Source organism: Ruegeria sp. AD6 (genome assembly GCF_056542325.1).
Window position 1 is genome coordinate 57,672 of record NZ_JBQFZQ010000010.1, and the last position, 49,537, is coordinate 107,208.

Annotated in this window: 65 protein-coding genes (1 of these 65 running past the window's edge); 12 read left to right on the forward strand and 53 right to left on the reverse strand. The window is 58.9% G+C overall.

The annotated features are described in order from the left end of the window. On the reverse strand, positions 1–1,129 hold the 5' portion of the coding sequence (locus tag ACR0KJ_RS17085) for a dihydrolipoyl dehydrogenase family protein (protein WP_480627248.1). The gene continues 290 nt to the left of window position 1, outside the view; only the first 1,129 of its 1,419 coding nucleotides appear in the window; the start codon lies at positions 1,127–1,129; the stop codon falls past the left edge of the window. A 3-nt stretch (positions 1,130–1,132) separates the two neighbouring features. After that, a complete protein-coding gene (locus ACR0KJ_RS17090; protein WP_480627249.1) occupies positions 1,133–1,864 on the reverse strand; it encodes a TVP38/TMEM64 family protein in 732 nt (243 codons plus the stop codon). Between the two features lie 296 nt (positions 1,865–2,160). Between ACR0KJ_RS17090 and rpmH the strand changes: the two genes are divergently transcribed. From rpmH to yidD, 3 genes are read left to right on the forward strand one after another with little or no spacing between them, the layout of a single operon-like run. Further along, positions 2,161–2,295, forward strand: a complete 135-nt coding sequence (rpmH, locus tag ACR0KJ_RS17095) for a 50S ribosomal protein L34 (protein WP_005980833.1) — start codon at positions 2,161–2,163, stop codon at positions 2,293–2,295. Positions 2,296–2,320: 25 nt separating this feature from the next. After that, entirely contained in the window at positions 2,321–2,746 is a 426-nt protein-coding gene (rnpA, locus tag ACR0KJ_RS17100; RefSeq protein WP_480627250.1) for a ribonuclease P protein component, read from the forward strand. After that, positions 2,743–2,985 (forward strand): membrane protein insertion efficiency factor YidD, encoded by a 243-nt coding sequence (yidD, locus tag ACR0KJ_RS17105; RefSeq protein WP_480627251.1) that lies wholly within the window; start codon positions 2,743–2,745, stop codon positions 2,983–2,985. The genes rnpA and yidD overlap by 4 nt, the downstream gene beginning before the upstream one ends. On the opposite strand, the gene ACR0KJ_RS17110 is transcribed toward yidD, so the two are convergent. Next, positions 2,982–3,917 carry an alpha/beta hydrolase gene (locus tag ACR0KJ_RS17110; RefSeq protein ID WP_170456086.1) on the reverse strand — a complete coding sequence of 312 codons (936 nt, stop codon included), beginning with the start codon at positions 3,915–3,917 and terminating at the stop codon, positions 2,982–2,984. The two genes, yidD and ACR0KJ_RS17110, sit on opposite strands and share 4 nt — an antisense overlap. Positions 3,918–4,027: 110 nt before the next feature. On the opposite strand from ACR0KJ_RS17110, the gene ttcA reads away from it, so the two are divergent. From ttcA to ACR0KJ_RS17150, 8 genes are all read left to right on the forward strand, one after another. Beyond that, positions 4,028–4,921, forward strand: a complete 894-nt coding sequence (gene ttcA, locus ACR0KJ_RS17115) for a tRNA 2-thiocytidine(32) synthetase TtcA (RefSeq protein WP_480627252.1) — start codon at positions 4,028–4,030, stop codon at positions 4,919–4,921. Positions 4,922–4,985: 64 nt separating this feature from the next. Then, positions 4,986–6,518, forward strand: a complete 1,533-nt coding sequence (locus ACR0KJ_RS17120) for a putative bifunctional diguanylate cyclase/phosphodiesterase (RefSeq protein WP_480627253.1) — start codon at positions 4,986–4,988, stop codon at positions 6,516–6,518. A 123-nt stretch (positions 6,519–6,641) separates the two neighbouring features. Beyond that, positions 6,642–8,471, forward strand: coding sequence for a membrane protein insertase YidC (gene yidC / locus ACR0KJ_RS17125; protein WP_170456091.1), 1,830 nt, complete (start codon positions 6,642–6,644; stop codon positions 8,469–8,471). Further along, positions 8,468–9,205 carry an MOSC domain-containing protein gene (locus tag ACR0KJ_RS17130; RefSeq protein ID WP_170456093.1) on the forward strand — a complete coding sequence of 246 codons (738 nt, stop codon included), beginning with the start codon at positions 8,468–8,470 and terminating at the stop codon, positions 9,203–9,205. The genes yidC and ACR0KJ_RS17130 overlap by 4 nt, the downstream gene beginning before the upstream one ends. Further along, complete coding sequence (gene yihA / locus ACR0KJ_RS17135; RefSeq protein WP_480627254.1) at positions 9,202–9,855, forward strand: ribosome biogenesis GTP-binding protein YihA/YsxC; 654 nt, start codon at positions 9,202–9,204, stop codon at positions 9,853–9,855. Before ACR0KJ_RS17130 ends, yihA begins: the two co-directional genes overlap by 4 nt. A gap of 59 nt (positions 9,856–9,914) precedes the next feature. Then, positions 9,915–10,778, forward strand: a complete 864-nt coding sequence (gene argB, locus ACR0KJ_RS17140; RefSeq protein ID WP_170456097.1) for an acetylglutamate kinase — start codon at positions 9,915–9,917, stop codon at positions 10,776–10,778. Between the two features lie 19 nt (positions 10,779–10,797). Beyond that, entirely contained in the window at positions 10,798–11,484 is a 687-nt protein-coding gene (locus ACR0KJ_RS17145; protein ID WP_480627255.1) for a ferredoxin, read from the forward strand. Further along, entirely contained in the window at positions 11,481–11,978 is a 498-nt protein-coding gene (locus ACR0KJ_RS17150) for a SixA phosphatase family protein (protein WP_480583085.1), read from the forward strand. The genes ACR0KJ_RS17145 and ACR0KJ_RS17150 overlap by 4 nt, the downstream gene beginning before the upstream one ends. A 45-nt stretch (positions 11,979–12,023) precedes the next feature. Here the strand turns inward: ACR0KJ_RS17150 and ACR0KJ_RS17155 are convergent, their stop codons facing one another. The 19 genes from ACR0KJ_RS17155 to ACR0KJ_RS17245 all read right to left on the reverse strand — a co-directional run bounded on the left by ACR0KJ_RS17155 (position 12,024) and on the right by ACR0KJ_RS17245 (position 29,429). Continuing rightward, a complete protein-coding gene (locus ACR0KJ_RS17155) occupies positions 12,024–12,815 on the reverse strand; it encodes an amino acid ABC transporter ATP-binding protein (protein ID WP_480583087.1) in 792 nt (263 codons plus the stop codon). A 12-nt stretch (positions 12,816–12,827) separates the two neighbouring features. After that, positions 12,828–14,126, reverse strand: a complete 1,299-nt coding sequence (locus tag ACR0KJ_RS17160; RefSeq protein WP_170456101.1) for an amino acid ABC transporter permease — start codon at positions 14,124–14,126, stop codon at positions 12,828–12,830. A 3-nt stretch (positions 14,127–14,129) separates the two neighbouring features. Next, on the reverse strand, positions 14,130–15,362 hold the full coding sequence (locus tag ACR0KJ_RS17165) for an ABC transporter permease subunit (RefSeq protein ID WP_170624828.1): 1,233 nt from the start codon (positions 15,360–15,362) through the stop codon (positions 14,130–14,132). A gap of 126 nt (positions 15,363–15,488) precedes the next feature. Further along, positions 15,489–16,505, reverse strand: a complete 1,017-nt coding sequence (locus ACR0KJ_RS17170) for an amino acid ABC transporter substrate-binding protein (RefSeq protein ID WP_170456105.1) — start codon at positions 16,503–16,505, stop codon at positions 15,489–15,491. A 206-nt stretch (positions 16,506–16,711) separates the two neighbouring features. Beyond that, the gene (locus tag ACR0KJ_RS17175; protein WP_170456107.1) at positions 16,712–17,419 is read right to left on the reverse strand and encodes an ATP12 family protein; all 708 of its coding nucleotides are present in this window, start codon (positions 17,417–17,419) and stop codon (positions 16,712–16,714) included. 3 nt (positions 17,420–17,422) lie between these two features. Continuing rightward, positions 17,423–18,094 carry an HAD-IA family hydrolase gene (locus ACR0KJ_RS17180; RefSeq protein ID WP_480627256.1) on the reverse strand — a complete coding sequence of 224 codons (672 nt, stop codon included), beginning with the start codon at positions 18,092–18,094 and terminating at the stop codon, positions 17,423–17,425. After that, positions 18,091–19,134, reverse strand: coding sequence for an RluA family pseudouridine synthase (locus ACR0KJ_RS17185; RefSeq protein ID WP_480627257.1), 1,044 nt, complete (start codon positions 19,132–19,134; stop codon positions 18,091–18,093). The genes ACR0KJ_RS17180 and ACR0KJ_RS17185 overlap by 4 nt, the downstream gene beginning before the upstream one ends. Positions 19,135–19,251: 117 nt before the next feature. Then, positions 19,252–20,058 carry a crotonase/enoyl-CoA hydratase family protein gene (locus ACR0KJ_RS17190; protein ID WP_170524945.1) on the reverse strand — a complete coding sequence of 269 codons (807 nt, stop codon included), beginning with the start codon at positions 20,056–20,058 and terminating at the stop codon, positions 19,252–19,254. A gap of 95 nt (positions 20,059–20,153) precedes the next feature. Continuing rightward, complete coding sequence (locus ACR0KJ_RS17195) at positions 20,154–21,467, reverse strand: replication-associated recombination protein A (protein ID WP_480627258.1); 1,314 nt, start codon at positions 21,465–21,467, stop codon at positions 20,154–20,156. A gap of 4 nt (positions 21,468–21,471) precedes the next feature. Continuing rightward, complete coding sequence (locus ACR0KJ_RS17200; protein ID WP_480627259.1) at positions 21,472–22,857, reverse strand: trypsin-like peptidase domain-containing protein; 1,386 nt, start codon at positions 22,855–22,857, stop codon at positions 21,472–21,474. Positions 22,858–22,999: 142 nt separating this feature from the next. Next, on the reverse strand, positions 23,000–23,419 hold the full coding sequence (gene rplQ, locus ACR0KJ_RS17205) for a 50S ribosomal protein L17 (protein ID WP_170334079.1): 420 nt from the start codon (positions 23,417–23,419) through the stop codon (positions 23,000–23,002). Positions 23,420–23,600: 181 nt separating this feature from the next. Continuing rightward, on the reverse strand, positions 23,601–24,617 hold the full coding sequence (locus tag ACR0KJ_RS17210; RefSeq protein WP_170377644.1) for a DNA-directed RNA polymerase subunit alpha: 1,017 nt from the start codon (positions 24,615–24,617) through the stop codon (positions 23,601–23,603). 115 nt (positions 24,618–24,732) lie between these two features. Continuing rightward, positions 24,733–25,122, reverse strand: coding sequence for a 30S ribosomal protein S11 (rpsK, locus tag ACR0KJ_RS17215; protein ID WP_008757289.1), 390 nt, complete (start codon positions 25,120–25,122; stop codon positions 24,733–24,735). Positions 25,123–25,137: 15 nt separating this feature from the next. Beyond that, positions 25,138–25,506 (reverse strand): 30S ribosomal protein S13, encoded by a 369-nt coding sequence (gene rpsM, locus ACR0KJ_RS17220; protein ID WP_170456119.1) that lies wholly within the window; start codon positions 25,504–25,506, stop codon positions 25,138–25,140. A gap of 224 nt (positions 25,507–25,730) precedes the next feature. Beyond that, a complete protein-coding gene (locus tag ACR0KJ_RS17225) occupies positions 25,731–26,315 on the reverse strand; it encodes a DUF4760 domain-containing protein (RefSeq protein ID WP_480627260.1) in 585 nt (194 codons plus the stop codon). A 104-nt stretch (positions 26,316–26,419) separates the two neighbouring features. Next, positions 26,420–27,067: an adenylate kinase gene (locus tag ACR0KJ_RS17230; protein WP_480627261.1), complete on the reverse strand. Its 648-nt coding sequence runs from the start codon at positions 27,065–27,067 to the stop codon at positions 26,420–26,422. Then, positions 27,064–28,428, reverse strand: a complete 1,365-nt coding sequence (secY, locus tag ACR0KJ_RS17235; RefSeq protein ID WP_170456125.1) for a preprotein translocase subunit SecY — start codon at positions 28,426–28,428, stop codon at positions 27,064–27,066. The genes ACR0KJ_RS17230 and secY overlap by 4 nt, the downstream gene beginning before the upstream one ends. Before the next feature lie 109 nt (positions 28,429–28,537). Continuing rightward, positions 28,538–29,011, reverse strand: coding sequence for a 50S ribosomal protein L15 (gene rplO / locus ACR0KJ_RS17240; RefSeq protein WP_480627262.1), 474 nt, complete (start codon positions 29,009–29,011; stop codon positions 28,538–28,540). A gap of 202 nt (positions 29,012–29,213) precedes the next feature. Further along, a complete protein-coding gene (locus tag ACR0KJ_RS17245; protein ID WP_170524959.1) occupies positions 29,214–29,429 on the reverse strand; it encodes a DUF1127 domain-containing protein in 216 nt (71 codons plus the stop codon). Positions 29,430–29,696: 267 nt separating this feature from the next. Here ACR0KJ_RS17245 and ACR0KJ_RS17250 point away from each other — a divergent pair, with 267 nt between their 5' ends. Continuing rightward, the gene (locus ACR0KJ_RS17250) at positions 29,697–30,641 is read left to right on the forward strand and encodes a homocysteine S-methyltransferase family protein (protein WP_480627263.1); all 945 of its coding nucleotides are present in this window, start codon (positions 29,697–29,699) and stop codon (positions 30,639–30,641) included. Between the two features lie 79 nt (positions 30,642–30,720). On the opposite strand, the gene rpmD is transcribed toward ACR0KJ_RS17250, so the two are convergent. From rpmD to ACR0KJ_RS17405, 31 genes are all read right to left on the reverse strand, one after another. After that, positions 30,721–30,909, reverse strand: coding sequence for a 50S ribosomal protein L30 (rpmD, locus tag ACR0KJ_RS17255; RefSeq protein WP_170456133.1), 189 nt, complete (start codon positions 30,907–30,909; stop codon positions 30,721–30,723). A 12-nt stretch (positions 30,910–30,921) separates the two neighbouring features. Continuing rightward, positions 30,922–31,491, reverse strand: a complete 570-nt coding sequence (gene rpsE, locus ACR0KJ_RS17260) for a 30S ribosomal protein S5 (RefSeq protein WP_155148691.1) — start codon at positions 31,489–31,491, stop codon at positions 30,922–30,924. Between the two features lie 183 nt (positions 31,492–31,674). Further along, a complete protein-coding gene (rplR, locus tag ACR0KJ_RS17265) occupies positions 31,675–32,034 on the reverse strand; it encodes a 50S ribosomal protein L18 (RefSeq protein ID WP_039523386.1) in 360 nt (119 codons plus the stop codon). A gap of 11 nt (positions 32,035–32,045) precedes the next feature. Then, positions 32,046–32,579: a 50S ribosomal protein L6 gene (gene rplF / locus ACR0KJ_RS17270; RefSeq protein ID WP_170456135.1), complete on the reverse strand. Its 534-nt coding sequence runs from the start codon at positions 32,577–32,579 to the stop codon at positions 32,046–32,048. A gap of 11 nt (positions 32,580–32,590) precedes the next feature. Then, positions 32,591–32,983, reverse strand: a complete 393-nt coding sequence (rpsH, locus tag ACR0KJ_RS17275; RefSeq protein ID WP_068340741.1) for a 30S ribosomal protein S8 — start codon at positions 32,981–32,983, stop codon at positions 32,591–32,593. A gap of 13 nt (positions 32,984–32,996) precedes the next feature. Continuing rightward, the gene (rpsN, locus tag ACR0KJ_RS17280; RefSeq protein WP_068340744.1) at positions 32,997–33,302 is read right to left on the reverse strand and encodes a 30S ribosomal protein S14; all 306 of its coding nucleotides are present in this window, start codon (positions 33,300–33,302) and stop codon (positions 32,997–32,999) included. Positions 33,303–33,321: 19 nt separating this feature from the next. Beyond that, positions 33,322–33,882, reverse strand: a complete 561-nt coding sequence (rplE, locus tag ACR0KJ_RS17285; RefSeq protein ID WP_170524974.1) for a 50S ribosomal protein L5 — start codon at positions 33,880–33,882, stop codon at positions 33,322–33,324. Continuing rightward, positions 33,875–34,186, reverse strand: coding sequence for a 50S ribosomal protein L24 (rplX, locus tag ACR0KJ_RS17290; RefSeq protein WP_170456139.1), 312 nt, complete (start codon positions 34,184–34,186; stop codon positions 33,875–33,877). Before rplX ends, rplE begins: the two co-directional genes overlap by 8 nt. A gap of 2 nt (positions 34,187–34,188) precedes the next feature. Next, a complete protein-coding gene (gene rplN / locus ACR0KJ_RS17295; protein WP_008757934.1) occupies positions 34,189–34,557 on the reverse strand; it encodes a 50S ribosomal protein L14 in 369 nt (122 codons plus the stop codon). Positions 34,558–34,633: 76 nt separating this feature from the next. Next, complete coding sequence (gene rpsQ, locus ACR0KJ_RS17300; protein ID WP_068340771.1) at positions 34,634–34,864, reverse strand: 30S ribosomal protein S17; 231 nt, start codon at positions 34,862–34,864, stop codon at positions 34,634–34,636. A 4-nt stretch (positions 34,865–34,868) separates the two neighbouring features. After that, positions 34,869–35,075: a 50S ribosomal protein L29 gene (gene rpmC / locus ACR0KJ_RS17305; protein ID WP_010437082.1), complete on the reverse strand. Its 207-nt coding sequence runs from the start codon at positions 35,073–35,075 to the stop codon at positions 34,869–34,871. A gap of 179 nt (positions 35,076–35,254) precedes the next feature. Further along, positions 35,255–35,605: a hypothetical protein gene (locus ACR0KJ_RS17310; RefSeq protein WP_170456140.1), complete on the reverse strand. Its 351-nt coding sequence runs from the start codon at positions 35,603–35,605 to the stop codon at positions 35,255–35,257. Positions 35,606–35,802: 197 nt separating this feature from the next. Then, on the reverse strand, positions 35,803–36,423 hold the full coding sequence (locus ACR0KJ_RS17315) for a 2OG-Fe(II) oxygenase family protein (protein ID WP_170524977.1): 621 nt from the start codon (positions 36,421–36,423) through the stop codon (positions 35,803–35,805). A gap of 73 nt (positions 36,424–36,496) precedes the next feature. Continuing rightward, on the reverse strand, positions 36,497–37,864 hold the full coding sequence (locus tag ACR0KJ_RS17320) for an ArsB/NhaD family transporter (protein WP_170456144.1): 1,368 nt from the start codon (positions 37,862–37,864) through the stop codon (positions 36,497–36,499). A 24-nt stretch (positions 37,865–37,888) separates the two neighbouring features. Next, on the reverse strand, positions 37,889–38,377 hold the full coding sequence (locus ACR0KJ_RS17325; protein WP_170456146.1) for a CBS domain-containing protein: 489 nt from the start codon (positions 38,375–38,377) through the stop codon (positions 37,889–37,891). A 228-nt stretch (positions 38,378–38,605) separates the two neighbouring features. After that, entirely contained in the window at positions 38,606–39,082 is a 477-nt protein-coding gene (locus ACR0KJ_RS17330; protein ID WP_480627264.1) for a YHS domain-containing (seleno)protein, read from the reverse strand. A gap of 185 nt (positions 39,083–39,267) precedes the next feature. Then, positions 39,268–39,816, reverse strand: a complete 549-nt coding sequence (locus ACR0KJ_RS17335) for an amino acid synthesis family protein (protein ID WP_480627265.1) — start codon at positions 39,814–39,816, stop codon at positions 39,268–39,270. Positions 39,817–39,976: 160 nt separating this feature from the next. Then, positions 39,977–40,390: a 50S ribosomal protein L16 gene (rplP, locus tag ACR0KJ_RS17340; protein WP_058283513.1), complete on the reverse strand. Its 414-nt coding sequence runs from the start codon at positions 40,388–40,390 to the stop codon at positions 39,977–39,979. Between the two features lie 12 nt (positions 40,391–40,402). Further along, positions 40,403–41,113 carry a 30S ribosomal protein S3 gene (gene rpsC / locus ACR0KJ_RS17345; RefSeq protein WP_008758042.1) on the reverse strand — a complete coding sequence of 237 codons (711 nt, stop codon included), beginning with the start codon at positions 41,111–41,113 and terminating at the stop codon, positions 40,403–40,405. Next, positions 41,113–41,493: a 50S ribosomal protein L22 gene (gene rplV / locus ACR0KJ_RS17350; protein ID WP_039538267.1), complete on the reverse strand. Its 381-nt coding sequence runs from the start codon at positions 41,491–41,493 to the stop codon at positions 41,113–41,115. Before rplV ends, rpsC begins: the two co-directional genes overlap by 1 nt. A gap of 3 nt (positions 41,494–41,496) precedes the next feature. After that, on the reverse strand, positions 41,497–41,775 hold the full coding sequence (gene rpsS, locus ACR0KJ_RS17355) for a 30S ribosomal protein S19 (RefSeq protein ID WP_005980699.1): 279 nt from the start codon (positions 41,773–41,775) through the stop codon (positions 41,497–41,499). A gap of 3 nt (positions 41,776–41,778) precedes the next feature. Next, the gene (gene rplB / locus ACR0KJ_RS17360; protein ID WP_170356688.1) at positions 41,779–42,621 is read right to left on the reverse strand and encodes a 50S ribosomal protein L2; all 843 of its coding nucleotides are present in this window, start codon (positions 42,619–42,621) and stop codon (positions 41,779–41,781) included. Positions 42,622–42,847: 226 nt separating this feature from the next. After that, entirely contained in the window at positions 42,848–43,930 is a 1,083-nt protein-coding gene (locus ACR0KJ_RS17365; RefSeq protein ID WP_480627266.1) for a hypothetical protein, read from the reverse strand. After that, a complete protein-coding gene (locus ACR0KJ_RS17370) occupies positions 43,902–44,867 on the reverse strand; it encodes an alpha/beta hydrolase (protein ID WP_480627267.1) in 966 nt (321 codons plus the stop codon). The genes ACR0KJ_RS17365 and ACR0KJ_RS17370 overlap by 29 nt, the downstream gene beginning before the upstream one ends. 79 nt (positions 44,868–44,946) lie before the next feature. After that, positions 44,947–45,981: a fatty acid desaturase gene (locus ACR0KJ_RS17375; protein ID WP_480627268.1), complete on the reverse strand. Its 1,035-nt coding sequence runs from the start codon at positions 45,979–45,981 to the stop codon at positions 44,947–44,949. 165 nt (positions 45,982–46,146) lie between these two features. After that, entirely contained in the window at positions 46,147–46,443 is a 297-nt protein-coding gene (locus ACR0KJ_RS17380) for a 50S ribosomal protein L23 (RefSeq protein WP_008757532.1), read from the reverse strand. Continuing rightward, positions 46,440–47,057: a 50S ribosomal protein L4 gene (gene rplD, locus ACR0KJ_RS17385; protein WP_155148664.1), complete on the reverse strand. Its 618-nt coding sequence runs from the start codon at positions 47,055–47,057 to the stop codon at positions 46,440–46,442. The genes ACR0KJ_RS17380 and rplD overlap by 4 nt, the downstream gene beginning before the upstream one ends. Beyond that, positions 47,054–47,779, reverse strand: coding sequence for a 50S ribosomal protein L3 (rplC, locus tag ACR0KJ_RS17390; protein ID WP_170334115.1), 726 nt, complete (start codon positions 47,777–47,779; stop codon positions 47,054–47,056). The genes rplD and rplC overlap by 4 nt, the downstream gene beginning before the upstream one ends. Positions 47,780–47,797: 18 nt before the next feature. Beyond that, a complete protein-coding gene (gene rpsJ, locus ACR0KJ_RS17395) occupies positions 47,798–48,112 on the reverse strand; it encodes a 30S ribosomal protein S10 (protein WP_008756422.1) in 315 nt (104 codons plus the stop codon). 207 nt (positions 48,113–48,319) lie between these two features. After that, positions 48,320–49,153: a hypothetical protein gene (locus ACR0KJ_RS17400; protein ID WP_480627269.1), complete on the reverse strand. Its 834-nt coding sequence runs from the start codon at positions 49,151–49,153 to the stop codon at positions 48,320–48,322. A 223-nt stretch (positions 49,154–49,376) separates the two neighbouring features. Continuing rightward, positions 49,377–49,537 (reverse strand): EF-Tu C-terminal domain-related protein (locus tag ACR0KJ_RS17405; RefSeq protein WP_480626875.1); only part of this gene is annotated, 161 nt, incomplete at its 5' end.

Below are 49,537 nucleotides of genomic sequence, written 5' to 3' on the forward strand. Positions count from 1 at the left end.
CGTTGTGGTGATAGTCGAACCGGGCGATTTCCACCTTCTCCCCATGCTGTTCGCGCGCCTGCGCTTCGGTCAGGCCAACCTGGGCCAGTTCCGGGTCGGTATAGGTTGCCCATGGGATATGCACGGTCTTGGCTTTGGATGGCAGGCCAAACAGCGCGGATCGGATGATGATACCGGCATGATACCCGGCGACATGGGTGAATTGCAGCCCGCCGGCGACGTCGCCGATGGCATAGACCTTGCGGTTGCTGGTGCGCAGAGCGTCATCGACCCTGATACCCGTCCGGGTGCGGTCGATCCCCGCCGCCTCGAGGTTCAGGCGTTCGACGTTGGCCTTGCGTCCGGCGGCCATCAGAAGGTGGGTTCCGGCAAAGACCTCTCCGGTTTCTGTGACAACCTCGACCGCGCCGTCTGCGCCCCTGATCTCGGCGACCATCGCCTGTTCGCGGATATCGACGCCTTCCGCCTTCAGGGTATCCAGCACGATTGCGGCGGCTTCGGGATCATCCTTGCCCAGCGCCTTCAGGCCCTCGATCACCGTAACTTTGCAGCCCAGCCGGATATGCGCCTGCGCCATTTCCATACCGATGGGGCCGCCGCCGATGATAAGCAGGTGATCGGGCTTTTCACGCAGATCAAAGATGGTCTCGTTGGTGTAGAACGGTACCGTCTCCAGACCCGGTATCGGAGGCACAAGCGGCGATGAGCCCGTCGCGATCACCACGCGGCGGGCGGTGATCACATTGTCCCCCGCCTGCACCTGCGTTGGCGACAGGAAGGTCCCAAACTCGCGAAAGACCTTCACGCCGAAACCTTCGAACCGGTCCTGACTGTCCATCGGTTCGATCTGTGCGATTACGTCGTGCACGTGGTCCTTGGCGGCACCATAGTCCACCTGTGGGACGACATCCGACACCCCAAAGGGTGATGCGTGGGCTTGCGCATAGGCGGCCTTGCCACTGGCAATCAGCGCTTTGGACGGGACGCAGCCGAAATTCAGGCAATCGCCACCCATCTTGTGACCTTCCAGCAGAATCACATCGGCCCCCATCTGGGCAGCCCCCGCAGCCACGGACAGGCCACCTGACCCGGCACCGATCACCAGGATATCGGTCTTCAGTTCTGTCATGAGTCAGGCGTCCTTTTTGCCACGCAGGGCTTTGATTACAATCGGCAGAGCAGCCAGCACACACAGACCAATGATAGGCCCGATCACAAATGGCTCCCACAACAGGGACACGTCTGGGGTTTCACCCCGGTCGAACACCCCGCCCAGCCCGACGCCGATCCAAGTGTAGACAATGCCGCCCGGAATGATACCCAGCGCGGTTGTGATCAGGAAGTTGCGGAACTTCACGCCGACCAGCGCGGGCACCAGATTGGCGACAAAGAAGGGAACGACCGGAACCAGCCGCAACAGGAACAGGACCGAGATCTCATTCTCACGCAGCCCGTCTTTCAGCTTTTTGACCGTACCTTCCGAGGATTCCAGCCGCGCCGTCAGCGACTCGCCCAATCCCCAACGCGCAGCCAGGAAGATGGCAGATGCGCCAACGGTCGCAGCAAAAACGTTGAATACCGTGCCCGCGAACAGGCCGAACAGGAACCCGCCGGTCATGGATGCCACAGCCGCGCCGGGCAGTGAGAATGCGACGATCACGATGTAGATCGCCACAAATGCGGCCACCATGGCCCAGTAATTTGCATCGCGCCAGGCCAGCAGCGCCTCGCGATTGTCGCGCAGGGTCTCGAAGCTCAGGTAATCGCCAAGCGTTAAGAACCCGACCGCAGCAGCGGCAAGGATAACAAGCAAGGGGATATGACGCGCAATTCCACTGCGCGGTGCCTGGGTCGTTTCGCTCATCTGGCCATCCGGCTTTGTCTGTTTCATTCCTGACCCAACATGCGCTGCCCGACGGCCAAGCAACAGGGCCCTCACGCGGCCTTGAACTATGTGGCAGGGAATGTGAGGGTTTGGGGCGCAAAACCCGGAATTTGAAACCTTTTCCGGGGCCGGGATACAGAATTGTTGCAAAAGGCGTCAAAACCCCGGTCTTGGGGTTTGACTTACCCCCCGCTTAGCAGTAGAGGACGGGCTTCGAACACTAGGGCCAGGCGAATCCGCGCCGCACCCGACCGCTATAGATTGGAGACGGAGCGATGAAACGCACCTATCAGCCTTCGAACCTGGTTCGCAAACGCCGCCACGGTTTCCGCGCGCGCATGGCCACCAAGGCCGGCCGCAAGATCCTGAACGCACGCCGCGCACGCGGTCGCAAATCGCTGAGCGCATAAGCCGCTCACCGATCAGGTTATGAACATGACGCCGCCGGAGGCCCCTGAGGATGGTAGAAACCACCCCCGGGAAACGCCCCCGGCGGCGTCCGTTTGCGCGCCTGTATCCCTGACGGTTCTCAAAACCCGATCGGATTTCCTGAAAGCGGCACGCGCGCGGCGACAGGGCACGTCGTCGATGATGGTGCAGGCCCGCAAGCGCGCGCCTGACGAAGCCCCAGGGCTGCGCGTAGGGTTCACCTGTTCCAAGAAAGTGGGCAACGCGGTCGCCCGAAACCGCGCCAAACGGCGCTTGCGCGAGGCCGCACGGGCCGTTTTGCCACAACATGGGCAGGACGGGTGGGATTACGTTCTGATCGGCCGCGCCAATGTCACGGCAGATCGCCCATTTGCGGCGTTGCTGGATGATCTGCGATACGCGCTGCGCAAAATACATGCGTCGCGCAAGTGACCTTTCTGTCCCATATCATCGCGCTGCCAATCCGGGCATACCGGCTGATCTTCAGCCCATGGGTCGGTTTCAACTGCCGCTATCAACCGACCTGCTCGGCCTATGCGCTGGAAGCGCTTGAAAAGCATGGCCCGATCAGAGGCACAGTGCTCGCCGCGCGTCGCATTGGCCGGTGCCACCCCTGGGGCGGCGATGGCTATGACCCGGTGCCCGAAAAGACCACCAAACCGACCGACTAGAACAGCGCCAGATTGCCCCGGTCGGTGAATTTTCGGGTCGGAATGACTTCGCGATCCAGTTTGCCCGTCAATGTGTGGTGCAGGTCTTCATAGAACCGCGACGAATCGAAGTACCAGCTATGAGTGGCCGATGGACCGTCCGGATAGTCATCGCGATTGTCTTTGAAATACGCGCCGCAATACAGGTTCACGGCCTTTTCCGGATGATCGTCCGGCATGCCGACACGCCCCAGCCTGCGCGACACGCCGACCCGTTTGACCTCGGACACCGACAGCACCTCATCAAAGGGGCTGTAATAGCATGTCAGCCGTGTGCAGTGGCGCATCAGGGACGAGGTTTTGGAACTGCCATCCCGGAACGACTTTGCCGACACATCCGCCGCGACAAAGGCAATCTGGCTGGTCATCCAGCTGTGTTGCGCGATTTCGTGGTCATCATCGGCAAAATCCATCGCCTCGCGCACCAGAAACGTGCCCATGGAATGGGCCAACACATGAATGTTGTATCGGCAATCCGCCGTCTGCATGCGCGACAGACGTCTGATCCCATGGGTAAACAGCTTGTCTGCCGAGCGCCGCGCGTCGGCCCGGTCTGAACTGTAACCCAGCACCGACCCGTCGCTGGGCCAGTCAAAGCTGACAAGCGCGCCTTTGAAGCCATGCGCCTCCAGCCCCTTGCGGATTTTCCGGTGCCGCTCCAGCATCTCGAACTGCTCGGTGTTGAAGCCGTGCACAAAGATGACGATGTTGCCCTTTTCATCATCCGTGGCACCGGCCTCGTCCTGAACTTTTCCGACCCATTGCGACACCGGAACTTCGTGTTTTCGGGCCGGTGTCTTTACGTTCGACGGAATCGCCAAATACCGCGCCGTGCCCAGTTTGTTCGAATAGTGATCTCCGCTGCGCCCGCGGACCGAGAAAAAATAGTCCATTACTAGCTCCAACTCCAAATCCCGCGAAGATAGCATAATCGGGGTGGTTTCCCAAACCGGCGAACGCGCAACACCTTGCCCGGACCAACGGTCCGCTGTAACCACGGCCCATGTTTGATGATGCAGACGATATCCACCCGCTCTTCGCCGGCGCGCCCTCGACCACCGAGTTCAAGAAGCTGCGCAAGCGCATCGTGCGCCAGACGCGCGAAGCGATCGAGCAGTATGGCATGGTGGACCCGACCGCCCATGACAAGAACGGCAAGCCGCCCCGCTGGCTGGTCTGCCTGTCTGGCGGCAAGGACAGCTATACCCTGCTGGCGGTTCTGTATGAGCTGAAATGGCGCGGCCTGCTGCCCGTGGATCTGCTGGCCTGCAATCTGGATCAGGGCCAGCCCGGCTTTCCCGCCACCGTCCTGCCCGAGTTTCTGGAGCGTATGGGCGTGCCCCATCGGATCGAGTATCAGGACACCTATTCCGTCGTCATGGACAAGGTCCCGCAGGGCCGCACCTATTGCGCGCTATGCTCGCGCCTGCGCCGCGGCAACCTATACCGCATAGCCCGCGAAGAGGGATGCTCGGCCGTGGTGCTGGGCCATCATCGTGACGATATTCTTGAGACCTTCTTCATGAACCTGTTCCACGGTGGGCGTTTGGCCACCATGCCGCCGAAACTGGTGAATGAAGAAGGTGACCTGTTCGTCTATCGTCCCCTCGCCCATGTGGCCGAGGCGGATTGCGAGAAATTCGCCAACGCCATGCGTTACCCGATCATCCCCTGCGATCTGTGCGGCAGTCAGGACGGGTTGCAACGCCAGCAGGTCAAACAGATTCTCGACCAATGGGAAAAGAACAGCCCCGGTCGTCGTCAGGTGATGTTTCGCGCCCTGACCAATGCCCGCCCCTCGCATCTTTTGGACCCGAAACTGTTCGATTTCGCCAGTCTTGCGCTGAAGCAGGACGAAAAAGCCGAAAATTCGGATGAAATTCCTCGGCTGCGTTAACGACTGACTCAGACTGATTTCCTACGGTTGGCCCGTGCGATCACTGCCAGGGGCCAAAAGACCGATGCGGAACCGACCTTCACTTGACCGTCTGGCGCGTAGCCTGACGTCCCTTCTGAACAGCTCTTCCGCTTTGGCATTTGTCCCCGCGCTCAGCCTTGGTGCGTTCTGGATCGGGGGTGAGCGTGCTTTGGTTGCGGCAGCACTTGGCCTTCCGCTGCTGATCGCCGGGGCCAGCACGCTTGAGGCGAAAGCCGGGCGCGGGCACCACTCGGGCGGTCTGCTGGCCAATGATCGGTTCGACATTGAACTGAGCGGGATATTTGATCGTTCAAGGCACAGCGGCGACGTGTCGGCCTGCCTTGCCATCGCGCTGGATGACCACACTCAGATCCTTGATCTGCACGGGCAGGCAGCGGCCAACCATATCATGGAACAGGTCTGCGTGCGCGTCCTGTCGATGATCCGTGGCCAGGATATTGCAACACGTCTGGGCGACAACAAGATCCTGATCGCCCTGCGCCCGTCGCAACATTTGGACCTTGAGGCCTGTATCCAGATGTCAGGGCGCATTCAATCCGCCGTCGAAGACCCTGTCATGCTGAATGGCACAGGGATCTATGCGTCCTGCTCTATCGGATTCTGCCTGAGTTCGCGAGAGGCGAACGGTGCAGCCGAAAACTGGAAAGAGGCCGCGATCAGCGCCTTGATCGAGGCACAGCAAAACGGCCCCTCAACGATTCGCGCCTTTTCCTCGGATACCCGCCGCCGGTCGCGCATTCGCACCAACCTGCGGAAAGAGTTCGACGCAGCCCTGAATGGCGGCGAAATCCGACCGTGGTTCCAGCCGCAGGTTTCGACCGATACAGGCCGCGTCACGGGGTTTGAGGCTTTGGCCCGGTGGGAACATCCCCAAAAAGGCGTGCTGGGGCCGCATGTGTTCCTGCCCTTTGCCGAACAGGCCGAATTGATGGAACGCTTTGGTCAGGCCATCCGCCACCACGCCTTTCAGGCCATGCGCGATTGGGATCAGGCCGGGGTCATCGTGCCCCGGATCGGCATCAACTTCTCATCTGACGAGTTGCGCGACCCCGGTTTGATTGACCGCCTCAAATGGGAACTGGACCAATTTGACCTGACACCGGATCGTCTTGCTGTCGAGGTTCTGGAAACCGTGTTTTCCCGCCGACCGGACGATGTGATCACCCGCAATGTCACAGGCCTTGCGGCGCTGGGATGTTGCATTGATCTGGATGATTTCGGCACCGGCCACGCCTCGATCGCGTCGATCAAGCGGTTCCACGTGTCCCGGATCAAGATCGATCGATCCTTTGTCGCGAAATCTGATCAGGACCCAAGCCAGCAGCAACTGGCCAGCGCGATCCTGACCATGGCCGAACGGCTGAAAGTGGAAACTCTGGCCGAGGGCGTCGAAACACCGGGTGAACATGCCCTGATGGCACAACTGGGCTGCGATCACGTTCAAGGGTTCGGGATCGGAAAGCCCATGCCGTTTGAAAAAACGCTGGACTGGATTGCCGCACATGGCAACAAGGTCAACGGTGTTCCGAAGATTGGGCGTCAAACAGGGTCATAAGGCGGACTTTAGGCCGATCAGACCCCTGCCGTGACGAAATAACAACCGATTCCGCTTGACCTTTGGGCCTGCACTCTGTTGAACCCTGCGGGTGTCTTTCACTGCTCAAGGTGGCTGTCCCAGATGGACGATCAGAACAAGAATCTCATCCTCGCAACCGCGCTCAGCTTTCTCGTGATCCTGGTCTGGTTCGTGCTGTTCCCCCCGCCGGAACCCACACCTGCCACCGATCAGACCGAGATCGCCGCCACCCAAGAGTCCGAGATTCAGACACCCAGCGCGACTGCGACCGGTGCTGTGGGCGAGGCGACCGCCGCCACCGAAGAGACACTGCCCGAAGAACAGGCCCCGCGGGTCGCGATTGACACCCCGCGCCTGAAAGGCAGCCTGTCGCTGTCGGGCGGGCGCATCGATGAGCTGTTCCTGAAAGACTACAAGGTTTCCATCGAAGACGGCGCGCCCATTGTCGAGTTGCTGGCCCCGGTGGGATCAGACTCGGCCTATTACGCGCTTTATGGCTGGGCTCCGGGCTCGGGCGTGAGCGGCACGGATGTCCCCGGCCCCAACACCCTCTGGACGCTTGAGCAGGGCGAGACATTGGGCGTGGACACTCCGATCACGCTGGCCTGGGACAATGGCAACGGCCTGACCTTCCGCCGCACCGTCTCGGTCGACGAAAACTACATGTTCTCGGTGACCCAATCGGTTGAAAACACCACCGCAGCCGAGGTCAGCATGGCCCCCTATGGCATTCTGGCGCGGCACGGCATTGGCGAAGATGGCGACCTTCCCGGCCTCAAGAACTTCTTCATCCTGCACGAAGGCGTCATGGTCATGGCCGACGGCGTTCTGGATGAAATCGACTATGGCGATGTGCGGGACTTCGACATCGACCCCAACGAGCGCGCGCAGGCCGAGGTGTTTCAGGTCAAGGAAGGCGGTTGGGTCGGATTTACCGATCACTATTGGATGACCACGCTGATCCCGGCAGAAGGCGCAACGTTCAAGGCAGCCGCCAAATACGACGCCCGCCGCAAGATCTACCAAACCGAAACCGTGCTACCCACCCTGACCGTCGCGCCTGGCGCGACCGAGCAGGTGACGACGCAGCTGTTTGCCGGTGCCAAGGAATGGGACACCATTCGCGAATATCAGGCGGAAGGCGTGCAGAAGTTCATCGACAGCATCGATTGGGGCTGGTTCTACTTCCTGACCAAGCCGATCTTCTGGCTGCTGCATAACATCAACGTGCTGATCGGCAATATGGGTTGGTCGATCATCGGTCTGACCCTGATCATCAAGGCGATCCTGTTCCCGCTGGCGTTCAAGTCCTACGTCTCGATGGCGAAGATGAAGGAATTGCAGCCGCAGATGGAGGCCCTGAAAGAGGCCGCTGGCGACGACCGTCAGAAGATGCAGCAGGGCATGATGGAACTGTACAAGAAGGAAAAGGTGAACCCGGCTGCGGGGTGTCTGCCGATCCTGATGCAGATTCCGATCTTCTTCTCGCTGTATAAAGTGATCTTTGTCACCATCGAACTGCGTCAGGCCCCATGGTTCGGCCCGTTCCAGGACCTGAGCGCACCTGACCCGACCTCGATCTTCAACTTCTTCGGCTTGCTGCCCTGGGCGGGACCTGCACCCGAAAGTTTCATGGCGCTGATCTTCATCGGTATCCTGCCGCTGCTGTTGGGTATCTCGATGTGGCTGCAGCAAAAGCTGAACCCGGCCCCAACCGATCCGACGCAGGCGATGATCTTCGCGTGGATGCCATGGGTCTTTATGTTCATGCTGGGCGGGTTTGCCAGCGGGCTGGTGGTCTACTGGATTGCGAACAACACAATCACCTTCACCCAGCAATATCTGATCATGCGCAGTCAGGGCTACAAACCTGACGTGTTCGGCAACATCAAGTCCGGCTTCAAGCGGACGCCCAAGACGGACGGAAAATGAGCGGGACAGTCTCAGCCCTTTGGCGGCACCCGATCAAAAGCCATGGGCGTGAAGCCCTGGATCAGGTCACAGTAATCCCCGGGCAGACCATGCCCGGGGATCGCGTTTGGGCCGTCGCGCACGAGGCGGCGCAGACCGATGGCACCAAATGGGCGCCTTGCGTCAATTTCAGCCGTGGTTCAAAGGCACCCAAGCTGATGGCGATCTCGGCCCGGATGGAAGGGGACCGCGTCACCTTGCATCACCCCGAACGCCCGGATCTGAGCTTCGCGCCCGATACGCAGCAGGATGTGTTTCTGGACTGGGTCAAGCCGCTGATGCCAGCGGATCGCGCAGCTTCGGCCCGGATTGTCCGGGTACCGGGGCGCGGCATGACCGACAGCGACTACCCCTCGATCAGCCTGTGCAATATGGCCTCGCATCGCGCGGTCGAACAGAAACTGGGCCGCGAACTGTCGCCCAAGCGCTGGCGCGGCAATATCTGGTTCGAGGGCCTGCCCCTGTGGGAAGAATTCGACTGGCTGGGTCGCGACGTGCAGATCGGTCAGGCCGTATTCCACATTCGCGAACGCATCACCCGCTGTCTGGCGACAACAGCCAATCCCGAAACGGGTGAGCGGGACGCAGATACCCTGGGCGCGCTCAACAGTTGGGATCATCAGGATTTCGGCGTCTATGCCGAGGTCATTCAGGGCGGCGAGATCCGCCTTGACGATAAGGTTAACCTGCTATGACATCGCTGCCCTTCCCGCTTGCCGAAGACCCGGACGAGTTCGCGCAACAGCGTGGGCGCAAGCTGTTCGCCGGGCCTTCGGAATTCGTCAAAGGGGTTGTGGCCATGAACGGTCTGCCCGCCCCCGACCGGCTTGAGGTCTGTTTTGCCGGGCGCTCTAACGTGGGCAAGTCCAGCCTGATCAACGCGTTGACCGGCACCAAGGGTCTGGCGCGCGCGTCGAACACGCCGGGCCGCACGCAGGAAATCAACTTTTTCACCCAAGGCCCGGAACTGTATCTGGTGGACCTGCCCGGCTATGGCTACGCCAACGCGCCGGTCAAGGTGGTGGAGAAATGGCAACGGCTGCTCAAGCAATATCTAAGCGGCCGACAGACCCTGCGCCGCGCCTTTGTGCTGATCGATTCGCGCCATGGGGTGAAGCCCGTCGACGCCGAGATCATGAAGCTGCTGGACACCAGCGCCGTGACCTTTCAATGCGTCATGACCAAGGCCGACAAGGTCAAAGCGAATGATCGCCAGAAGGTTCTGGATCAAGTGCGCGCTGCGCTGTCCAAACACCCTGCGGCCTTCCCTGAAATCGTGCTGACTTCGTCCGAGAAAGGCGACGGAATTCCCACCCTGCGCTCGATCATTGCGCATCTGGAATAGCTTGGCCCTTGGCAGCGCCGTGCAAACCTCCTAACACGGAACGCCAGAGGGACTTAGCCATGAAGACACGTGACATGAACCGGGATTGGATCGCCACCGCCGCCACCTTGAACAGTGCCCTGCCCTATCTGCAGCGCTATGACGGGGCCATCGTCGTCATCAAGCTGGGCGGTCACGCCATGGGCAGTGACGAAGCGATGGAAAGCTTTGCCCGCGACGTGGTTCTGATGCGGCAGGTGGGTGTGAACCCGGTGATCGTGCATGGCGGCGGACCGATGATCAACGCGATGTTGGGTCAGTTGGACATCCAGTCCGAATTCGTGAACGGCAAGCGCGTCACTGACAAACCCACTGTTGAGGTGGTCGAGATGGTGCTGTCCGGCCTTGTGAACAAACGCATCGTGCAGGCGATCAACGGTCAGGGTGGCAGTGCCGTGGGGCTCTCCGGAAAGGATGCCAACCTGATTGTCTGCGATCAGGCCGATCCGTCGCTTGGGTTTGTCGGATCGCCGTCCGAGATGAACCCGAAAATTCTGCACGATCTGTTCTCACATGATGTGATTCCGGTGATTGCACCTCTGGGTGCGGGCAAGAATGGCGAAACCTTTAACATCAACGGCGACACCGCAGCCGGGGCGATTGCATCGGCGTTGAAAGCGGATCGCCTGCTGCTGCTCACCGATGTATCCGGTGTGAAAAACGCAGGTGGTGAGGTTGTGACCGAGTTGAAAGCCGGTCAAATCCGCGAGATGACGATGGACGGCACCATTGCGGGCGGCATGATCCCCAAGACCGAAACGGCGCTGGACGCGCTGCACAGCGGCGTGCGGGCCGTGGTCATTCTGGACGGGCGCGCACCCAATGCGGTCCTGCTGGAGCTGTTCACCGAGCACGGCGCGGGTTCGCTGATCCGGCCCGACTGATCCAATCTGCGGAGGAGAGATGACCGGATATCCCCCACCCTCCTCTTACATGGCCGCAATCAGCTTTGGCTGGGTGGGGCGCGTTGCGCATCAAGCGGGTCTGATCGTCATGGGTGCGACCCATCCACGGGTCAGCGGCGCCAAAGGGCTGGACGGGGGGACTCTGGTCTTACTCGGGGCGGGTTCGGCTTTTTGGCCGGTTTTAAAAGCGTCTCCCGAATGGAAGGGTCCTGATCCGGTGGACCGTTGGTCCAGGCGTGTCATCGGCGGGATGGCACAGTCACTGGGCGCAGAGGCCCATTTCCCATTCGGCGGACCGCCTTACGCCCCATTCATCGACTGGGCGCTGAAATCCGGACGCACCTTCAGCAGCCCGGTTGGCGCATTGGTTCATGACACGGTCGGCATGATGATCTCGTACCGTGGCGCGCTGCATTTTGCGCAGGAATTCGACATCCCCGAGGTCAACGCCGCCTCGCCCTGCCTTGCCTGCCCAGCCCCCTGCACGACGGCCTGCCCGGTCGGGGCGCTGAATGCCGAAGCCTTTTACAGCGTCGATGCCTGCCATGACCATCTGAATTCGCCCGAGGGGCAAAGCTGCATGACCGGCGGATGCCTTGCCCGGCTGGCCTGCCCACTTAGCAGCGGCGCGGGCCGCGACCCGGAACAGTCCGCCCACCATATGAAAGCGTTCCACCCGTCATGACCCGCACTCTGATCCTGACCCGCCACGCAAAATCCAGTTGGGATTATCCAGCGCTTGACGATCACGACCGCCCACTGAACAAGCGCGGGCGCAAGTCGGCCCCGGCGATTGCCGGATGGCTGCGCGAAAACGGGTGGCTGCCGGATGAGGTCATCAGCTCCACCTCAGCCCGGACCCGCGAGACATGGGACAGGATGGGCCTGCAGGCCGCCACGGTCGGCTTTACCCGGACCCTTTATCATGCCGGGCCAGACGAGATGCTGGCCGCTCTGTCAGGCGCAACAGGGGAAACGGTGCTGATGCTGGGGCACAATCCGGGCATCGCGGGTTTCGCACAGCACATCGTGCGGCAAGGCCCAGATCACGCCAGATTCTACGATTACCCCACCTGTGCGACAGCGGTTATCCGGTTCGACATCACAAACTGGGCAGATGTAACATGGCGCAGCGGGGCGGTATTGGGATTCACCATTCCGCGTGAGTTGCTGGAATAAAAAAGGCGAGGCCAAAGCCCCGCCTTTTTTTGGATTTCAACCGGTTCAGTGCCCCAGAATCTGGCTGAGGAACAGCTTGGTCCGCTCGCTCTGCGGATTGTTGAAGAACTCTTCCGGTTCGTTCTGTTCCACGATCTGACCGGCATCCATAAAGATCACGCGGTTGGCGACCTGCCGGGCAAAGCCCATCTCATGCGTCACACACAGCATGGTCATGCCTTCCTCGGCCAGTTCGATCATGGTGTCGAGCACCTCTTTGATCATCTCGGGGTCCAGCGCCGAGGTCGGTTCATCGAACAACATGATCCGCGGCATCATGCACAGGCTTCGCGCAATCGCCACGCGCTGCTGCTGACCACCGGACAGCATACCGGGATACTTGTCGGCCTGTTCCGGGATCTTCACCTTTTCCAGGAAATGCATCGCACGCTCTTCGGCCTCTTTCTTGGGCGTCTTGCGCACCCAGATCGGGGCCAGCGTGCAGTTTTCCAGAATGGTCAGGTGTGGGAACAGGTTGAAGTGCTGGAACACCATGCCAACCTCGGACCGGATCTTGTCGATGTTTTTCAGGTCATTCGACAGCTCGATCCCGTCCACCACGATCTTGCCCTGCTGGTGTTCTTCCAGCGCGTTCAGGCAGCGGATCAGGGTGGACTTACCTGACCCCGACGGCCCCGCGATCACGATCCGCTCGCCCTGATTGACGGTCAGATTGATGTCGCGCAGCACGTGGAAGGATCCGTACCACTTGTTCATGTTGTTTATTTCGATGGCGACCTCGTCGCTCACCTGCATTTTCGAGCGGTCGATTTCGCGTTCTACTGCAAGTTCAGACATGTGTTGAACTCCTTAACGATGATCCGTGGCAAGGCGACGCTCGAGCCACTGGGAATATTGAGAGATGCCGTAACAGACGACGAAGAACAGAAGCGCGGCAAAGCCCAGAAGCTCCCAATAGACGCCGTTCCATTCGGTTGACGCCAGGATGGGACCCCGGATCATGCCCACCAGATCGAACATCGAAATGACCGAAACCAGTGTGGTGTCCTTGAACAGGCCCACGGCCACGTTCACGATACCGGGGATCGAGATCTTCAGAGCCTGCGGCAGGATGATCAGCCGCATCGCCTGCGGGTAATCAAGGCCCAGACTGTCTGCTGCCTCGTACTGCCCACGTGGAAGCGCTGCCAGACCGCCGCGGATCACCTCGGCGATATAGGCGGCCGAGAACATGGTGATCATGATCACAACGCGCAGGAACAGGTCGACCGTGCTGTCAGGCGGGAAGAAATAGGCCAGCATCACCGAAGCCACGAACAGCAGCGTGATCAAAGGCACGCCACGGATGAATTCGATGAAGATAACGCAGACCCACTTGATCAGCGGCATGTTGGACTGACGGCCCAGCGCCAGGGCAATGCCCAGCGGCACCGACAGCGACACACAGGTCACGCCCAGCATCATGTTCAGCATGAAGCCACCCAGGTCACGGCTGGGAACAGCCGAAAGCCAGGCGTTTTCTGACGCACCTTCCGGGATCAGCGCCCCGCCGACATTCCATATGATCAGCGCTACGACAATCGCGCCGAAGAACCCGGCGGCAAAGCTGTTCTTGCCCAGTTTCTGGAAAACGGCACCTGCTGCCACACAGCCCACCAGCGCAACCAGTGGCGCAAGGATCGTGCCCCCCCAGATCAGCCAGAAAGCGATGAACGGGTACAGGCCGGTAAAGATCAGCAACTTACGCGGCAGATCGAAGAACAGCACCGGAGCAAACGCCACCAGCATCAGCACAAAGGCCAGATTCGGGCGCCAGTAAGCTTCAGCCGGGTATTTGAACCCATAGATCAGCTGCGGCCAGCGTTCCGTCAGAACCGCGAAACAGGCCCCGGTCTTGCCCGCCAGGATCTCGCGGCATTCCGCCAGCGAGTTTGCATTCCAGACCCCGTTGAGCATCCATGGCAGGATGTTCTTCAGCAACAGATAGATCAGGACCAGCGACAGCAGTGTCAGGATGGTGTTGGTGACGCCCGAAAACAGGTTCTCGCGCAGCCATTTGATGGCACCCGTCTGGTTTGCAGGCGGTGGCGAGGGCGGGATTGTCCCGTCAGCCACAAAGGCGATCGGATTTGTTGATTGATCGGCCATGGCTCAGCGCTCCTTCAACTTGACGGATGCGTTGTAGATGTTCATCACCATCGAGATCGTCAGCGACGCCGTCAGGTAGAACAGCATCAGCAGCAGAACACACTCAATCGCGCGACCGGTCTGGTTCAGCGTGATACCACCCAAGGTCGCGGTGATATCTGCATATCCCACGGCAATGGCCAGCGACGAGTTCTTGGTGATGTTGAGGTACTGCGAAATCAGCGGCGGGATGATCACCCGCAACGCCTGAGGCAGAACCACCAGGTTCATGATCCGACCCGGACGCAGGCCAAGGGCCGCAGCAGCCTCGGTCTGACCTTTCGAGATCGCCTGAATACCCGCCCGCACGTTTTCAGCGATAAAGGCACCAGTGTAGATCGACAGCGCGAACCACAGGGCGATCAGCGGGCCACCGACCTTGATACCACCGCTGAAGTTGAAACCCTTCAACTCGGGGATGTCCCATGTCAGGCCCATCAGAACCATCAGAACGACAAGCGGACCCAGCCAGATGGCCAGTTTGATCATGAACGTCTGGGGGCGCTCGCCAGTCTGTTCTTGTTTCAGCGTGGCGCGTTTTTCGACTTCGTGCGCAGCGAACGACGAACCCACCAGACCGGCGATTACCAGCAGCCAGTTCAGAATTGTCGCGCCAAACAGCCCGTTGGTGAATTCGGGCCGCGGGATATAGACACCCCGGTTGGTGAATGCGAACGCATCGAACAGCATGGTCGAAGACGGGTCTTCGCCCCGGAACGCCCTTGGCCCCGGCAGCACGGCCGTCATGATCGTAAAGATGATGATGATCCAGATCAGAACCGGGATGTTCCGGAAGATCTCGACATAAACCGCCATCAGTTTCGACACGAGCCAGTTGTTGGACAGTCGCAGAACCCCCGCGATCACACCAAACACCGTGGCAGTGATACAGGCAAGGAACGCGACCAGAAGCGTATTGAGAATACCAACAATCGCCGCGCGTCCATGCGAGGATTGGCTGTCATATTCTATCAGTCGCTGGTTGATGTCATACCCGGCTGAGTCGCCAAGAAAGGTATAAGAAATATTGAGCCCTGCGGCTCGAAGATTCTGGATCAGGTTATTGCCAAGATACCAGATGGATAGCGCAATAACGATGGCCGCAATCACCTGAAAGGTCAGCGATCTGTAGCGGGTATCGTTTATGAGCATAGACAACCGAAAATCAGCTTTCGGTGGGTCAGTCATAGTCGACATGTTTTGGGATCCCCGTAGCTTGTGGACTGTTTTTACCCCGGCGAGGTTGTCCCCGCTCCGTTTCTGTCCACAGCAGTTATAGTAGAAGAGGGCGCAGGTTGCCCTGCGCCCTCTCCCGTTGATGACTTAGCGGAACGGCGGCGAGTACAGCAGGCCGCCTTCGGTCCACTGAGCGTTAAGGCCGCGTGCCAGACCGATCGGAGTTTCTTCACCGATGTTTTTGGCAAACACTTCGCCGTAGTTACCACCGGCTTTGATCGCCTTAGCAGCCCAGTCAGCGTCCAGACCCAGCATTTCGCCCAGGGTACCTTCGGTGCCCAGCAGACGGTTCACTTCCGGGTTGTCAGTGCCGCTCGACAGTTCGTCGATATTGGCCGAGGTCACCCCCAGTTCTTCAGCCGAGATTAGCGCGTTCAGGGTCCAGCGGACAACATCGCCCCACTCGTGATCGCCGTGACGGACCAACGGGCCCAGCGGCTCTTTCGAGATGATTTCGGGCAGCAGGACGTGATCACCGGGATTTTCGAACGTAGCACGTGTCGCGGCCAGGCCCGAAGCGTCGGTGGTGTAAACGTCACATGCGCCAGCCAGATACTGCTGCTGCGCTTCTGCGTTGGTTTCGATCGGAACCGGCTCGTAGCTGATGTTGTTGGCACGGAAGAAATCGGCCAGGTTCAGCTCGGTGGTGGTGCCAGTTTGGATGCAGACAGTTGCGCCGTCCAGTTCCTTGGCCGAGCTGACGCCCAGTGCCTTTGGAACCATAAAGCCCTGACCGTCATAGTAGTTCACACCGGTGAATTCGAACTTCAGGTCAACGTCACGGCTGAAGGTCCAGGTGGTGTTCCGGGCCAGCATGTCGATTTCGCCAGACGCCAGCGCGGTAAAGCGAGTCTTGCCGGTGGTCGGAACGAATTCAACAGCGTTCGCATCGCCTAGAACAGCAGCAGCTACAGCACGGCATAGCGAAACGTCAAAGCCCTGCCATTCACCATTCGCGTCGGGTGCCGCAAAGCCAACCAGACCGGTGGTCACACCACAGTTCAGAGTCCCACGCGCCTTGACGTCGTCAATGGTACCCGCCACTGCTGCGCTTGCGGCCAGACCGGCAACTGTTGCCGCGCCCAAGATTACGGATTTTTTCATTTTTACCTCTTCCTGATTTTCCGCCCTTTGAAAGGCGGCTCTGTCCGGCAAGTGGATGCCGGTAAGGTTACCCCAAAGGTGTCTCCCCTTTAGTGGGCATGAGTTTGGGCGCAATCATAAACAAACGTCAAGGGCCGGATCAGTGAAAACGATGGATCTGGCCCGCTGGTTCATGCACTTACGCCCAAAAATCAGGTTGTGACGGATCAAACTGACAGGTCGAAGAACCTCTTGGCGTGCAGAAAGGCGGCTTTCTTTACCTCACTGGCTGCATGGGCCTCGTCGTCGTGGCCCCATTGCTCGATTTGCCAGTCCTCATCCAGACGCGAAATGCGCCATATCTCGTCCGGATTGCGCCAGTTCATGGCCGCAGCAAAGCCCAGGACCAAGGACCCGGACAGGCTGACCAGATCGTGGAACGCCGCCAGCTGGAACGCATCCATGTCATGCACGCGGGCGCGCAGATGCTGCAACGCCTCTGGCGATTGCGGCTTGTGCAGGACACCCGCGACGGGGATCAACCGGGCTGACAAATGTTCAGCGGCCCAGTCCAGCGCCGGGTCCCATTCCGTGGCCTGACGCATCTGCAGCTCTTGCGGGTGCGTGGCGCGGTAGCACAGCAGATCAGAGTCGCCGTAATCCGCCAGCATATCCGCCACTTCGCCGTGCTGAATGCGCACCTTGTCGATGGCGGCATTGGCCGAGCGGGTGAAGGGCATGGTGGCAGGGTCCACCTCTTTTTCCTGTGCCTCCCATTCGGCAGCCACGGCCTGAGCCATCGCATGTGTCGGCAGGATCAACGCCGCTTTGGCCGGGGTCTTGACCCGGCGACCATCCAATTCGACCGTGTGGCCACCCTCGGCCTCGACCACGGTGCTGTTTGTCCAGAAGCGTTTCGGTTTCCAATCGCTCATGTCTCAGGTCCAAATCGTGTCCAGCGCGCGGGGCAACTGGTCGAAGGTTTCGATCATACAGGTGGCAGAGGTCAGCGCTGATGAATCGTGATAACCCCAGGACACACCGATCCCGGCAACTCCGGCAGCGGCGGCCATGTCCATGTCATAGCTGGTATCCCCGATCATCACCGCGTTCGCCGCCTCGACCCCGGTTTCCGCCAACGCGGTCTGCACCATCGAAGGATGCGGTTTTGACGGGTGATGATCGGCCACCTGCCGGGTCACAAAGTAACGCTCCAGCCCATGCGCCTCGATCAACGCGTCCAGACCGCGCTGAGATTTGCCGGTTGCGACACCCAAAAGGATTTCGGGCACCGCATACAGGGCTTCAATCGCCGCGCGCGCACCAGGATACAGCGGCGAACTGGCGGCACCCAGGTCCAGCCGGTGGGCGTGGAAGGCTTGCTTGTAGCCCTCGACCAATTGCGCCTGCACCGCGTCGGACTGATCCGGCGCCAGCCGCGCAATGGCCTGTGGCAGGGACAGGCCGACGATCGACAGAATCGCCTCTCGGGGCGGGACAACAACCGAAGCCGTCTGAAAACTGGCAGTCATGCAATGGACGATGCTGCCCTGACTGTCGACCAGAGTGCCATCGACATCGAACAGAACCAGCCGCAGGGGTGCGCTCATTGCAGCTCCTCAAACGGGTCGTCAGCGGCAAGGTCTTCGGTCCATCCGAACGTGTCCCAGCTGTGCTTCATATGCTCAGGCAGGGGCGCTTCGATGGTGATCAGTTTGCGCGTCATCGGGTGCTGAAAAGACGCACGCCGCGCGTGCAGGTGCAGCTTTTTGCTGATGATCCCACCCAGTTGCGCGCCCCAGCCATCGCCGAGGTTTTCCTGACCCGATCCGCCGTATTTCCCATCCCCGATGATAGGATGCCCAATCGCCGCCATATGGGCACGCAATTGATGGGTCCGGCCAGTGATCGGCTCCATCGCCACCCAGGCGGCGCGACCGGCGACACGGTAAAGCGTCGCATAATGCGTATGGGCGCGTTTTGCACCCGGCGTACTGTCGATGTCGCCCATATGCACCGGGATCATCTTTTCGCCCTCGCCCTGCTTGCCATGGCCTGCGGCCTTGACCAGACCGGTCTTGATCTCTCCCAGATAAGGCGTGGGCACGCCGGCAACCAAAGCCCAATAGATCTTGCGCGTGTCGCGGTGCCGGAAGGCGGCGGTCAACCCTTTGGCGGCCTCGCGCGTCCGCGCCAGCAGCAGAACACCGGATGTGTCCTTGTCCAGACGATGCACCAGACGCGGGTTTTCGTCATAGCCAAAGCGCAACGCTTCGGACAGGCTGTCCACATGACGTGTCTGGCCGCTGCCGCCCTGCACCGGCAGGCCATGCGGTTTGTTCAGTGCCAGAACATGATCGTCGCGGTAAATCACGCAGGACTGGATCATCTTCGCATCCGCGTCGGACACGCTCCGCTTGACCTCGGCTGGTTTGTGATCCGCGTCGGGTAAGGGCGGTACGCGCACGACCTGCCCCACCTCCAACCGGGTCGAGGCTTTGGCCCGGCTGCCATCCACGCGCAACTCGCCCTTGCGGCACATCTTTTCGATGCGCCCCTGGCTGACATGCGGAAACAGGCGGCGCAGCCAGCGGTCCACACGCTGGTCGCCGTCGCCGTCTGCGACCGTAATCATCTGTACGCCACTCATGCCATTGCCCCTTGCGCCGTGCGGCTGACCCGCCCGGATTGCGCTATTGCCAGTGTCCTAGAAAACATGCGCGTCTGTCGCCCGCAACGGCGCAAGAGTCAAGCAATCAGCGGCCCGTCAGATGTTCCGGAAATCTCCGTGCCGCCCGGCCCCGTCCCGGAACCGCCCCGCGCCTGCGGTGCCTTCGCGGCGGATCGCTTCCAGCCCGTTGGCCCATTCGAGCTTCAGCCCATCGCGCACAGACATCCCGCGCGTTTCGATGATCGAGCGTCGGTCGGCCCGCACAGCCTCTTGCGGGAAACGGGCGATGTCGTGGGCCATGGCTTCGGCTACGGCCCGCGCCTCGCCATGGGGTACAACCTTCTCGGCCAGGCCGATGCGATAGCATTCCTCGGCCTCTACCTTGCGCCCGGTCAGCGCGATTTCCAGCGCCTTGCCCTGCCCGACCAGACGCGGCAGGCGGACCGTGCCGCCATCCATCAGGGTCACGCCCCAGCGGCGGCAAAAAACACCTTGATAAGCGGTTTCGGCCATCACTCTGATATCGCACCACAAGGCAAGCTCCATCCCGCCCGCCACGGCGGCCCCCTCTATCGCGCCGATCACCGGTTTCGACAGTTCCAGACGCGATGGCCCCATTGGTCCCAATGTCGACGGGGCTGCTCCGATGGGAAAGCCGTGTCTCTCGTAATACGCTTCACCCAGTTCCGGATCGGCCAGGGTTGCGGCCATCTTCAGGTCCCACCCGGCGCAGAAATTGCCGCCTTTGCCCCAGAACACCGCCGCCTTGGCGTCGCTATGCTCGAACTCCAGAAAGGCATCGGCCAAGGCCTTCGCGTGATCGGCATCCACTGCATTGCGGGCCTCGGGCCGGTCATGGATGATGGTCCAGACATCTTCTGTTTTGTCGATTGAAACGGGCATGACGCGTCCTCCCTTGTAGTCACTGACCCAAGGGAAACCCGAGTTGCGCCACCTGTCTCCTGTGACGCCACGGCAGCAGCGGACCTGACCCTGCGTTACCCTCTGTTTCGCTGCGCCCGCAGCTTGGCGAAGTAATCCAGACGCTTCTTCAATTCACGCTCGAACCCACGTTCGACCGGTTGATACAGCACAGGCCGCTTCATCGTCTCAGGAAAGTAGTTCTGGCCTGAAAACCCATCTTCGGCGTCATGATCATAGGCGTAGCCTTCGCCATAGCCCTGATCCTTCATCAGCGACGTCGGCGCGTTCAGGATATGCTTTGGTGGCGGCTCGCTGCCCGACTGCTTAGCCAACCGCATCGCCGCCTTGTAGCCCACATAGGCCCCGTTCGATTTCGGAGCCAGCGCCAGATAAACCAGCGCCTGCGCCAGCGCCAACTCGCCCTCGGGTGAGCCGAGCCGTTCATAGGTTTCCCACGACTGCAAACAAATCGCCTGCGCCTGCGGATCGGCCAGCCCGATATCCTCGACCGCCATACGGGTGATCCGGCGCGCCAGATAGCGTGGGTCCTCGCCACCTGTCAGCATCCGTGCGAACCAATACAGCGCTGCATCCGGGTCGGAGCCGCGCACCGATTTATGCAGGGCCGAGATCAGGTTGTAATGCTCGTCCCCCGACTTGTCGTACTTGGCCGCGCGGCGCATCAGACGCGTCGACAGCGCATCGGGGTCCAGCGGTGCATCGACTTTCCAGGCAGCCACTTGTTCGATCAGGTTCAGCAAGGCCCGCCCGTCGCCGTCGGCCATTTCCTGCAACGCATCGCGTGCCGCCGGTGTCAGCGGTAGGGTTTTGCCAAGTTCCTTCTCGGCGCGTTGGGTCAGGCGTTCCAGATCAGCAAGGCTGAGCCGTTCTAGCACTAGAACCTGCGCGCGGCTGAGCACAGCGGCATTCAGTTCGAATGAGGGGTTTTCAGTGGTCGCCCCCACAAGCAGGATGGTGCCATCCTCCATATGGGGCAGAAACCCGTCCTGTTGAGCTTTATTGAAGCGATGGATTTCATCGACGAACAGCAGCGTCCCCTGCCCGTTCTGACGCCGGATTTTCGCGGCCTCGAACACTTTCTTCAGGTCCGGCACGCCGGTGAAAATCGCGCTGATCTGGACGAAATGCAGATCGGTTTCCTGCGCAAGCAGACGGGCAATTGTTGTCTTGCCGACACCCGGTGGCCCCCAGAAAATCAGGCTGGACAGGCTGCCCGAGGCCAGCATGACACCCAAGGGCGCATCCGGTCCCAGCACCTGCTGCTGCCCGATCACCTCGGCCAGCGTTTGCGGGCGCAGCCGATCCGCCAAAGGGCGATGAGGGGCCGGTGCAGGCTCGGTCGCGCCGGTGTCGAACAGGTCGCTCATGGCGTTACAGCCGGAACCGCAGTGACAGGGTTCGTCCGCCGCGCTGGATCGTCATCTGCACCCGACGGCTGGGATCGGTCAGCGCTTGCACAACGTCGCGCGGGCGTTCAATGGCGGCACCGTTAATCGCGTCCAGAACGTCCCCGGTGCGCAGTCCGGCGCGGGCACCATATGGCCCGGGATCAATGACCACGACCCCGGTCTGCGTCAGGCGCAGCCCCAGCCTTGTGATAACCGCCGGGTTGATCACTGATACCTTCAATTCGGGCAGCACCGTACGGTCGTCCAGAGTGGTTTCTTCAGCGGCAGGTGTTTCAGGCGCTTTGATCAGAGCCACTTCCACATCATCGCGATCCTCGCCGCGCAACCGGGTCAGAACCGAGGTTCCCCCGACCCCGGCAACGGACATGCGGAATTTCATCTCGGCGGGTGAGTTCACTTCATCCCCGTCCACGTGCGTTACCACATCGCCGACCCTCAGACCGGCCTCGGCCAGTGGGCTAAGGTCATGCAGATCTGAAATCACCACGCCCAATGGGATGGCCAGACCCAGCGACTCGGCGATATCAGCGCTCATATGCTGGCCAGTGATCCCCGCCCAGGGGCTGACGAAACTGTCATTGCCGGCCTGCGCCTGCCGCAGAAACTCGGCCACCAGATTGGCCGGAATGGCAAAGCCGATCCCGTTTGACCCGCCCGAGCGGGTCAGGATCGAGGTATTGATCCCGATCAGATCGCCATTCACATCAATCAGCGCACCGCCCGAATTGCCCGGATTGATCGCCGCGTCGGTCTGAATGAAATACCCCCGCGCATTGCCCGTGGCGGTCCCGGTCCGCGCCAGACCCGAGATGATGCCCGACGACACCGTCTGCCCGACCCCGAACGGGTTACCGATGGCCAGCGCAAGCTCTCCCACCTCAACCTGATCCGAGTCCCGCAGGTTCAGGTAAGGCAGGTCAGACGCATCCTCTAGCCGCAGAATGGCGATGTCGCTTTCCTCATGCCCCAGAACAACCGTCGCCGAAAACTCACGCCGGTCGGTTGTCACCACGCGGATTTCGGTCGCCGAGCCCACAACATGGTAATTCGACACCACATAGCCGTTATCGGACAGGATCACGCCCGAACCCAGCGAGTTTTGCACTCGCGGCTGCGGGGTGCCAAAGCCGCCACCAAAGAAATCCTGAAAGAACGGGTCCGAGAACAACGGGTTGGTGCGCCCCTGCCGGACGATCTTGGCATAGATGTTCACAACCGCCGGGGCGGCTTGTTTGACGACCGGGGCAAAACCCAGACTGATGTCAGCCTGGGACTGCGGAACCCGTGTTTCCGCCGTGGCAAGTGATGCCGACAAAATGGAGAAAGCTAAAACTGTCGCGCGCAGCATTCCGACCTCAATCTTCAGAGACCCGTAGGATATGCGGCCACCGGGCCGGTAATGCAAGCGCGGCATCCGTGACCGCGTTCGGGAAAAAGAAAACCCCCACGTCCGGGACGCAGGGGTCTGACAGTCAGATCGTCGGATCGACTTATTCTTCTGCGGCCTCTTCGGCAGCAACGCGGGCCTTGTCGGCCGCGCCTTTGGCATCGACGTCACGATCAACGAATTCGATGATCGCCATCGGCGCCATGTCACCATAGCGGAAGCCAGCTTTCAGGATGCGGACATAACCGCCCTGACGCTCGGCGTAGCGGGGGCCCAGAACTTCGAACAGCTTGGCGACGTCTTTGTCTTCTTTCAACTGTGCTGCGGCCTGACGGCGGGCGTGCAGGTCGCCGCGCTTGCCCAGAGTGACCAGCTTTTCGATGATCGGGCGCAGTTCTTTTGCCTTGGGCAGAGTTGTTTTGATTTGCTCATGCTCGATGAGCGAGCCAGCCATGTTCGCAAACAGCGCCTTGCGGTGCTCATGAGTACGGTTCAGTCGGCGGTAACCACGTGCGTGACGCATTTTTCAGTTCCTTCTTTCGCGTTTTGCTTTGTCTGGCACCCGATGCGTGTCAGGCGCTCTCCTTGAGGCATCATTGCCCTTGTTGTCCCCGGTAGTCCGGGCATTTGTTGTCGCGTGTGCCGGGCTGAAGCCCGGCCTACGGGTTGGTCCGAAGTAGGCCGGGCTTCAGCCCGGCACCACTTCAGAACGCGTCTTCGAATTTCTTCGCCAGATCTTCGATGTTGTCGGGCGGCCAGTCCTCGACATCCATGCCAAGGTGCAGACCCATGCCGGACAGCACTTCCTTGATCTCGTTCAGCGATTTGCGGCCGAAGTTCGGGGTGCGCAGCATCTCGGCTTCGGTCTTCTGGATCAGGTCGCCGATATAGACGATGTTGTCGTTCTTCAGGCAGTTTGCCGAACGGACCGACAGTTCCAGTTCGTCCACTTTCTTCAGCAGAAGCGGATTGAACTCCAGACCGTCATCCTCGTCCTGGCGGCCGGCCGATTCCGGCTCGTCGAAGTTGACGAAGATCGACAACTGGTCCTGCAGGATGCGCGCAGCATAGGCCAGCGCGTCCTCGGGCGTGATCGACCCGTCGGTTTCGATCTTCAGGGTCAGCTTGTCATAGTCCAGAACCTGACCTTCACGGGTCGGCTGAACGTCATAGGCGACCTTCTTGACCGGAGAATAGATCGCGTCGATCGGGATCAGGCCAATGGGCGCGTCTTCGGGCTTGTTCTTCTCAGCCGAAACGTAACCCTTGCCTGTGTTGACGGTCAGTTCCATGAAGAGATCGGCGCCATCGTCCAGGTGGCAGATGACGTGGTCGCGGTTCAGAACCTCGATGCCGGCGCTTTCGCTGATGTCGCCAGCGGTGACAACGGCGGGGCCTTTGGCATTGATCGACAGGCGCTTGGGGCCTTCGACTTCCATGCGCAGCGACACGCCTTTGAGGTTCAGGATGATGTCGGTGACGTCCTCACGCACGCCCGCAACCGAGGAGAACTCGTGCAGGACGTTGTCGATCTGAACGCTGGTGATGGCCGCGCCTTGCAGCGAGCTCATCAAAACGCGGCGCAGGGCGTTGCCCAAGGTCAGACCAAAGCCACGCTCCAGCGGTTCAGCAACCAGGGTTGCCTGACGTGCAGGGTCGTTGCCCGGCTTGCCGTCCAGCTGGGTCGGCTTGATCAATTCTGCCCAATTCTTGTGGATCATGTAATCCCTCCATTCCTGTCCGCGCCCCATGACCAACAAGGTGCAGACGCCCGAGGTTCAAAATGACGTGCTGGGGCCGTGCAAAAACACTGGCCCCAGCTCAATTCAAAATCGCTTAGACGCGGCGACGCTTCGGCGGGCGGCAGCCGTTGTGAGCAATCGGTGTCACGTCGCGGATCGACGTGATGTTGAAGCCCACGGCAGCCAGCGCGCGCAGAGCCGATTCACGACCCGAACCGGGGCCCTGAACTTCGACTTCCAGCGTCTTGACGCCATGTTCCTGCGCCTTCTTGCCTGCATCTTCAGCAGCCATCTGAGCGGCGTAGGGGGTCGATTTCCGCGATCCCTTGAAGCCCATGGTACCGGCAGACGACCACGAAATGGCGTTGCCCTGTACGTCCGAGATCAGGATCTTGGTGTTGTTGAAGGTCGAGTTCACATGGGCGACGCCCGATGCGATGTTCTTCCGCTCTTTGCGCTTAACGCGAGTCTTATCACGTGCCATCAGTCAGACCCTCCCTTATTTCTTCTTACCAGCGATGGCCTTTGCGGGGCCTTTGCGGGTACGAGCGTTGGTGTGGGTGCGCTGACCGCGAACCGGCAGGTTGCGGCGGTGACGCAGACCGCGATAGCAGCCCAGGTCCATCAGGCGCTTGACGTTCATCTGAACTTCACGACGCAGATCACCTTCAACGGTGTAGTTTTCGTCGATGTATTCGCGGATTTTCAGAACTTCGGCGTCGGACAGTTCGTTGACGCGACGGGTCGCTTCAATGCCTACAGCTTCGCAGATCGCTTTGGCCGAGGTGTTGCCGATTCCGGTGATATATGTGAGGGCGATAGGTACCCGCTTGGCAGTCGGGATGTTTACGCCGGCAATACGTGCCACGTGTCACTTTCCTTTTTGTTGCGGTTCCGTAACTCCGGAACCTTTTTTCACAACACTTGATCTTGGCAGTGACGCCAGAGGATCCAGCATTATTTCGAGGTAGTAAAAGCGCGCGCGACGAATCTCGCACGCACGGGTGATTCCCAAAGGGATGTGGGTCGATATGGGCTTTTGGGCCTGACGTCAATACTCCAACCGGAGCTTTGGCCCCGGCCACTGACAATTTATAGCAAACCCTCTGCTTTCATTTCGGCTTCCCACTCCGCGGCCAGCCCTTCAAACTCACTGAACGCGCTGTTGGCAGGCACGTCTGCCCCGCTGTCCGGCGTCGGCTTCCGGATGTGGTCCACCAGGGGTTTTGCAGCCAACCAATCCCTGACAAACGTCGAGCGCATGTACTTTTTATAGTAGTCGGCGTCGAGAATCCCGGCCTTTATCCCACTGGCAATCAGCTCGTAGTGGTTGAGCATCTCAAGCACAAGGCGGCGTTGTTTCTGCAGCACAGCATTGCTGGGGCTGAACAGCGCCGACAACCCGTTTTCGTCCTGCCGCGCATCCCTGAACGCGACATACCGTTCCTGATAGTATTCCGTGGATTCCGAACGCTCGATCAGGTTCAAAGTCGCCAGCCTGCGGGCAGTTGTCTGGTTTGCCCTGATTGTGGCGCGCGCCATGAAAAAAGCGATGAGGGCCGAGGTCAAAATGGCCGCCGGCCCACCAAAATAGCGTATTAACCACTCAATCCCGGACTCAGAAGCCACGCAAACCAGTATTTGCGTGGCTTCGACCATTTCTGCAGTGCAGTTCATCGGGGATCGTTAATCCCTGTAACCTTCGCGAAAGACAAGCATACAAGCCTCCTGACATGCACGTATTACGCGTGCTTTGCTAACAAAAAGATAAGACCTTACGATTAGTTGTCAAGAACACCGGCAATTGCGCCCTGAACTTCGGCGATCTCGCCCAGCCCGTTGACCTTGGTCAACGCACCTTTGGCATAGTAGTAGCCGATCAGCGGCGAGGTCTTTTTGTAGTATTCCATCAGACGGGTCTTGAGGCTTTCCTCATTGTCGTCGGCGCGGCGCTTGAAGTCGTTTTCCTTGCCGCAGTTGGTGCATTTTCCATCTGCAGGAATCGGCTTGGTGATGTCGTTATAGACTTCACCGCATCCGCCACAGGTCGACCGGGCCGTGATGCGCTGGACCAGCGCGGTATCGTCGACTTCCATCTCGATCACCGCGTCCAGGCTGTTGCCGGTGCTGTCCAGCAATTCACCCAGCGCGTCCGACTGCGCCAGCGTGCGCGGGAAACCGTCAAAGATGAAACCACCCTCGGCGCCCTGCTCCAGCTTTTCGCGGATCAGGCCGATGACGATCTCATCGGTGACCAACTCACCCTTGGCCATGACCTCGGCCACGCGGTTGCCCATTTCGGTGCCGCTGTCCTTGGCCTCGCGCAGCATGTCGCCGGTGCTCAGCTGGACCATGCCGCGTGTTTCGACCAGGTGACGCGCCTGCGTCCCTTTACCGGCCCCCGGGGGGCCAAGAAGAATGATGTTCATCGACGAGCGGGTCCCTTCCTGCCGCGTTTCTTGCTTTTGCCGCGCAGTTGGGACTTTTCGATCAGCCCTTCGTATTGATGCGCCAGCAAATGGCTCTGAACCTGCTGGATCGTGTCCATGGTTACAGAGACGATAATCAGAACCGAGGTGCCGCCGAAGTAGAACGGGATGGCAAACTGGCCCCGAAGGATTTCAGGCAACAGACAGACCGCCGCCAGATAGGCCGAGCCCAGAACCAGCACGCGGTTAACCACGTATTCCAGATATTCGGCGGTTTTCTTGCCCGGACGGATACCGGGGACAAAGCCGTTCTGCTTTTTCAGATTGTCCGCCACATCATCCGGTTTGAACGACACGTTGAACGTGTAGAAATAGGCGAAGAACACGATCATCGACGCAAAGAACAGCAGATACAGCGGCTGTCCGGGGCCAAAGTTGGCCAGCATCCAGGACATGATCGGACCGTTGGCCGCCCCCGACGAGAAGGTCGAGATCGTCACCGGCAGCAGCAGCAGCGAGCTGGCAAAGATCGCCGGGATCACGCCCGCTGGGTTGACCTTGACTGGCAGGTGGCTGGATCCACCCTCATAGACTTTCATACCGGCCTGACGACGCGGGTATTGGATGTGGATCTTGCGCAGCGCGCGCTCCATGAAGACCACAAAGGTAATCACGGCGATGACCATGACGATCACACCAACGATCACTGCGGGGCTGATCGCACCGCTGCGGCCCGAGGCAAAGAACTGCGCCAGCGCAGCCGGAACCTCGGCAATGATGCCGACGAAGATGATCAGGGAAATCCCGTTGCCGATGCCGCGCGCGGTGATCTGCTCACCCAGCCACATCAGGAACATGGTGCCGCCAACCAGAGTGATCATGGTCGAAAAGCGGAAATACAGCCCCGGATCGGTCGCCAGATCGCCCGACTCCAGCGACACGGCCAGACCATAGGCCTGAACGGTGGCCAGCGCCACGGTGCCGAAACGGGTGTACTGGTTGATCTTCTTGCGCCCCTGCTCGCCCTCTTTCTTGAGCTGTTCGAGCGCGGGAACCATAGATGTCAGCAGCTGCACGATGATCGAGGCCGAGATATAAGGCATGATGCCGAGGGCAAAGATACCCATCCGACCCAGCGCCCCGCCGGTGAACATCGAAACCATGCCGCCGATGCCTTGCCCCGCCTGTTCCATGAACTCGCGAAGCGCCTGTCCGTCAATCCCCGGCACCGGAATGAAGGTGCCCAGACGATAGACGATCAGCAAACCCAGCGTGAACAGGATGCGGTTGCGCAGATCGGTGGCTTTGCCAAGGGCAGCCCAGCTTGTATTGGCTGCCATTTGTTCTGCTGCTGATACCATAAATCGGTCTCTCTTATGCAAACGCCGCCCGGAACCGTTTTCCGGCTCGGACGGCGTCTAGGAAAACTGTGAGGTCTATGTAAGCGGGTCTGGGCCCGCTCACAAGCGCTTACTCTGCCGCAGCAGCTTTTGTGACCTTAAGTGAGCCGCCCGCTTTCTCAACTGCCTCTACGGCAGCTTTCGAAGCACCGGTAACTTCCAGGTTCACCTTGGCGCTGATTTCACCTTTGGCCAGAACGCGGATACCGTCCAGCTTGCGACGAACCAGACCGGAGGCAACCAGTGCGTCCTCGGTGATCGCAGCTTTGGCGTCCAGCTTGCCTGCGTCGACGAATTTCTGGATCAGGCCCAGGTTGATAACGGCGAATTCCTTGCGGTTCGGCTTGTTGAAGCCACGCTTGGGCAGGCGCTGGTACAGCGGCATCTGGCCGCCTTCGTAGCCGTTGATGGCCACACCCGAACGGGATTTCTGGCCTTTGATACCACGGCCACCCATTTTACCTTTGCCGGAACCGGGGCCACGACCAACGCGAGTGCGTTTGGGGCTGGCGCCAGGATTGTCGCGCAATTCGTTCAGTTTCATTTCGCTTCTCCTTAGCCGGATGTGACCCCCGAAGCGTGATGGGCCAACCACGGCGTTTCTTGGTTTTGATTCTCGTGGACGGAAATCCACCGGAGCGCTGTACAGCGTTGTGCCTTCAGTTGCAAGGTTTGTTGTCGACTGCCGCCAAAAAGCAAAAGAGGCGCCCGAACGGCGCCTCTTTCACTGTGAGTGGTGGGGTATTTTACGAGCAATATGCATGCTCACGCGCGATATCCGCGATATCGCAGCGACGAACGCCGATGTCGTCCAGTTCGCGGTTGCTCAGACGCTGCAGCTCGGAATAGGTGCGCTGGTATTCCGCCGCTCGGGCACGGGCTGCCTTGATGCGTTCAACCAAGGTTGCAACGCGGGCGCTGAAGTTGAATCCGGTGTTCGAAAAAGTAGCTGTGTTTGCCATATCTCATTTCCTTTCTGTATTGGGGCGTATTCCCCAATGTTCGCTTGTTTGTTCCTTGCTTGGACAAGGCTCAGATAGGCGCGGCTGGTAACGCTAACAACGGAAGTTTCGGTCTAGCCGCTATGCGTTTCGGGAATGGCAGGATCCTGCGCCATTTGACCGAGACCCTCTGGCCCGGCAAACCAGTATTGGCCCGGCCGCTTCTCACGTTTCGCAAAAGTTGGTAGTCTTGCACAGAAGTCAGCGCAGGATGCAGGGTGCGAAATCATGTCATTGGATCTTCTGACCAAGGGGGAAAAGTACTTTCTTCTATACACGGGAACCGGCACCGATCTGATATTCAACCGAGGCGTCGAGCTGCCGGGCTTTGCGTCATTTCCCCTGCTCGAGCATCCGGACACACGCGCAATTCTGGCTGACCAGATGGCCGAACTGGCGCAATTGGCGGGGGAACTGGGCCTGGGATGCATTCTGGACGCGCCCACCTGGATGGCAAACGCCGATCGCGCGGCCCCCTTGGGATATGACAAAGATCGACTGGATGCGGTCAATCGGGATGCAGTGTCCTTGATGGATGAAATCCGTCGGTCAGCCGGTCGTGACGACATTCTGGTATCCGCCTGCATCGGACCTCGTTACGATCCATATGCTGATATTCCCGCCATGCCAGAAGATGAAGCCTGCGCGTATCATACTGCTCAGTTGGCCACACTGAAAGAAACCAGCGTTGACCTCGTCACCGCCTACACGTTCAACCGTCCATCCGAGGCGATTGGGTGCATTCTTGCAGCGCGGCGTCTCAGTCTGCCTATCGTGATGTCACTGGTTGTGGAAACCGACGGTCGGCTGGCCAGCGGCCTGAGTCTTGCCGAAGCGATAGACCAAATAGATGAAGCGACAGATGCGTCAGCGCTGTTCCATATGGTGAACTGCGCTCATCCGTCCCATTTCGCGAGTGCCATGGACAATCACCCCCGGTTGAAAGGGGTCGTTGCCAATGCCTCAAGCTGCTCGCACGCTGAACTCGACGAGGCCGAGCATCTTGACGAAGGCAACCCGTGGCAACTGGGACGGGAAATTGCCCAAATTGTGAAAGAAAACCCGTCTGTGCACGTATTCGGCGGGTGCTGTGGGACAGATATGCGCCACCTGCATCGTATGGGTTCGGAAGTTAACGCTGACGTGATTTCGATGAAGGAAACGAAACTTTAGACTCGTCAAATCGAAACCCTCAAACGAAAAACACCCCCGAAAGTTCCGGGGGTGTTTTCTGTTTGAAGTTCAATCGCGCTTAGTCGCGCTCTTCGATGATCTCAACCAGATGCGGGATCTTGTTGACCATGCCGCGAACCGAAGGCGTATCTTCCAGCTCGCGGGTGCGGTGCATCTTGTTCAGGCCCAGACCGATCAGGGTTGCGCGCTGTTCGGCGGGGCGGCGGATCGGGGAACCGATCTGCTTGACGACGATGGTTTTTGCCATGGGTCGCTCTCCTTATGCTTCTGCTTCAGCAGCAGCTGGTGCTTCGTCCCGCTTGGGCAGGATGTCAGCAACTTTTTTGCCACGACGTGCGGCAACCGAACGCGGGCTCTGCTCTTTCTGCAGGCCGTTGATGGTGGCGCGGATCATGTTGTACGGGTTCTGCGAGCCCAGCGACTTGGACACAACGTCCTTCACGCCCAGCATTTCGAACACTGCACGCATCGGACCACCGGCGATGATACCAGTACCTTCAGGTGCGGTGCGCATAACCACTTTACCGGCGCCGTGACGGCCCTCGATGTCGTGGTGCAGGGTACGACCTTCGCGCAGTTGCACGCGGATCATCTGACGCTTGGCTTGTTCGGTTGCCTTACGGATGGCTTCAGGTACTTCTTTCGCTTTACCTTTGCCAAAGCCGACACGGCCTTTCTGATCGCCGACAACCACCAGAGCGGCGAAGCCAAAGCGCTTACCACCTTTTACGGTTTTCGACACACGGTTGATTGCGACCAGACGATCTGCAAATTCCGGTGCTTCTTCACGGTCGCGGCCACGGCCCCGACGGTTTTCACGTTCTGCCATTTGGCATCCCTTTTCTCATGTGGCGCTTGTCGCGCCAGTTTTCTCAATCGAAGTGAGCCACGAAAAAAATCCAGGCCCCCCGATCATCGAGGCGGGCGGACCCGCCTTCAAAGCAAGATGGGTGCAAGCACCCATCCTACGGTTCTTTGTCGTGTAGGATGGGTGCTTGCACCCATCGCCACATCAGATCTTCAGACCACCTTCACGCGCGGCGTCGGCAACTGCCTTCACCTTGCCGTGGAACAGGAAGCCACCACGATCGAAATAGGCCTCTTCGACGCCTGCCTTCTTGGCACGCTCGGCGATGGCCGCGCCCACTTTGGTGGCCGCTTCGACGTTGTTCTTGCCAACAACACCCAGATCTTTTTCCAGGGTCGAGGCCGAGGCCAGGGTCACGCCACGAACGTCGTCGATCAGCTGAACGCTGATGTTCTTGTTCGAACGGTGAACCGACAGGCGTACACGGCCGGCGTTGACTTTGCGAAGTTTGTTCCGAACGCGCAGGCGGCGCTTCAGAAACAGGGTTCTTTTGCTGTTTGCCATTGTTTGCGTCCTTACTTCTTCTTGCCTTCCTTGCGGAAGATGAACTCGCCCTTATAGCGGATGCCCTTGCCTTTATACGGCTCGGGACGGCGCCATTCGCGGATTTTGGCCGCGACTTCGCCCACCTGCTGCTGGTCGATACCTTCCACAACGATCTCGGTCTGCTTTGGCGCGGTGATGGTGACACCTTCCGGAGCAGTGAAATCAACATCGTGGCTGTAGCCCAGGTTCAGCTTCAGGGTGTTGCCCTGCATCTGCGCCCGGTAACCAACACCCTGGATCTCCAGCTCTTTTTTGAAGCCTGTCGTCACACCGGTTACCAGATTGGCAACCATGGTGCGGCTCATGCCCCATTGCTGGCGGGCACGCTTGGACATGCCGCGGGGGTCGATCTTGACCACGTTGTCTTCAACCGACAGCGTCACGTCGTCGGTTGCGGTAAAGCTGCGGGTGCCTTTCGGACCTTTCACTTCGATGGTCTGACCCGACACAGAGGCGGTAACGCCGCTGGGCAGCTCGACCGGTTTTTTACCAATACGAGACATTGCAGACCTCCTTAGAAGACGGTGCAGAGCACTTCGCCGCCAACATTGTTGGAGCGAGCGTTTGCGTCCGACATCACACCTTTCGGAGTGCTGACAATCGACACGCCCAGACCCTGACGGACCTGCGGGATGTCATTGACGCCCATGTATACGCGACGACCGGGCTTCGAGACCCGCTTCAGTTCGCGAATGACAGGGGTGCCTTCGTAGTATTTCAGGCTGATTTCGATGGCCGGATGACCGTTTTCACCGGTCGTCTTTTCATAGCCACGGATGTAACCTTCGTCCGCCAGCACGTCCAGAACCCAACCGCGCAGCTTGGAAGCCGGGGTGGAAACGGTGGACTTGCCGCGCATTTGCGCGTTGCGGATACGGGTGAGCATATCGCCGATAGGATCATTCATATCTATGTCTCCCTTACCAGCTCGATTTCACCATGCCGGGGATCTGACCAGCAGAACCCAGCTCGCGCAGCGCGATACGGCTGACCTTCAGCTTACGGTAGTAAGCGTGGGGACGACCGGTCAGCTGACAACGGTTGTGCAGACGGGTAGCCGAGCTGTTGCGCGGCAGTTTCGCCAGTTTCAGACGCGCTTTGAAACGCTCTTCCATCGGGCGGCTCTCGTCATTCGCGATTTCTTTCAGCTCGGCACGCTTTGCGGCATATTTGGCCACCAGGCGTTCGCGCTTCTTCTCGCGTTCGATCATTGCTTTTTTAGCCATGTCTCAATCCTCCCGGCGCTTACGCGTTGAACGGCATGTTGAAAGCTTTCAACAGTGCCTTAGCTTCAGCGTCGGTTTTCGCTGTGGTGGCAATTACGATATCCAGGCCCCAGACCTCGTCGACCTTGTCGAAGTCGATTTCCGGGAACACGATGTGCTCTTTCATGCCCATGGCAAAGTTGCCCTGACCATCGAAAGACGGCTTAACACCGCGGAAGTCACGAACGCGCGGCAGCGCGATGGTTATCAGACGATCCAGGAATTCGTACATCCGGTCACCGCGCAGGGTCACTTTCGCGCCCAGCGGCATGTCTTCCCGGACGCGGAAACCCGCGATCGACTTCTTCGCCTTGGTTGAAACGGCCTGTTGACCAGCGATTGCAGTCAGATCCTCGACAGCAGCTTTCGCTTTCTTCGAGTCTTTGACCGCCTCAGCACCACAACCGATGTTCAGAACGATTTTGTCCAGCTTGGGCAGCTGCATGTCGTTCTTGTAGCCGAACTCTTCTTTCAGAGCGGCACGGATGGTTTCAACGTACTGAGCTTTCAGACGCGGGGTATAGGTTGCGGAATCAAGCATCGATCACGTCCCCTGTGGTCTTGGCGAAGCGGACCTTCTTGTCACCTTCCATGCGGAAGCCAACGCGGGTTGCTTTGCCGTTCTTGTCCAGCAGCGCCAGGTTCGACAGCTCGATCGGGTTTGCCTGAGGCAGGCGACCACCTTGCGAGTTCTGCGACTGACGGGTGTGGCGGATGGCGATGTTGATGCCATCGACAACAGCTTTACCGGCTTTGGGGTCAACCGAGGAAATGGTTCCCTCTTTGCCCTTGTCCTTGCCGGCCAGCACGACGACCTTGTCGCCTTTGCGGAGTTTAGCAGCCATGATTACAGCACCTCCGGAGCCAGCGAGATGATTTTCATGAAGTTCTTGCCGCGCAGTTCGCGAACAACGGGGCCAAAGATACGGGTACCTACGGGCTCATTGTTGTTGTTCAGGATGACGGCGGCGTTGCGATCGAAGCGGATCGCGGTGCCGTCTTCGCGACGGACTTCCTTGGCGGTGCGTACGACGACGGCCTTGCGGACGTCACCTTTCTTTACGCGGCCGCGCGGGATGGCTTCCTTCACCGAGACGACAATGATGTCGCCGACGGAGGCGTATTTACGCTTGGAACCGCCCAGGACCTTGATGCACTGAACTCGGCGTGCGCCGGAGTTGTCAGCGACATCCAGATTGGTCTGCATCTGGATCATGTGGTTTCTCCCGACCTGTGGGGGCTGGTCTTGTTAGATCCCCCAGGGTTTCGACAAATGGGAAAATACCGGAGGCTTACGCTTCCAGAACTTCCCAACGTTTCGTCTTCGATTTCGGCGCGCATTCGATGATGCGGACTGTGTCACCGACCTTGAAGGCGTTCTTTTCATCGTGAGCCCGGTATTTCTTGGACTTACGGATGGTTTTCTTCAGAACCGGATGCGTAAAGCGGCGCTCGACGGATACGGTTACGGTCTGTTCGTTGGCGTCGCTGGTCACGGTGCCTTGCAGGATACGCTTGGGCATCTGATTACTCCTCGGATGCCGCGGCAGCGGCCTTTTCGTTCAGAATGGTTTTGACACGGGCAGCATTGCGGCGGGCCGCTTTGATACCGGCTGTGTTTTCCAGCTGACCGGTTGCCTGTTGAAAGCGCAGGTTAAAGCTTTCTTTCTTCAGGTTGGCCAGTTCCTCGCGGAGCTGGTCCGGGGTCTTGTCACGCAGTTCTTGGGCGTTCATCGCCTTTTTCCTTTGCTCAAAACACCAGAAGGCCCCGTACACGGGTCACCTTTGACCTGGTGGATGAATGATAGACATACGAATCGCCCGACAACGCCGGGAGATCGCAGGATGCCGCCGTATAAGGGTTTGGGGGGTGGGTGGCAAGAGGAAGTTTAAGGCTTTCCGTGTATGGGAGTTTAGCGATCATCCCAAAAACAAAACGTTGCGTAGTCGTTCACCCAACAGGCTTCTTCACGCTGTAGGTCACGCTGGATTCCGTGAGCGTGAGCGGCATAGGGTTCGCCGTTCCACGCAACTACGCCGGTCCCATCATCCTCGACATAGAAACCGCCCCAATACTTACCGTTGTAGGTTTTGAAATCAAAGGAGCCGAAACCATCGGTCGGGTCAAATTCGCATGGCCCATCAACCTTGGTTTCCCCATATTCAATAATAAGGCATGAAACCTCTCTGGCCTGCCCTAGCTGTGCAAAAGAGGGTGTGACAACACTAAGACTGCCGATCAATGCAAAACAGATCTTCTTCATTTCTCTCGTTACTTCTTGGTTGTGGAACTAAGTCGGCATTTGATTTTAAGGGAACAATATGCAGGCGACTCGTATGATCCGGTAAACTTCTACTTCCAGTTAAGAACACTAATAATTCTAGCAAGCTACAATCAGGGCTCCGCCCGTTCGCCCCTCAATCGCTCCACCGGAGCGATTGCCGCTGCGCGGACCGGGACTCACTCCCACTTATAATTGAAACTCACCGAAATCCGCTCGTCCTCGGCCATGTTCATCGGCACCTCGTGGCGCAGCCAGCTTTCCCATAGCAGAACGTCCCCCACCTTCGGCTTCATATAGATGAACGGCTGCAAGTCCCGCCGCCCGCCTTTAAGACGTGTCGGCGCGGCCATCATGCGGCCCGAGCGGGGGTCTTCCAGTTTCAGCGCGCTCGCCCCTTCGGGCATTGCCACGTAGGTCGTGCCTGAAATGACGCTATGCGGATGCAGGTGGCTGGAGTGCATCCCACCTTCGGGCAGGATGTTGATCCACAGATCCTCCAGCTTCAGCGTGCCCTCGCCCAGATCGAACTCCAGATCCTTGGCAAAGGCCGCGACGTGCTGGTCCAGCGCCTTGACCAGATCGGCGAAGATCGGGAAGCGCCAGGGCAGATCGGTCAGCGAGGCATAGCTGGTATAGCCGGGATAGCCGTTCTCTTCGCACCATTCCTGCCCGGCCTCATCATCCTCAGCGATGACAAGGCAGGAGCTTTCCAGCTCATCCGCGTCGATCCTGGGATCGAACTCGGACAAGGCGGCGCGGTAAAGACGGGTGACGAAGAGTGATTCAATCTGTGCCATGCCCCGGCTATAGCCCAGCCGGGGCGCAAGGGCGAGACCAGCCGCCTTAGAAAAGCGGCTGGTCGGGTGCGACTTAGTAGAAGTAGCGCAGCCAGATATAAACGTTGGCGATCATCAGGGTCAGGATCATGATCGGGAAGGCCATGATCGCAAACTTAACAAAGCCGATGGGCTGCTTGGCCTTCTCGGCAAAGGCCGCGACGGTCAGGTTGGCGCTGGCACCCAGCAGCGTGCCGTTGCCCCCCAGACAGGCACCAAGGGCCAGCGACCACCACAAGGGCTCGATCGCCTCGGGGCCGCCAAACGTGTCGGCGGTGGACTCGATCAGCGGGATCATCGTCGCCACAAAGGGGATGTTGTCCAGAATGGCCGACAGGATGCCCGAGGCCCAGAAGATGAAGAACGCGGTCCACATCATGTCACCCTCGGTCAGTTCCAGAACCTTCTGGCCGAAGAAGTCCAGCAGACCCACGTGTTCCACACCTGCGACAATCACAAACAGGCCGCCGAAGAAGAAGATCGTGATCCACTCGACCTCGCCAAAGATGTGGTGGACGGATTCGGATTGCTCTTCGCCATGCTGGTGACCATAGGCCAGCAGCATCAGCAGCGCCGCACCCGCCAACGCCGAAGTGCCGGGCTGAACGCCATAGCTGTGGCCCAGGGTGAAGCCCAGCAAAACCAGCGCCAGAACGAACAGGGATTTGATCATCAGCCGGACATCGGTGATCGCTTCGTCTTCGTTAAAGCGCATGATCTTTTCACTGGCGGATTTTGGAATGGCGGCCAGCGTGCGGCGGTTCATCAGATAGATGATGCCGGTCAGAACAACCAGACAGATCGCCGAGATCGGGGCCAGATTGACCACAAACTCGTTGAAACTCAGCCCGGCGGCCGAGCCGATGATGATATTGGGCGGGTCACCGATCAGCGTGGCCGTACCACCAACGTTCGAGGCCAGAATTTCGGCAAAGAAGAACGGAAAGACCGGTGTTTCCAGCGCATCCGTGATCAGCAGGGTAATCGGCGCGATCAACAGCACCGTGGTTACGTTATCCAGAAGTGCGGAAAATACCGCCGTGATCAGCGTCAGCATGATCAGGATGCCGGTCGGGTTGGCCTTCACAAGCTTTGACGCCTTGATCGCCACATATTGAAACAGCCCGCATTTGCTGGTGATCCCCACAATCACCATCATGCCGATCAGCAGTGCAAGCGTGTTTGCATCCACCCCGGCGACGGCCTGTTCCTGATTGAGGATGCCAAACAGCACCATCAGCGATGCGCCCAGCATGGCAAGAATGGCGCGGTTCACCTTTTCGGTGATCAGAACCGCATAAACGGCGACAAGAATGCCAGTTGCAATCCACAGAGGATCAACCCCCAACAGTTGAGGAACGGAGAACGCGTGTTCTCCATGCGAAACAGAATGATCGGTCACAATTTTGGTCCGGTATTTTAGGGGTTAACTCAGCGCGTGATCTATCAGCGAGTTCGGGCTGACAGTGCCGACAAACCGTTTGGTGTCGGGCTCAACCAGGAACACATGGCGCTTGAATTTGTGGATCAGGAAGATGCCCTCCATCACCGGCGTATCCGGGGCGGTCACGGGGATATTGGCCGGGTTGGACGTGTGATCGCCGACCCGTTCCTCATTCAGCCGCGTGACCTGTTCGCGGAAATCTTCCTTGGTCAGATCCATGAAGCTCAGGTTGCTGATTGGCACCCGGCTTGTTTCCGAGCTCATGCCGATCAATGCGGCCTTGGGCAGGATCATCTTGATCAGGGTCGGTGCGGTAAACACACCCAGAAACTTTCCGTTCTCGTCGACAACCGGAAGAAAGCGCACCCGGCTGTCCCGAATGATGTCGAACGCTTTTGCGACAGTGTCATCCGGATGTATCGTTTTCTGCGTTTCAGGCGAGACCATCACGTCCCGGCAGGTAAGGCCCATCGTTTTCCTCGGCTTTCGAACTGTATCGCGGCGCTCAGCTGTTTTTGCTGGTTGGCGAAAGCACGGTTGCACACTTGCCAAACACCGAGCCCGCGAGAGAATGTCGTTGATGCGGGCGTCATTTCACTAACCGGTGGGATTGGCCAGACTTCAAATCAATTTTTTTTTCAGGACGTCGGGTGAATATCGTGCCCGGCACACGTTTTGGCGGACGGAAACGCCCAAACGCTATTGCTGCAACAGGTCAGGCCAGTACCCGTTCGCCTTTGCGATATTCTCATCGATCCTGTTGGCCCAGATGCGCCGGACCTCGATGCTGTAATTCAGGTATAGTTTGTCGTCCCAGATGCGCCACGCAATCGGGTCCACGTCCGCCACCGCATTCTGACTTGCGGCATAGGCACAATAGCCGCCGAACTGAGGTGCGAACCTGTCCGGGTCAGACAGAAACTCCTGCCGGTTTTCGTCGTTCAGAAATACCCAGGTGGCCCCATTGTAATCTGCAGTGATCCCGGGATCGCCTTTTTGCGGATTGCCGCCGCGCCAATAGCTCATGACGTCGTAGCCGTTCATGGCCAGACCGTTGAAATGGCCCAGGTTCACTTCGGGTGAGGCCGCCCCGAGGGGTGTCGCGCCAAACAAAACCGTAAAAGTCAGGAACACAGGCACCACGACGTCGTGGATGGTTCGGACAATGGTCGTCATGGCGGTCCTTCCCGGCAAAGCTACCGTGAACACTGCCACGTCTGACGCCACAATGCCATTCAACTGTGGGTGCGCATGACCATAGCGCAACAGAACGCCCCGCCGACCGCCCGGCAGGGTCGGTTGTTTCAAGGCCGGGTTTTCAGACCGCCCCCTTCTGGCCGAGACCCGCTTTGGTTCAGGTCTTAATCAATGATGCGCCCCTTGCCGCAGCGTGGCGTCGGGCGACCGCCATCGGCATAGGCCACAGATAGCACCACCTCATCCGGCAAAGGTGCGTCAGATATGGTCAGGGTCATCGTATCGTAGTGGTTGATCGACCATGGGTCGTCCTTGTGCCCCAGCGGCAAGTCCAGGGCGCAACCCGGCGCACCCAGTTTGGCGTTTGACGGGATGACGGCTTCGCCGCCGCCAATCGCCGCGCGCATCGGGGCGCCAAGCTTGGGGTGGATGAGTGCTCCGCCATGCTCGGCATCTCCGTTCAGGCCCACAATCGCGGCCTTTCCGTATGAGATCGGCGCAGCCTTCAACTCGGCAACAGCGTCAGCCACCAATTCCGCGCCCAATGTGCCGCCAATGTCGAACAACGCACTCAGATCCTCGGAAAACACGCCCGCCAAAGGGTTTTTGAACACCGCCACAGCCGCGACACGGGTGATCGGCGCGCAGGGCTGGCCCATCTGGTCAGAGGTAATCACCTCTTTGAAAAGGAGTTTCTTACGCAGCTGAACCATCGAGGCCTCCTGTTTTTCCGACAGCAAATCAGGGGCGACCTTGTGGTGCCTCAGCCAAATACGCAATCCAAATCCAACGCCATGACACAGAAATGAAAAACCCCCGCCGGTATCCCGACGGGGGTCAATCTTGTCACGAACGGGGTTACCCCCGGAACGCTTACCAGTCTTCGCGAACCACGACGCGGGTCTTGATCGGCAGCTTCATCGCGGCCAGGCGCAGGGCCTCGCGGGCGATATCGTCATTGACGCCGTCGATCTCGAACATCACGCGGCCAGGCTTGACCTTGCAGGCCCAACGGTCGACCGAACCTTTACCTTTACCCATACGAACTTCGATCGGCTTGGCCGTGACCGGAGTGTCGGGGAAGATGCGGATCCAGACGCGGCCCTGACGCTTCATGTGACGCGTCATGGCACGACGTGCAGCTTCGATCTGGCGTGCGGTAACACGCTCAGGCTCAAGAGCTTTCAGGCCGTATGTGCCAAAGTTCAGATCAGAGCCGCCCTTGGCGAGACCCTTGATCCGGCCTTTGTGCATCTTGCGGAATTTAGTACGCTTTGGTTGAAGCATATCTTTCCCTCCTTAGCGACGACCGCCACCAGCACCACGAGGTGCAGGGCCGTCCTGGAGTTCCTGTGCTTTACGGTCACGTGCCTGCGGATCGTGCTCCATGATCTCACCTTTGAAGATCCAGACCTTGATCCCGATGATCCCATAGGGGGTCATCGCTTCGGCATGTGCGTAATCGATGTCGGCACGCAGGGTGTGCAGAGGCACGCGGCCTTCGCGGTACCACTCGGTCCGTGCGATTTCGGCGCCGCCCAGACGACCAGCGACGTTCACCCGGATACCCAGGGCGCCCATGCGCATGGCGTTCTGAACCGACCGCTTCATCGCGCGGCGGAACGAGACACGACGCTCCAGCTGCTGAGCGATGGACTCGGCAACCAGCTGCGCGTCAAGCTCGGGCTTGCGCACTTCGACGATGTTCAGGTGCAGTTCGCTGTCGGTCATACGAGCAAGCTTTTTGCGCAGAACTTCGATGTCTGCACCTTTCTTGCCGATGATGACACCGGGACGTGCAGTGTGGATCGTAACGCGGCACTTTTTGTGCGGACGTTCGATGATCACACGGGCAACACCGGCCTGCTTGCACTCTTTGTTGATGAACTCACGGATCTTGAGGTCTTCCAGCAGAAGATCACCGTAGTCCTTGGTGTCGGCGTACCAGCGGCTGTCCCAGGTGCGGTTGACCTGCAGGCGCATGCCGATCGGATTTACTTTATGACCCATTAGGCTTGCTCCTCAACTTGACGCACCTTGATGGTGATCTCCGAGAACGGCTTCATGATCTTGCCGAAACGGCCACGGGCACGCGGACGACCACGCTTCATGACCAGGTTCTTGCCAACCCATGCTTCGGCGACGATCAGCTCGTCAACGTCCAGGTTGTGGTTGTTTTCGGCATTCGCGATTGCGGACTGCAGGCACTTCTTGACGTCCTGCGCGACACGCTTGTTCGAGAAAGTCAGGTCGGTCAGAGCCTTTTCGACTTTCTTGCCGCGGATCATTTGCGCAACCAGGTTCAGTTTCTGCGGGCTGGTGCGAAGCATGCGGGTTTTCGCCATTGCTTCGTTTTCAGCCACGCGGCGGGGGTTCTTTTCCTTGCCCATGACTTACTTCCGCTTCGCTTTTTTGTCTGCGGCGTGGCCATAATAGGTCCGGGTCGGCGAGTATTCACCGAACTTCTGACCGATCATGTCTTCCGAGACGTTGACGGGAATGTGCTTCTGGCCGTTGTACACACCAAAGGTCAGACCCACGAACTGGGGCAGAATGGTGGAACGACGCGACCAGATTTTGATGACTTCGTTGCGGCCCGACTCGCGCGCTGCTTCGGCTTTTTTCAGCACGTAAGCATCGACGAAAGGACCCTTCCAAACAGAGCGAGACATGGATTAACGTCCCTTCTTCTTGGCGTGCCGCGAGCGGATGATCAGCTTCTGGGACGCTTTGTTCTTGTTGCGGGTACGCTTACCCTTGGTGTCCTTACCCCACGGTGTAACCGGTGTACGGCCACCCGAGGTCCGACCTTCACCACCACCGTGCGGGTGATCGATCGGGTTCATTGCAACACCACGAACCGACGGACGAACGCCCTTGTGGCGCATACGACCGGCTTTACCGAGGTTCTGGTTGGAGTTGTCGGGGTTGGACACGGCACCGACGGTGGCCATGCATTCCTGACGGACCATGCGCAGCTCGCCCGAGCTCAGACGGATCTGAGCGTAGCCGCCATCGCGGCCAACGAACTGAGCGTAAGTACCGGCCGCACGTGCGATCTGACCGCCTTTGCCAGGCTTCATCTCGATGTTGTGGACGATGGTACCAATGGGCATGCCCGAGAACGGCATTGCATTGCCCGGCTTGATGTCAGCTTTTGCCGACGCGATGACTTTGTCACCAACAGCCAGACGCTGCGGAGCCAGGATATATGCCTGCTCGCCGTCTTCGTATTTTACCAGTGCGATGAATGCGGTCCGGTTCGGGTCATATTCGATCCGCTCGACGGTTGCCGCGACATCAAATTTGTTCCGTTTGAAGTCAACGATCCGGTAGAGACGCTTTGCGCCACCGCCGCGGCGGCGTGAAGTGATCCGTCCGGTGTTGTTCCGGCCGCCCGATTTGGTCAAACCCTCAGTGAGAGACTTGACCGGACGTCCTTTCCAAAGCTCCGAACGGTCGATCAGCACCAGCCCGCGCTGGCCCGGCGTCGTCGGCTTGTACGACTTGAGTGCCATGCTTTCTGTCTTCCGTTTAGCAAGTGCAGGGAGTTTCCCCGCTATGTGATAGGCCCCCGTAGGTGCCAAGGGTATAGGGCCCCGAAGGTCCCCGGTTACAAATATCAGAGGCCCCGGAACGAATCCGAGGCCGCAAGATTGGGAGCGTGTAACAGATCAATTGCACACCGTCCACAGCAAAGGCGCACTTTTCTAAGCAGCGGAGCCGATTGCCCGAAACAAGGTGCTAGTCCAACCAATGTTCAGGTTTTCGTTCAAGCAACCAAGGCGCCGTGTTTCGGAGGGCCCGAACAAACCGCGCATTGAAATCTTCGGCAATTTCTTTTCCGGCGTCTCGCCCAATCGTTGTGCCTTGCTGCGAGTCCCTGCTCATGACCTCGTCAAGCCGACTAGGATCCACTTCCAGTTCCCCGACTTCCTGCGCGATCCTCTCGGCTTGCCGCAGCGGATCAGCAACCAGTGCCCCATAGCTTATCACACTTATCTTCAGACCACGCGCTTTTGCCAGACGCATGGACTCAACCATGTCACTTAACCGCCGGGCCAAACCTACAGGTCGCCCGCCCCACAGCCTGTGCCTGGACCTGGCCCAGGAAACGGGATCTCGTACCAGGAATAAGCATACCGATTCCGGATGGTGACTGCACAGGTCTTCACAGAATGGCGTCACGTTTGACCGCAGCTTTATGCCCATGCTTTTCTGCCCTGCCAAGCGGGTTTTATCCGCGATATCTGCAAGAGCGACCCGAGTCAGCATTCGGAAATCCGCAGGCTGATGATGCAATTTCGGGTTGCCCGCGAGATTGGTTAGAGCGTCCGGTTCAGACCAGGTCAAAAGACCAGCCGCATCACATATCTTGGCAAACAGCGTCGATCCGCAGCGACCAATCGAAAATATGAAAACCGGTCGCGCCGTCAACGGCCGTTGCCAGGATCCGAGATTGCCAAACTTAACCGCGTACCCGTCAGTCGCATTTTGTCGAATGCCCTGATAGTAAAAGCTGTAGCCGGACAGCGAAGCTTCATCCTTTACACGACACCAAAACACCTCGGATTTTTCTGCGTCGATATGGTGGATATGCAGGTTCGCGAAAGCCTCAGGGCTGAGTGTCACGGGTCCTTCGTCTGCCAGCCGAAGAACATGGCGCGAAGACACAGCTGTTTTCGACTTTCGCGTACCAACGATCCGATACTTCTGGGCCGGGATAGGCGCTGCGTTGTCGGCCTGCTTTACCGTCTGAGAATCTCTGGTCATTCTGCGCGTTTTGTTTTCATTGTTGTCACTCGGGTCTTTCAGGCTGTGGCGCAAAGTACTTCTCTGTGAACTCTATAAAAGTCTCACGATAGAACCGCAGAATATCCTGCGAAACGGGCTGGTTCTCGGAAAAAAACTCCATACTGTGGTAAACGCCCGGCCTCGTGTCGAAATCCACGTCCACGCCCGCGTTGCGCAGCGCCTCGACCATTGCTGAGGTCTGGGCATGGAACAGATCGCATTCGCCAACAAAGGTGAAGGTTGGCGGCAGGCCGGACCAATCTTTCGTGCGGATCGGGGCCTCGTAAGGGGTCACATCGGCGCCGCCCCGTCGCCCTGCCCCCAAAAGCCGGTCCCATCCAAATCGGTTCAACGATGGCGGCCAGCTTTGATCGGCCGGAGCGACCGGTGTCCAGTTGGCCTCGGTATCGTCGATCATCGGGCAGATCGGGAACTGGAACGCGACATTGACCTCACCGCGGTCGCGCGCGCGCAGGGCGGTGGACAGGACCAGCCCGCCTCCGGCGCTTTCGCCGCCGAGAATGATCTGGTCAGACCGCCCGCCGATATCGTGGGCATTGCGGGCCGCCCACACCAGCGCGTCATAACAATCGTCATGCGCCGCCGGGTAGGGCATATCCTTTGCCAGCCGATAATCGGGAACCACAAATACGGCGTCCGTCGCTTTCAGCAGATTGGCGATCGGTTTGAACGACGAGCTTTCCGGCGTCCCGATCAGGTATCCGCCGCCATGTAGATGCACGACAACAGGCAGGGGTTCCTTCTGCGCTTTAGGCGAGATCACAAGGGTCCGGACCGAGCCCGAGCCGTCGCTGCGCAGAATCTGAATCTCGCGGCATTGATACGTCTCCGGAAGCGGTGCTATCGGGTGTTTCGACAGGGCATCCAGCAGCCTGACCGCCCACAGTTTTGCGGGCCAGTTGCGCAACAAGTTAACAGCAAAGGGTACATTCTTTGGGTCGACTTTCATGTCCACTCCCAGACGTTTCACCGCGGCGTTCCCAGGGCCACATGTGCTTTATTACGCCGTTCCGCTTGCGCTCCACCCATTATCCATAAAGCGCACGGGCTTCGGCGAAAGACAAAAGACGGCGGCTTTTTTCGTCCCACAGGTGCAACCGGGCGTTGGCAAAGCTCTCGCGGATGGTCATTCGGTTGCTGTTTGCCAATTCGTCATGGTCCCGCAGCACTTCGGTCAGGCGGTAGAACGGAATGCGGCTGTACAGATGATGGACGTGATGGATGCCAATATTGGCACTAAACCATTGCAGAACGGATGGCAGGATATAATGCGAACTGCCGTGCAGGGCGGCCTCGTGCAGTCGCCAGTCCTTATCGGGATCCCACTGCGTCTCTTCGAACTGATGCTGAACGTAAAACGGCCAGACACCCGCTGTTGCGGCCAGCAAGGTCGAGGGCAGGAAAATCAGCAACAACGGCATCAGCCCGCCAAAGTGGTAGATGGCCAGCAATGCCAGCAGGATGGCCAGATTGGTGGCCATCGCGCTGATCCAGAATTTCATGTGCCCCGTCAAACCAAGCGGCAGGCGATTCTGGAGCAGAAACAGATAGCCCGGCCCAAAGCCAAACAAGGTGATCGGGTGACGATACACACGATACCAAAGCCGGTTTAAGGGGCTCAGCGCCTGATACTCGGCCACGGTCAGGGTGTGGATATCGCCCATCCCGCGCTTGTCCAGATTGCCCGAGCTGTTGTGATGCGTGGAATGCGTGCGGCGCCAGACGTCATAAGGGGTCAGGGTCAGCACTCCGATAATCCGCCCGACCCAGTCACTGACCGTCCGGTTGCTGAAGAACGCCCCGTGCCCGCAATCATGCTGGATCGCAAACAGGCGCAGCAAAAAGGCCGCATTGAGGACCGAGATTGCAAAAGCCAGCCAATAGCTGACCGACAGAAGCGCCCAGGACAAAGCCCATAGCGCAAAAAATGGAACTATGCTGACGCCAAGCTCGAATGCGCTGCGCATCTGGTTCGGCTCACGGTATTTGGCCAGCGTCGTCACCCAATCCCGCGCTGCGGCCATTTCCGGTTTTCCCGGGGTCGAATCTATGGGTCGAGTCATACGCCTGCCATTTTATTACGTTTGCAACCGGATAGAGGAACACTCCGGCATCGCAAGCGGTTTATGGAATTGCCGCGACGTCGCGAGATCAATTTCCAGTGTCACCGCCATACGAAAAAACCCCCGCTCTCGCGGGGGTTCTGTTCTTTTCCAAAGACGTTCCGATCAGAGACCGGTGGATACGTCGATGGTGTTGCCCTCTTCCAGGGTCACATATGCTTTTTTGACGTCTTTCCGACGGCCCAGCTGGCCGCGGAACCGCTTGACCTTGCCTTTGGTCACGGTGGTGTTCACCGCTTTGACCTTCACACCAAACAGCGCCTCAACGGCCTCTTTGATCTGCGGCTTGTTGCTGTCGATCGCCACTTCAAAGACAACCGCGCCGTTTTCGGACGCCATGGTCGACTTTTCGGTGATGATCGGCTTGCGGATCACGTCGTAGTGTTCTGCCTTCGCGCTCATTTCAGACGAGCCTCCAGTGCTTCGACAGCCGCTTTGGTGAGCACCAGAGTGTCACGCTTGAGGATGTCATAAACGTTTGCACCCATCGACGGCAGGATATCCAGACCTTCGATGTTGCGCGACGCCTTCAGGAACCCTTCGTTCACGGTCGCGCCGTCGATGACCAGAGCGCGTTTCCAGCCCAGGTTTGCAACCTGTTTGGCCAGAGCGGCGGTCTTGCCTTCGGCTTCGGCGTTCTCGATCACAACCAGTTCACCTGCCTTGGCTTTGGCCGACAGAGCGTGGCGCAGGCCAAGCTTGCGGAACTTCTTCGGCAGGTCGTGGCCGTGCGAACGCGGGGTCGGGCCCTTGTAGATACCACCCTTGCGGAAGATCGGCGCGTTGCGGTCACCATGGCGTGCGCCACCGGTGCCCTTCTGGCGATAGATCTTCTTGGTCGAGTAGCTGGTTTCCGAGCGGGTCTTTACCTTGTGGGTGCCAGCCTGCGCGTTGTTGCGCTGCCAACGGACCACACGGTGCAGGATGTCCGCACGCGGCTCGAGACCGAACAGATCGGCGTTCAGCTCGATGTCGCCGGCTTTGCCGCCGTCCAGTTTGATTACATCAAGTTTCATGCTTCACCACCTTCCGCGGGAGCTTCTTCCGCAGGTGCTTCGGTTGCAGCCGATTTCACAGCAGCCGGGAAAGGCAGGCCTTCCGGTGCTTTCTTCTTCACGGCGTCCTTGACGGTGACCCAGCCCGATTTCGGTCCGGGAACGGCGCCTTTGATGAAGACCAGACCACGGTCAGCGTCGGTTTTGACGACTTCCAGGTTCTGGGTGGTTACACGGGCAGCACCCATGTGACCGGCCATCTTCTTGCCTTTGAACACCTTGCCCGGGTCCTGACACTGACCGGTCGAACCGTGCGAACGATGGCTGATCGAAACACCGTGCGAGGCGCGCAGACCACCGAAGTTGTGGCGCTTCATCGCACCGGCAAAGCCTTTACCGATCGAGGTACCCGAAACGTCAACCTTCTGACCTTCCAGGAAGTGTTCCGCCGAAATCTCGGCGCCCACATCGATCAGGCCATCTTCGGAGACGCGGAACTCGGCCAGCTTACGCTTGGGCTCAACCTTGGCAGCGGCATAGTGACCGCGCATGGCCTTCGAGGTGCGTTTTGCCTTGGCAGCACCGGCGCCCAGCTGAACGGCGGTGTAGCCGTCTTTGTCAGCGGTGCGCTGTGCAACAACCTGCAGGTTGTCCAGGTGCAGAACGGTCACAGGGATCTGCTTGCCGTCTTCCATGAACAGGCGGGTCATGCCGACTTTTTTTGCGATAATACCAGAGCGCATAATCTATACCCTCCGATCTTACGACTGCAGCTTGATCTCGACGTCCACACCAGCAGCGAGGTCGAGCTTCATCAGCGCGTCAACGGTCTGGGGGGTCGGATCAACGATGTCCAAGAGACGCTTGTGCGTACGGATCTCGAACTGGTCGCGGGATTTCTTATCAACGTGAGGGCCACGGAGAACCGTGAACTTCTCAATCTTGTTCGGCAGCGGGATCGGGCCGCGCACGTTCGCGCCGGTCCGCTTGGCAGTGTTGACGATCTCTTGCGTGCTGGCATCCAGAACGCGATAGTCAAATGCCTTCAGCCGAATACGGATGTTTTGGCTTTGCATAGATACAGCCTTTTATCAGGCGTTGAGGTTGAGAGGAGGACAGACGCGCATCGCCAACCCTCTTCGAACCCAAAAGGCGGGAATCACCCCGCCTTGACGTTCTTGTTGAGAACTCGCGCGTATTAGTGGGGTTGGTGGGGTTTGGCAAGGGGTTTGTTGGTTTGCCCCCAACTACACACTCTACCAGTGATCGAGTCCACAACTAACTCAAAGGACATCTGGAAAATAATGTTCCACAGCAGTGAGATTTACACCATCTGCCCCTCGCCACCACACAGCAGGATAACCCCAATCGTTTGAATGCTCTTCTGCTGGACGTTGGTCCACTGCGAACGTGAATTCACCAAAGAACCCACTTTCATTTTTGGGTTGTAGAATTCCGCTCTTGCTCAAGACCTCTATCAGAACCCGCCGTTCGTATTCATTCGACTTAATAATACCCGACAATGCTCGAGCCAATGCACTTGGCCTTGCATCAGCCGCAAGCCCACTGGCAACCTCAAGTATCTGGCGCATTATGTCTAAATCGGTTTGACACGGCTCAAGCATCTCGTCGCTTTCGAAACGGGTTAAATCAAACCAAGCGTAAAGTGCCTGCCCATGCCTAACGCCGCCCCATTTGTGTCGCTCAAAATTCAGAACATTCAAATCTTCTAATTTTGGTTCAGGAAAGCTGTACTCACCGCAGATGTGGCAGAATTCGGCACCAGAAGGAGCAAGCGATCTTGGGCTGGACAAAATCTTATGTTCAGGAAGGTTAGAAGCGTATCCGTAGCTACCAAGGGCAGAGCGCAACTCCAGCCTTCGCGAACTAAGGCTTGCGAGGAAAGAATCTCCTATTCGTTTTGGTGCCAGTGTCTTGCAAAGCGCTACCAATTCCTCAACGATTACGTCATGTTGAACTATTACCGGATCGAACCAAAATCCTTTTGATTTCGCGTATTCGATGTCAGCTGCGTCCGAAGCCCCAGCATCTTTTCCTTTCCACCCGGCTTTCCAGTATTGATCGAACAGTATCTTTTTAGCTTTTTTGTCAAACATCTAACATATCTGAAGTTACTTAGAGCATGGTTGTTGTTTCAGCTAAAGGTGCATGGATATTTTTGGCAACCGCGAAAAGTGTTCTTGGAGACGTAAAAGTATGTAGGTGGAAAATTTGACCTCAAATAAAAAGGCCGCCCCTAGTGGGAGCGGCCTTCTGTAGTTCGACGGTGTGGGCTCTCATTGCTCTTTCAGAGCAACTGCCGCCCACCGCTTTCCAAAATTATTCAATAATTTTGGAAACGACACCCGCGCCGACGGTGCGGCCGCCTTCGCGGATGGCGAAGCGCAGGCCGTTTTCCATCGCGATCGGTGCGATCAGCTCAACGCCGAACGACACGTTGTCGCCGGGCATGACCATCTCGGTGCCTTCCGCCAGGGTCA

Coding starts and splice junctions, on each gene's coding strand:
- ACR0KJ_RS17090 (WP_480627249.1), bottom strand. CDS start 1,864: ATGAGCGAAACGACCCAGGCACCGCGCAGTGGAATTGCGCGTCATATC.
- rpmH (WP_005980833.1), top strand. CDS start 2,161: ATGAAACGCACCTATCAGCCTTCGAACCTGGTTCGCAAACGCCGCCAC.
- rnpA (WP_480627250.1), top strand. CDS start 2,321: ATGACGCCGCCGGAGGCCCCTGAGGATGGTAGAAACCACCCCCGGGAA.
- ACR0KJ_RS17110 (WP_170456086.1), bottom strand. CDS start 3,917: ATGGACTATTTTTTCTCGGTCCGCGGGCGCAGCGGAGATCACTATTCG.
- ttcA (WP_480627252.1), top strand. CDS start 4,028: ATGTTTGATGATGCAGACGATATCCACCCGCTCTTCGCCGGCGCGCCC.
- ACR0KJ_RS17120 (WP_480627253.1), top strand. CDS start 4,986: ATGCGGAACCGACCTTCACTTGACCGTCTGGCGCGTAGCCTGACGTCC.
- yidC (WP_170456091.1), top strand. CDS start 6,642: ATGGACGATCAGAACAAGAATCTCATCCTCGCAACCGCGCTCAGCTTT.
- ACR0KJ_RS17130 (WP_170456093.1), top strand. CDS start 8,468: ATGAGCGGGACAGTCTCAGCCCTTTGGCGGCACCCGATCAAAAGCCAT.
- yihA (WP_480627254.1), top strand. CDS start 9,202: ATGACATCGCTGCCCTTCCCGCTTGCCGAAGACCCGGACGAGTTCGCG.
- argB (WP_170456097.1), top strand. CDS start 9,915: ATGAAGACACGTGACATGAACCGGGATTGGATCGCCACCGCCGCCACC.
- ACR0KJ_RS17145 (WP_480627255.1), top strand. CDS start 10,798: ATGACCGGATATCCCCCACCCTCCTCTTACATGGCCGCAATCAGCTTT.
- ACR0KJ_RS17150 (WP_480583085.1), top strand. CDS start 11,481: ATGACCCGCACTCTGATCCTGACCCGCCACGCAAAATCCAGTTGGGAT.
- ACR0KJ_RS17155 (WP_480583087.1), bottom strand. CDS start 12,815: ATGTCTGAACTTGCAGTAGAACGCGAAATCGACCGCTCGAAAATGCAG.
- ACR0KJ_RS17160 (WP_170456101.1), bottom strand. CDS start 14,126: ATGGCCGATCAATCAACAAATCCGATCGCCTTTGTGGCTGACGGGACA.
- ACR0KJ_RS17165 (WP_170624828.1), bottom strand. CDS start 15,362: ATGTCGACTATGACTGACCCACCGAAAGCTGATTTTCGGTTGTCTATG.
- ACR0KJ_RS17170 (WP_170456105.1), bottom strand. CDS start 16,505: ATGAAAAAATCCGTAATCTTGGGCGCGGCAACAGTTGCCGGTCTGGCC.
- ACR0KJ_RS17175 (WP_170456107.1), bottom strand. CDS start 17,419: ATGAGCGATTGGAAACCGAAACGCTTCTGGACAAACAGCACCGTGGTC.
- ACR0KJ_RS17180 (WP_480627256.1), bottom strand. CDS start 18,094: ATGAGCGCACCCCTGCGGCTGGTTCTGTTCGATGTCGATGGCACTCTG.
- ACR0KJ_RS17185 (WP_480627257.1), bottom strand. CDS start 19,134: ATGAGTGGCGTACAGATGATTACGGTCGCAGACGGCGACGGCGACCAG.
- ACR0KJ_RS17190 (WP_170524945.1), bottom strand. CDS start 20,058: ATGCCCGTTTCAATCGACAAAACAGAAGATGTCTGGACCATCATCCAT.
- ACR0KJ_RS17195 (WP_480627258.1), bottom strand. CDS start 21,467: ATGAGCGACCTGTTCGACACCGGCGCGACCGAGCCTGCACCGGCCCCT.
- ACR0KJ_RS17200 (WP_480627259.1), bottom strand. CDS start 22,857: ATGCTGCGCGCGACAGTTTTAGCTTTCTCCATTTTGTCGGCATCACTT.
- rplQ (WP_170334079.1), bottom strand. CDS start 23,419: ATGCGTCACGCACGTGGTTACCGCCGACTGAACCGTACTCATGAGCAC.
- ACR0KJ_RS17210 (WP_170377644.1), bottom strand. CDS start 24,617: ATGATCCACAAGAATTGGGCAGAATTGATCAAGCCGACCCAGCTGGAC.
- rpsK (WP_008757289.1), bottom strand. CDS start 25,122: ATGGCACGTGATAAGACTCGCGTTAAGCGCAAAGAGCGGAAGAACATC.
- ACR0KJ_RS17225 (WP_480627260.1), bottom strand. CDS start 26,315: ATGAACTGCACTGCAGAAATGGTCGAAGCCACGCAAATACTGGTTTGC.
- ACR0KJ_RS17230 (WP_480627261.1), bottom strand. CDS start 27,067: ATGAACATCATTCTTCTTGGCCCCCCGGGGGCCGGTAAAGGGACGCAG.
- secY (WP_170456125.1), bottom strand. CDS start 28,428: ATGGTATCAGCAGCAGAACAAATGGCAGCCAATACAAGCTGGGCTGCC.
- rplO (WP_480627262.1), bottom strand. CDS start 29,011: ATGAAACTGAACGAATTGCGCGACAATCCTGGCGCCAGCCCCAAACGC.
- ACR0KJ_RS17245 (WP_170524959.1), bottom strand. CDS start 29,429: ATGGCAAACACAGCTACTTTTTCGAACACCGGATTCAACTTCAGCGCC.
- ACR0KJ_RS17250 (WP_480627263.1), top strand. CDS start 29,697: ATGTCATTGGATCTTCTGACCAAGGGGGAAAAGTACTTTCTTCTATAC.
- rpmD (WP_170456133.1), bottom strand. CDS start 30,909: ATGGCAAAAACCATCGTCGTCAAGCAGATCGGTTCCCCGATCCGCCGC.
- rpsE (WP_155148691.1), bottom strand. CDS start 31,491: ATGGCAGAACGTGAAAACCGTCGGGGCCGTGGCCGCGACCGTGAAGAA.
- rplR (WP_039523386.1), bottom strand. CDS start 32,034: ATGGCAAACAGCAAAAGAACCCTGTTTCTGAAGCGCCGCCTGCGCGTT.
- rplF (WP_170456135.1), bottom strand. CDS start 32,579: ATGTCTCGTATTGGTAAAAAACCGGTCGAGCTGCCCAGCGGCGTTACC.
- rpsH (WP_068340741.1), bottom strand. CDS start 32,983: ATGAATGATCCTATCGGCGATATGCTCACCCGTATCCGCAACGCGCAA.
- rpsN (WP_068340744.1), bottom strand. CDS start 33,302: ATGGCTAAAAAAGCAATGATCGAACGCGAGAAGAAGCGCGAACGCCTG.
- rplE (WP_170524974.1), bottom strand. CDS start 33,882: ATGCTTGATTCCGCAACCTATACCCCGCGTCTGAAAGCTCAGTACGTT.
- rplX (WP_170456139.1), bottom strand. CDS start 34,186: ATGGCTGCTAAACTCCGCAAAGGCGACAAGGTCGTCGTGCTGGCCGGC.
- rplN (WP_008757934.1), bottom strand. CDS start 34,557: ATGATCCAGATGCAGACCAATCTGGATGTCGCTGACAACTCCGGCGCA.
- rpsQ (WP_068340771.1), bottom strand. CDS start 34,864: ATGCCCAAGCGTATCCTGCAAGGCACCGTGACCAGCGACGCCAACGAA.
- rpmC (WP_010437082.1), bottom strand. CDS start 35,075: ATGAACGCCCAAGAACTGCGTGACAAGACCCCGGACCAGCTCCGCGAG.
- ACR0KJ_RS17310 (WP_170456140.1), bottom strand. CDS start 35,605: ATGAAGAAGATCTGTTTTGCATTGATCGGCAGTCTTAGTGTTGTCACA.
- ACR0KJ_RS17315 (WP_170524977.1), bottom strand. CDS start 36,423: ATGGCACAGATTGAATCACTCTTCGTCACCCGTCTTTACCGCGCCGCC.
- ACR0KJ_RS17325 (WP_170456146.1), bottom strand. CDS start 38,377: ATGGGCCTTACCTGCCGGGACGTGATGGTCTCGCCTGAAACGCAGAAA.
- ACR0KJ_RS17330 (WP_480627264.1), bottom strand. CDS start 39,082: ATGACGACCATTGTCCGAACCATCCACGACGTCGTGGTGCCTGTGTTC.
- ACR0KJ_RS17335 (WP_480627265.1), bottom strand. CDS start 39,816: ATGGTTCAGCTGCGTAAGAAACTCCTTTTCAAAGAGGTGATTACCTCT.
- rplP (WP_058283513.1), bottom strand. CDS start 40,390: ATGCTTCAACCAAAGCGTACTAAATTCCGCAAGATGCACAAAGGCCGG.
- rpsC (WP_008758042.1), bottom strand. CDS start 41,113: ATGGGTCATAAAGTAAATCCGATCGGCATGCGCCTGCAGGTCAACCGC.
- rplV (WP_039538267.1), bottom strand. CDS start 41,493: ATGGGCAAGGAAAAGAACCCCCGCCGCGTGGCTGAAAACGAAGCAATG.
- rpsS (WP_005980699.1), bottom strand. CDS start 41,775: ATGTCTCGCTCTGTTTGGAAGGGTCCTTTCGTCGATGCTTACGTGCTG.
- rplB (WP_170356688.1), bottom strand. CDS start 42,621: ATGGCACTCAAGTCGTACAAGCCGACGACGCCGGGCCAGCGCGGGCTG.
- ACR0KJ_RS17370 (WP_480627267.1), bottom strand. CDS start 44,867: ATGAAAGTCGACCCAAAGAATGTACCCTTTGCTGTTAACTTGTTGCGC.
- ACR0KJ_RS17375 (WP_480627268.1), bottom strand. CDS start 45,981: ATGACTCGACCCATAGATTCGACCCCGGGAAAACCGGAAATGGCCGCA.
- ACR0KJ_RS17380 (WP_008757532.1), bottom strand. CDS start 46,443: ATGAGCGCGAAGGCAGAACACTACGACGTGATCCGCAAGCCGATCATC.
- rplD (WP_155148664.1), bottom strand. CDS start 47,057: ATGAAACTTGATGTAATCAAACTGGACGGCGGCAAAGCCGGCGACATC.
- rplC (WP_170334115.1), bottom strand. CDS start 47,779: ATGCGCTCTGGTATTATCGCAAAAAAAGTCGGCATGACCCGCCTGTTC.
- rpsJ (WP_008756422.1), bottom strand. CDS start 48,112: ATGCAAAGCCAAAACATCCGTATTCGGCTGAAGGCATTTGACTATCGC.
- ACR0KJ_RS17400 (WP_480627269.1), bottom strand. CDS start 49,153: ATGTTTGACAAAAAAGCTAAAAAGATACTGTTCGATCAATACTGGAAA.